The sequence below is a fragment of the Phyllobacterium chamaecytisi genome, from assembly GCF_020164455.1.
In the GTDB taxonomy this organism is placed as follows: Bacteria; Pseudomonadota; Alphaproteobacteria; order Rhizobiales; family Rhizobiaceae; genus Phyllobacterium; species Phyllobacterium chamaecytisi.
Genome location: NZ_JAIQWW010000009.1, coordinates 57,672 through 115,342, shown reverse-complemented (window position 1 = coordinate 115,342; position 57,671 = coordinate 57,672). Strand labels below are relative to the sequence as shown.

General features: G+C 56.7%; 53 protein-coding genes and 6 pseudogenes (2 of these 59 cut by a window edge). 48 read left to right on the top strand and 11 right to left on the bottom strand.

From position 1 onward, the window contains the following. The 10 genes from LB462_RS15700 to LB462_RS15655 form a co-directional block, all read left to right on the top strand. A protein-coding gene (locus tag LB462_RS15700; protein ID WP_224509632.1) for an amino acid ABC transporter ATP-binding protein crosses the window boundary here: on the top strand, positions 1-474 show its 3' portion. Its footprint begins 294 nt before the window's first position; the window shows 474 of its 768 coding nt (coding positions 295-768); its start codon lies off the left edge, out of view; its stop codon occupies positions 472-474. 208 nt (positions 475-682) lie between these two features. Next, positions 683-2,209 carry a CoA-transferase gene (locus tag LB462_RS15695; RefSeq protein WP_224509629.1) on the top strand — a complete coding sequence of 509 codons (1,527 nt, stop codon included), beginning with the start codon at positions 683-685 and terminating at the stop codon, positions 2,207-2,209. A 10-nt stretch (positions 2,210-2,219) separates the two neighbouring features. Next, positions 2,220-3,935 (top strand): FAD-binding protein, encoded by a 1,716-nt coding sequence (locus LB462_RS15690; protein WP_224509626.1) that lies wholly within the window; start codon positions 2,220-2,222, stop codon positions 3,933-3,935. Positions 3,936-3,958: 23 nt separating this feature from the next. Continuing rightward, positions 3,959-4,879, top strand: coding sequence for a dihydrodipicolinate synthase family protein (locus LB462_RS15685; RefSeq protein WP_224509623.1), 921 nt, complete (start codon positions 3,959-3,961; stop codon positions 4,877-4,879). Between the two features lie 93 nt (positions 4,880-4,972). Next, positions 4,973-6,484: an aldehyde dehydrogenase (NADP(+)) gene (locus LB462_RS15680; RefSeq protein ID WP_224509620.1), complete on the top strand. Its 1,512-nt coding sequence runs from the start codon at positions 4,973-4,975 to the stop codon at positions 6,482-6,484. Positions 6,485-6,908: 424 nt separating this feature from the next. Then, positions 6,909-7,907 (top strand): sterol desaturase family protein, encoded by a 999-nt coding sequence (locus LB462_RS15675; RefSeq protein ID WP_224509619.1) that lies wholly within the window; start codon positions 6,909-6,911, stop codon positions 7,905-7,907. Between the two features lie 37 nt (positions 7,908-7,944). Then, entirely contained in the window at positions 7,945-9,270 is a 1,326-nt protein-coding gene (locus LB462_RS15670) for an NAD(P)/FAD-dependent oxidoreductase (RefSeq protein ID WP_224509616.1), read from the top strand. Positions 9,271-9,317: 47 nt separating this feature from the next. Continuing rightward, positions 9,318-10,154, top strand: coding sequence for a sugar phosphate isomerase/epimerase family protein (locus tag LB462_RS15665; protein WP_224509613.1), 837 nt, complete (start codon positions 9,318-9,320; stop codon positions 10,152-10,154). A 63-nt stretch (positions 10,155-10,217) separates the two neighbouring features. Continuing rightward, positions 10,218-11,345, top strand: a complete 1,128-nt coding sequence (locus tag LB462_RS15660; protein WP_224509610.1) for an S-(hydroxymethyl)glutathione dehydrogenase/class III alcohol dehydrogenase — start codon at positions 10,218-10,220, stop codon at positions 11,343-11,345. Between the two features lie 41 nt (positions 11,346-11,386). Beyond that, positions 11,387-11,710 (top strand): MocE family 2Fe-2S type ferredoxin, encoded by a 324-nt coding sequence (locus LB462_RS15655; RefSeq protein ID WP_224509607.1) that lies wholly within the window; start codon positions 11,387-11,389, stop codon positions 11,708-11,710. 6 nt (positions 11,711-11,716) lie between these two features. On the opposite strand, the gene LB462_RS15650 is transcribed toward LB462_RS15655, so the two are convergent. After that, the gene (locus LB462_RS15650; RefSeq protein WP_224509604.1) at positions 11,717-12,943 is read right to left on the bottom strand and encodes an NAD(P)/FAD-dependent oxidoreductase; all 1,227 of its coding nucleotides are present in this window, start codon (positions 12,941-12,943) and stop codon (positions 11,717-11,719) included. Positions 12,944-13,241: 298 nt separating this feature from the next. Between LB462_RS15650 and LB462_RS15645 the strand changes: the two genes are divergently transcribed. The 6 genes and pseudogenes from LB462_RS15645 to glcF all read left to right on the top strand — a co-directional run bounded on the left by LB462_RS15645 (position 13,242) and on the right by glcF (position 20,608). Continuing rightward, entirely contained in the window at positions 13,242-14,237 is a 996-nt protein-coding gene (locus LB462_RS15645; protein WP_224509601.1) for a LacI family DNA-binding transcriptional regulator, read from the top strand. Between the two features lie 456 nt (positions 14,238-14,693). Beyond that, the gene (locus tag LB462_RS15640; protein ID WP_224509599.1) at positions 14,694-16,079 is read left to right on the top strand and encodes an ABC transporter substrate-binding protein; all 1,386 of its coding nucleotides are present in this window, start codon (positions 14,694-14,696) and stop codon (positions 16,077-16,079) included. Positions 16,080-16,192: 113 nt separating this feature from the next. After that, positions 16,193-16,620 (top strand): annotated as a pseudogene (locus LB462_RS15635) (ABC transporter permease subunit); the annotation flags it as partial. Positions 16,621-16,687: 67 nt separating this feature from the next. Further along, the gene (locus LB462_RS15630; protein ID WP_224509596.1) at positions 16,688-18,142 is read left to right on the top strand and encodes an FAD-binding oxidoreductase; all 1,455 of its coding nucleotides are present in this window, start codon (positions 16,688-16,690) and stop codon (positions 18,140-18,142) included. Beyond that, complete coding sequence (locus LB462_RS15625; protein WP_224509592.1) at positions 18,142-19,299, top strand: FAD-binding protein; 1,158 nt, start codon at positions 18,142-18,144, stop codon at positions 19,297-19,299. The genes LB462_RS15630 and LB462_RS15625 overlap by 1 nt, the downstream gene beginning before the upstream one ends. Before the next feature lies 1 nt (position 19,300). Beyond that, entirely contained in the window at positions 19,301-20,608 is a 1,308-nt protein-coding gene (glcF, locus tag LB462_RS15620; RefSeq protein WP_224509589.1) for a glycolate oxidase subunit GlcF, read from the top strand. Positions 20,609-20,653: 45 nt separating this feature from the next. Here glcF and LB462_RS15615 read toward each other — a convergent pair. Beyond that, positions 20,654-20,839, bottom strand: a pseudogene (locus tag LB462_RS15615) (IclR family transcriptional regulator domain-containing protein); the annotation flags it as partial. 593 nt (positions 20,840-21,432) lie between these two features. Between LB462_RS15615 and LB462_RS15610 the strand changes: the two are divergent. Beyond that, positions 21,433-22,119: an Ldh family oxidoreductase gene (locus tag LB462_RS15610; RefSeq protein ID WP_370637186.1), complete on the top strand. Its 687-nt coding sequence runs from the start codon at positions 21,433-21,435 to the stop codon at positions 22,117-22,119. Positions 22,120-22,596: 477 nt separating this feature from the next. Here LB462_RS15610 and LB462_RS31795 read toward each other — a convergent pair. Then, a pseudogene (locus tag LB462_RS31795) lies at positions 22,597-23,764 on the bottom strand (IS110 family RNA-guided transposase). A gap of 168 nt (positions 23,765-23,932) precedes the next feature. Here LB462_RS31795 and LB462_RS15595 point away from each other — a divergent pair. The 18 genes and pseudogenes from LB462_RS15595 (at position 23,933) to LB462_RS31785 (ending at position 38,409) form a co-directional block, all read left to right on the top strand. Next, complete coding sequence (locus LB462_RS15595; protein WP_370637184.1) at positions 23,933-24,844, top strand: aldose epimerase family protein; 912 nt, start codon at positions 23,933-23,935, stop codon at positions 24,842-24,844. A gap of 138 nt (positions 24,845-24,982) precedes the next feature. Then, positions 24,983-26,629 (top strand): IclR family transcriptional regulator domain-containing protein, encoded by a 1,647-nt coding sequence (locus tag LB462_RS15590; protein ID WP_224509581.1) that lies wholly within the window; start codon positions 24,983-24,985, stop codon positions 26,627-26,629. A 9-nt stretch (positions 26,630-26,638) separates the two neighbouring features. Continuing rightward, positions 26,639-27,754, top strand: a complete 1,116-nt coding sequence (locus LB462_RS15585; RefSeq protein ID WP_224509579.1) for a mandelate racemase/muconate lactonizing enzyme family protein — start codon at positions 26,639-26,641, stop codon at positions 27,752-27,754. A 178-nt stretch (positions 27,755-27,932) separates the two neighbouring features. After that, on the top strand, positions 27,933-28,958 hold the full coding sequence (locus LB462_RS15580) for an NAD-dependent epimerase/dehydratase family protein (RefSeq protein ID WP_224509576.1): 1,026 nt from the start codon (positions 27,933-27,935) through the stop codon (positions 28,956-28,958). Positions 28,959-28,994: 36 nt separating this feature from the next. Continuing rightward, positions 28,995-29,726, top strand: coding sequence for an RraA family protein (locus LB462_RS15575; RefSeq protein WP_224509574.1), 732 nt, complete (start codon positions 28,995-28,997; stop codon positions 29,724-29,726). Positions 29,727-29,729: 3 nt separating this feature from the next. After that, positions 29,730-30,203 carry a nuclear transport factor 2 family protein gene (locus LB462_RS15570; protein ID WP_224509571.1) on the top strand — a complete coding sequence of 158 codons (474 nt, stop codon included), beginning with the start codon at positions 29,730-29,732 and terminating at the stop codon, positions 30,201-30,203. A gap of 9 nt (positions 30,204-30,212) precedes the next feature. After that, positions 30,213-30,503 carry a YciI family protein gene (locus LB462_RS15565; protein WP_224509567.1) on the top strand — a complete coding sequence of 97 codons (291 nt, stop codon included), beginning with the start codon at positions 30,213-30,215 and terminating at the stop codon, positions 30,501-30,503. Between the two features lie 17 nt (positions 30,504-30,520). Further along, a complete protein-coding gene (locus LB462_RS15560) occupies positions 30,521-31,954 on the top strand; it encodes an aldehyde dehydrogenase family protein (protein WP_224509565.1) in 1,434 nt (477 codons plus the stop codon). A gap of 13 nt (positions 31,955-31,967) precedes the next feature. Further along, on the top strand, positions 31,968-32,771 hold the full coding sequence (locus LB462_RS15555) for a shikimate dehydrogenase family protein (protein ID WP_224509562.1): 804 nt from the start codon (positions 31,968-31,970) through the stop codon (positions 32,769-32,771). A gap of 174 nt (positions 32,772-32,945) precedes the next feature. After that, entirely contained in the window at positions 32,946-33,755 is an 810-nt protein-coding gene (locus LB462_RS15550; protein ID WP_224509559.1) for a transporter substrate-binding domain-containing protein, read from the top strand. Then, positions 33,745-34,824, top strand: coding sequence for an Ldh family oxidoreductase (locus LB462_RS15545; protein WP_224509556.1), 1,080 nt, complete (start codon positions 33,745-33,747; stop codon positions 34,822-34,824). Before LB462_RS15550 ends, LB462_RS15545 begins: the two co-directional genes overlap by 11 nt. 28 nt (positions 34,825-34,852) lie before the next feature. Further along, positions 34,853-35,650 carry a transporter substrate-binding domain-containing protein gene (locus LB462_RS15540; RefSeq protein WP_224509553.1) on the top strand — a complete coding sequence of 266 codons (798 nt, stop codon included), beginning with the start codon at positions 34,853-34,855 and terminating at the stop codon, positions 35,648-35,650. Between the two features lie 30 nt (positions 35,651-35,680). Beyond that, positions 35,681-36,364, top strand: a complete 684-nt coding sequence (locus LB462_RS15535; protein WP_224509550.1) for an amino acid ABC transporter permease — start codon at positions 35,681-35,683, stop codon at positions 36,362-36,364. Positions 36,365-36,380: 16 nt separating this feature from the next. Continuing rightward, a complete protein-coding gene (locus LB462_RS15530; protein ID WP_224509548.1) occupies positions 36,381-37,028 on the top strand; it encodes an amino acid ABC transporter permease in 648 nt (215 codons plus the stop codon). Then, complete coding sequence (locus LB462_RS15525; RefSeq protein ID WP_224509545.1) at positions 37,012-37,746, top strand: amino acid ABC transporter ATP-binding protein; 735 nt, start codon at positions 37,012-37,014, stop codon at positions 37,744-37,746. Before LB462_RS15530 ends, LB462_RS15525 begins: the two co-directional genes overlap by 17 nt. Positions 37,747-37,841: 95 nt before the next feature. Then, positions 37,842-38,015 (top strand): annotated as a pseudogene (locus LB462_RS31550) (transporter substrate-binding domain-containing protein); the annotation flags it as partial. A 19-nt stretch (positions 38,016-38,034) separates the two neighbouring features. Then, positions 38,035-38,148 (top strand): annotated as a pseudogene (locus LB462_RS31790) (transporter substrate-binding domain-containing protein); the annotation flags it as partial. A 78-nt stretch (positions 38,149-38,226) separates the two neighbouring features. After that, positions 38,227-38,409 carry a hypothetical protein gene (locus tag LB462_RS31785; RefSeq protein ID WP_444358732.1) on the top strand — a complete coding sequence of 61 codons (183 nt, stop codon included), beginning with the start codon at positions 38,227-38,229 and terminating at the stop codon, positions 38,407-38,409. A gap of 121 nt (positions 38,410-38,530) precedes the next feature. Here LB462_RS31785 and LB462_RS15515 read toward each other — a convergent pair whose 3' ends face one another. The 5 genes from LB462_RS15515 to LB462_RS15490 form a co-directional block, all read right to left on the bottom strand. Continuing rightward, the gene (locus LB462_RS15515) at positions 38,531-39,001 is read right to left on the bottom strand and encodes a hypothetical protein (protein WP_224509542.1); all 471 of its coding nucleotides are present in this window, start codon (positions 38,999-39,001) and stop codon (positions 38,531-38,533) included. Positions 39,002-39,236: 235 nt separating this feature from the next. Beyond that, on the bottom strand, positions 39,237-39,479 hold the full coding sequence (locus LB462_RS15510; protein WP_224509539.1) for a hypothetical protein: 243 nt from the start codon (positions 39,477-39,479) through the stop codon (positions 39,237-39,239). 63 nt (positions 39,480-39,542) lie between these two features. Next, positions 39,543-39,863: a hypothetical protein gene (locus LB462_RS15505; protein ID WP_224509537.1), complete on the bottom strand. Its 321-nt coding sequence runs from the start codon at positions 39,861-39,863 to the stop codon at positions 39,543-39,545. Positions 39,864-40,208: 345 nt separating this feature from the next. Further along, a complete protein-coding gene (locus LB462_RS15495; RefSeq protein WP_224509534.1) occupies positions 40,209-40,379 on the bottom strand; it encodes a hypothetical protein in 171 nt (56 codons plus the stop codon). A 124-nt stretch (positions 40,380-40,503) separates the two neighbouring features. Beyond that, entirely contained in the window at positions 40,504-40,674 is a 171-nt protein-coding gene (locus LB462_RS15490) for a DUF982 domain-containing protein (RefSeq protein ID WP_224509937.1), read from the bottom strand. A gap of 93 nt (positions 40,675-40,767) precedes the next feature. Here LB462_RS15490 and LB462_RS15485 point away from each other — a divergent pair. Further along, a protein-coding gene (locus LB462_RS15485; RefSeq protein WP_224509531.1) for an IS630 family transposase occupies positions 40,768-41,714 on the top strand; the annotation gives its coding sequence in 2 pieces (ribosomal slippage) (positions 40,768-41,116 and positions 41,116-41,714; 948 coding nt in all). Between the two features lie 657 nt (positions 41,715-42,371). Here the strand turns inward: LB462_RS15485 and LB462_RS15480 are convergent. Further along, complete coding sequence (locus LB462_RS15480; protein WP_224509528.1) at positions 42,372-42,833, bottom strand: FadR/GntR family transcriptional regulator; 462 nt, start codon at positions 42,831-42,833, stop codon at positions 42,372-42,374. A gap of 157 nt (positions 42,834-42,990) precedes the next feature. Between LB462_RS15480 and LB462_RS15475 the strand changes: the two are divergent. Together LB462_RS15475 and LB462_RS15470 are read left to right on the top strand one after the other, a co-directional pair. After that, positions 42,991-43,597 (top strand): annotated as a pseudogene (locus tag LB462_RS15475) (5-dehydro-4-deoxyglucarate dehydratase); the annotation flags it as partial. A 96-nt stretch (positions 43,598-43,693) separates the two neighbouring features. Continuing rightward, the gene (locus tag LB462_RS15470) at positions 43,694-45,169 is read left to right on the top strand and encodes a protein adenylyltransferase SelO (RefSeq protein ID WP_224509524.1); all 1,476 of its coding nucleotides are present in this window, start codon (positions 43,694-43,696) and stop codon (positions 45,167-45,169) included. 313 nt (positions 45,170-45,482) lie between these two features. Here LB462_RS15470 and LB462_RS15465 read toward each other — a convergent pair whose 3' ends face one another. Together LB462_RS15465 and LB462_RS15460 are read right to left on the bottom strand one after the other, a co-directional pair. Next, positions 45,483-45,764, bottom strand: a complete 282-nt coding sequence (locus LB462_RS15465; RefSeq protein WP_224509522.1) for a hypothetical protein — start codon at positions 45,762-45,764, stop codon at positions 45,483-45,485. A gap of 35 nt (positions 45,765-45,799) precedes the next feature. Then, positions 45,800-46,042, bottom strand: a complete 243-nt coding sequence (locus LB462_RS15460) for a hypothetical protein (RefSeq protein ID WP_224509519.1) — start codon at positions 46,040-46,042, stop codon at positions 45,800-45,802. Between the two features lie 518 nt (positions 46,043-46,560). Between LB462_RS15460 and LB462_RS15455 the strand changes: the two genes are divergently transcribed. The 10 genes from LB462_RS15455 to LB462_RS15410 form a co-directional block, all read left to right on the top strand. Next, a complete protein-coding gene (locus tag LB462_RS15455; RefSeq protein ID WP_224509516.1) occupies positions 46,561-47,445 on the top strand; it encodes a beta-keto acid cleavage family enzyme in 885 nt (294 codons plus the stop codon). Positions 47,446-47,474: 29 nt separating this feature from the next. After that, the gene (locus tag LB462_RS15450) at positions 47,475-48,269 is read left to right on the top strand and encodes an IclR family transcriptional regulator (RefSeq protein ID WP_224509513.1); all 795 of its coding nucleotides are present in this window, start codon (positions 47,475-47,477) and stop codon (positions 48,267-48,269) included. Positions 48,270-48,360: 91 nt separating this feature from the next. After that, on the top strand, positions 48,361-49,770 hold the full coding sequence (locus LB462_RS15445) for an FAD-binding oxidoreductase (RefSeq protein WP_224509510.1): 1,410 nt from the start codon (positions 48,361-48,363) through the stop codon (positions 49,768-49,770). Positions 49,771-49,817: 47 nt separating this feature from the next. After that, on the top strand, positions 49,818-50,657 hold the full coding sequence (locus LB462_RS15440) for a fumarylacetoacetate hydrolase family protein (protein ID WP_224509507.1): 840 nt from the start codon (positions 49,818-49,820) through the stop codon (positions 50,655-50,657). A 120-nt stretch (positions 50,658-50,777) separates the two neighbouring features. Next, on the top strand, positions 50,778-51,674 hold the full coding sequence (locus LB462_RS31545) for a carboxymuconolactone decarboxylase family protein (RefSeq protein ID WP_224509504.1): 897 nt from the start codon (positions 50,778-50,780) through the stop codon (positions 51,672-51,674). A gap of 31 nt (positions 51,675-51,705) precedes the next feature. Then, positions 51,706-52,785, top strand: a complete 1,080-nt coding sequence (locus tag LB462_RS15430) for an SDR family oxidoreductase (RefSeq protein ID WP_224509501.1) — start codon at positions 51,706-51,708, stop codon at positions 52,783-52,785. 291 nt (positions 52,786-53,076) lie between these two features. Then, the gene (locus LB462_RS15425) at positions 53,077-54,093 is read left to right on the top strand and encodes a TRAP transporter substrate-binding protein (RefSeq protein WP_224509498.1); all 1,017 of its coding nucleotides are present in this window, start codon (positions 53,077-53,079) and stop codon (positions 54,091-54,093) included. Positions 54,094-54,097: 4 nt separating this feature from the next. Further along, positions 54,098-56,002: a TRAP transporter large permease gene (locus LB462_RS15420; RefSeq protein WP_224509495.1), complete on the top strand. Its 1,905-nt coding sequence runs from the start codon at positions 54,098-54,100 to the stop codon at positions 56,000-56,002. Positions 56,003-56,053: 51 nt separating this feature from the next. Then, complete coding sequence (locus tag LB462_RS15415) at positions 56,054-57,523, top strand: amidohydrolase family protein (RefSeq protein ID WP_224509492.1); 1,470 nt, start codon at positions 56,054-56,056, stop codon at positions 57,521-57,523. Further along, a protein-coding gene (locus LB462_RS15410; protein ID WP_224509490.1) for a hypothetical protein crosses the window boundary here: on the top strand, positions 57,516-57,671 show its 5' portion. 66 nt of this gene lie beyond the right edge of the window; 156 of the gene's 222 nt are visible here — the first part of the coding sequence; it begins with the start codon at positions 57,516-57,518; its stop codon lies beyond the right edge, outside the window. The genes LB462_RS15415 and LB462_RS15410 overlap by 8 nt, the downstream gene beginning before the upstream one ends.

Sequence of the window (57,671 nt, the reverse complement as noted above, 5' to 3'; positions counted from 1 at the left end):
GAACTATTCCCGCACATGACCGCCATCGAAAACATCAATTGTGCCCCGGTCACGGTTCTCGGCATGCCGAAACGCGAGGCCGAAGAATTGTCCTACTCGCTTCTGAAGAAAGTCGGACTTGTCGAAAAAGCGCACAGCTATCCCTCGATGCTGAGCGGCGGGCAACAGCAAAGGATTGCGATCGCGCGAGCTTTGGCAATGGGCCCCGAAGTGATGCTGTTTGACGAACCGACGTCGGCATTGGATCCGGAAACCGTGGGCGAAGTCTTGAGCGTCATGTCTGATCTCGCTGGCGAGGGAATGACCATGATTGTCGTGACCCATGAGATGAGTTTTGCGCGCCGCGTCAGTGACTGGATCATGGTTTTCGACAAAGGACGGGTCATCGAGGAAGGCCGACCAGACAATATTTTCAAACACCCGACCGAGGGCAGAACGAAGGAATTCCTACGCCACGTTGGCGTGGAAGTTTGAGGAACTAAGCGTCGAATCCAGAGAGCCGTGTATTTTTTGCGGGGAAACAGGACAAAATGGAAAAGAAACGCGGGATCAAAAGTTCGCACGCCGCTCGATCGACGAGGTACCGCGCAACTCCCTGCCCCCTTAGCAAGATCGCTTGGCAAACCTCAACAACGTCCAATGGGCTTGATCGAGCCGTAGTGCTTGTGACTCAGGAGAAAAAATGAAAATTGTAAAAATACTGACGGCCGGTGAGGCAGCCGAGCTTGTTTCGGACAGCAACGTCCTGGCCATTGGCGGCTGCGAAAATGTCCTCGCACCCGAGGCTTTGCTGTCTGCCCTCGGCCAACGCTTCGTCGACACCGGGTCTCCGCGAAATTTGACGGAATTGCACCCTGTTGTCGTCGGCATGGGCGAAGGACGCGGCCTTGAATCTCTGGCGCACAGAGGACTTGTCGCTCGGGCGATAGGCAGCAGTTTTAGTTTTCTGAAAACATCGAAATATACTGCTCTTCTGAAAGAAGACGCCTTTGAAGCGCATATCCTACCGATGGGTACCATTTTCCAGATGCTCCGCGATCGTGCTGCCGGGAGATCGCGCACCATTACCTCGGTCGGGCTGGGCACGTTTGTCGATCCTGAGATCGAAGGCGGCCGTGTAAACGGAGCAGCCAAGACGTCACTTGCGCGCCGGATTGAGATCGAGGGCGAAACCCATTTGGCTTACGAGGCGCTTCCAATCGATGTCGCCTTCATTCGTGGAACTTGCGCCGACGAAAACGGGAATATCAGTTTCGAGGACGAACCCGTATCTCTCGGGGCCCGTGCCATCGCACAGGCAACCAAGGCGTCTGGGGGAAGGGTCATCGTTCAGGTCCGGCGGGTGACCCGCGCGGGAACGATACATCCCCGGATGGTCGAAATTCCCGGGATTTTCGTTGACGCGATTGTCGTTGTTCCGGATCAAGCCATTTCCGGTGGCGCTATGAATCCCTTTCTGACCGGACAATACCGCCTGCCCTTGAACAGTATGCGATTGGTCGGGAAGGGCGTCGCCAGGATTATTGCAAGCAGAGCCACCGAGGAAATAAGCGATGGAGAAACTGTCAATCTTGGGGTCGGGATGCCGATCGAGATTCCCGCTATCCTGCATGAATACGCCACATGCCCTCACACAACCTTTTTCCCGGAGCATGGCTCTATCGGAGGAGTTCCAGGCGAACGCGCCATTTTCGGAACCAACATAAATCCCGACGCGATCATCGACAGCACCAGCGTATTCGATTCTTTCCAGGGCGGGGCGCTTGATGCGACATTTCTGGGCTGTGGTCAGATCGACGCCTACGGCAACGTGAATGTCAGCAAGTTCAACGGCATCATCCCCGGATGCGGGGGTTTCATCGATATCGTAAGTCGGACGCCCCGCGTGACGTTCTGTGGGTCGTTCAATGCCGGTGGTCTGGATATCTCGACAGAGTCAGGAAGGCTGAACATCCACTCTGAGGGCCGCTTCTCCAAGTTCGTGCCCGATGTCGAACAGATCACGTTTAACGCCCAGGTTGCCACTGGCAAGGGTCAGACGGTCAAATATATAACTGAACGCGCGGTTTTCCGACTAATCGGCGGAGGTCTCGAACTCTTTGAAGTAGCGCCCGGAATAGACGTCCGTCGCGACGTACTCGAGCAAATCCCGTTTGAAGTCACCGTTTCAGATCAGCTTGCTGAAATGGCGAGACGTCATTTCCAGTGAGGAGCGTACCATGAAAAACCATCGGACCATTGAAACGGATGTTCTGGTCGTTGGCAGCGGCGGGGCTGCACTTCGGGCAATTCTGGCCGCAAGCGACGCGGGCGCCGACGTGCTGGTCCTGGTGAAGAGCGCCTTTAGCAAGAGCGGCGCCACCTTTCACAGCGTCGCCGAGGTCGGAGCCTTCAACGTGCCTGACGGGGCTGGAGACTCGACCGACAACCCAGAGGTATTTCGTGGCGATATCTTGTCCGCAGCACAGGGTGTGGCCGACAGCCGGTTGGTCGACGTTCTGGTCAACGAGGCCGAATCCGCGCTGCATTTCCTCGAGAAGTATGGCGTGCACTTTGAACGTCAAGACGACAACTACCTGGCATTCCGAGCCTGTTTCTCGTCGAAGCCGCGGTCGCACGTGATCAAAGATCATTTCAAGCCGATCGTCAAAGCACTTGGCCAGGAGGCCAGTCGCCGGGGAATCAAAGTCATCGACAAAACGATGGTCGTTGGACTCTTGACCTTGGAGAACACCTGTCACGGAGTGTTCGCGTTGGACGAAAAAGGGGAGCCAGTTATCGTTCGCGCAAAATCTGTCATCATGACGACCGGCGGCGCTAGTCAGTTGTTCGCTACTAACCTTTACCCGTCCGACATCACCGGTGACGGCTACGCAATGGCCTGGCGTGCCGGCGCGCAGCTTGCGAACATGGAATTCATGCAGGCTGGCGTCAGCATCATCGATCCGTTCATCAACTTATTCGGAAATTATCTCTGGGCCGCATCGCCATCACTGACCGACAGGGACGGTCAGCCATTCTTGACGGATTACATGCCGTCGGGCCTTTCTGTCGGAGAAGTATACGCGGAAAAAGAACGACATTTTCCTTTCTCGTCTTCCGATATCTCCCGTTTTGTCGAGGTTTCGATCCAGAATGCCGTGAATGAGGGCCGTGCGACGGACAAAGGGGGCGTGTACCTCGATTTCCTCGGAACCGATTTCGAGACCGTCCTGAATGACAAGAGCCATTCGATTTCACGTATGTGGCCCCTAACATATGACTGGTACAAGGAGCGGGGGGCCGACCTTTACAAGGATGCCGTCCAGGTCACCTGTTCCGCTCATGCGATCAACGGGGGACTGCGCATCGGGCTCGACGGGGACTGCTCGCTCCAGGGGCTTTTCGCGGCCGGCGAGACGGCGGCAGGCCCGCATGGAGCGGATCGTCTTGGCGGCAACATGGCGATGACCTGCCAAGTGTTCGGAGCGCGCGCAGGCAAAGCTGCGGCGGCAAGGGCAAAGAAGATCTCTCTAGCAGAAGTGCCGAAGGCGATTGCCGAACAGGAGGAGTATCTTGCAGGCTTCCGGCGCACTGGCGCGCATACGGGCGCCGAAGTTCGCGCACGGCTACAGATGACAGCGAATCGCAACCTCCTTGTCATACGCGACGAAGCCGGATTGCGGGCTCTGCTGAATGAGCTTGATAACCTGCAAGACATCCTCAAGACAGACACTGACGCACCCACGCGCGACGCGTTCGTGCATTTGATCGAAACCGACAATCTAATCGAATGCGGACGGATGATGGCACGCGCCGCGCTGAACCGGAAGGAAAGTCGTGGAAGCCATTATCGAAAAGACGCCCCCGCGTCGGAGACCAAATTGGCGCTCAGCCAGATCATCGACAGGAACGACCCAACGGGTAGTTTCTTTGCCCGGCTGGAAACACTGTGACGCAACCACGAAAGAGAACCTAAATGATCCAGGCTCCGTTAACCGGGATCCTCCCGGTTGCCCCAACACCCTTTAACGTCAATGGCACCGTGGACGAAGAGGGGATGCGCCGAGTCCTCGACTGCATGATCGATCAAAGTGTCGACGGCATATGTATTCTCGCTAACTATTCCGAGCAGTTCGTGCTGTCGGACGAGGAGCGTGCGAAACTCACTCGTATCTCCCTCGAACACATCGCCGGTCGCGTGCCTGTCATCGTAACAATCTCGCATTTCTCCACACAGATCGCAGTGGACCGCGCAAAATACGCCGAAAGCCTCGGCGCCTCTATGCTGATGATGATGCCGCCCTATCATGGAGTCGGTCTCGTGCCCGCCGAACAGGGCATCATTGAACACTTCCAAGCCGTCTCTGACGCCATCTCGACCCCGATCATGGTACAAGATGCGCCGCTTTCGGGCGTGGTTCTGCCGGTTCCGCTGCTCGCCCGCATGGCGAAGCAGATCGAGAATGTATCCTACTTCAAGATCGAAACTCCCTTTGCCGCCGACAAGCTGGCGGCACTGATCGAACAGGGTGGCAGGGACATCGTTGGGCCGTTCGACGGCGAGGAAGCCGTCACGCTGCTTGCCGATTTGGACGCGGGATGCACCGGTACAATGACGTCGGCCATGTTCCCTGAAAAGATCCGTCCCATCGTGTTAGAGCACCGCGCCGGTAATCTCGATGCGGCGCTCAGGCAATGGGAGACATGCCTGCCGCTGATCAATCACGAGAACCGTCAGTGTGGCCTTCGCGCCGCCAAGACGGTGATGATGGAAGGCGGGGTCATCAAAAGCGACTACGTCCGCCATCCGCTGAAGCCTATGTCCGACCGCACAAAGGCACGGCTTTTGTCTCTTGCCCGCGAACTCGACGTGCTTGCGCTAAAATGGGGCAAATAAGACATTCAACTTGAATTGCTCGCCGGTAAATCCGATGGGAGGCGGGAGCGAAATCCTGCATTCTTGAATTGCAGACCGAAAGGAGCGTCGCGCATGCTGACTGGCAAACACTTGATCGCAGGCGAATGGGTTGGCGGAGAGACGATGTTTTCCTCCGAGCCGGCAGAGGGTTCGGCAGGCAGCTATGCCGTCGCCGGGCCTACCGAAGTCGAACGAGCCGCAGCCGCAGCCGAAGACGCCTTCTGGTCCTACGGCTATTCGACACGAGCGGAGCGCGCCGCTTTTCTCAACCGCATCGCTGACGAGATCGAGGCGCGCGGCGAAGCGATCACTGAGATAGGCTCAGCCGAAACGGGACTGCCCGGCGCGAGGCTTCGAGGCGAGCGCGGCCGCACCACCGGCCAGCTGCGCCTGTTCGCAAGCCATATCGAGAAGGGCGACTATCTCGACCGCCGGCGCGACGCCGCTCTGCCCGACGGGCAGCCTCTAGCGAGGCCGGATATCAGGCTGATGGAACGGCCTGTCGGCCCTGTCGCAGTCTTCGGCGCGTCGAATTTTCCGCTGGCGTTTTCGACGGCGGGCGGCGATACCGCCGCAGCGCTCGCCGCTGGCTGTCCCGTCGTCGTCAAGGGCCACTCCGCCCATCCCGGCACTGGCGAGATCGTTGCCCAGGCAATCGATGCGGCTATAAAGGCGACCGGGATTCACCCGGGCACGTTCTCGCTGCTTCAGGGGAACAACCGCGAGCTTGGCTCGAGCCTGGTCAAGCATCGGCTGATCAAGGCTGTCGGTTTCACCGGATCGTTGGGCGGCGGACGGGCCCTGTTCGACCTGTGCGCCGGCAGACCCGAACCCATTCCCTTCTTCGGCGAGCTCGGCTCCGTCAATCCGATGTTCGTGATGCCCACTGCAGGGAAAGCGCGCGGCGAGGCCATTGCCAAGGGCTGGGCCGGTTCGCTCACCCTGGGTGCTGGGCAGTTCTGCACGAATCCCGGCGTTGTCGTCATGGTCAAGGGCGGTGACGCGGATGCATTCGTCAACGCCGCTGTCGCAGCGCTTGAGCCCATCGGTGCGCAGACCATGCTGACCGATGGCATTGCGGCTGCATATCGCAGCGGGCGCGACAGCATTCGTGCCACAGGTGGGGTCCGGGAAGTCCTGACCTCGATGTGCGACCTGAGGAACGCGACGCCGTATTTGTTCCTGACTTCCGGCGCGAATTGGCTTGCGAACCACGTTCTCGGCGAGGAGATTTTTGGTCCGCTCGGTCTCGTCGTCATGGTCGAGGATCTTGGCGAAATGGAAAAGATCGCCCGCAGTTTCCAAGGTCAGCTTACCGCGACGGTCCACATGGACGATGCGGACGGTCCTCAAGCGAAAAAACTGATGCCGATCCTCGAGCGAAAGGCAGGCCGCATTTTGGCAAACGGCTATCCAACCGGCGTCGAAGTATGCGACGCGATGGTTCATGGCGGCCCGTATCCTGCGTCAACAAATTTCGGTGCAACTTCCGTCGGCACACTGTCGATCCGCCGCTTTCTGCGCCCCGTCTGCTATCAAAACATTCCGGATGAGATGCTGCCGGAGGATTTGTCGGACATTTGACTGGCGATTGGGTAGCAGTAAGAGATGACGTTACCGCCCGGTACAGTCTGATGGAAACGCCCTTCGACTGCGTAAGCACGGATTGTGGGATGGTACCCCGCAGCCCTAAATGCAGTGGATCGTGGGAACACCTGGACGACGCCGAGGTAATCGAGATCTGGCGCGACCGATTCGCGCGCGCACGTGTACCTACGACAACAACAGGAACTTATATAAGGCCTCGGTTCCCGAACTTTGGAAATGTACGATGTTCAAGCATTTGAGTTCGGATGGAGCAAGTTTTGAGGGCTTCCCGAACAGCGTGAAGCTGAGAATGAGGGGAAACCCTCAAATTCCGACTGGCAGTATATTTCTTCAAGAGTAATCATCGACTTGAGTTATACCGCTCACTATGCGGGCACCAAACGCCATGGGAGGAGAAAAAATGGCAGATATAAGTGACGCTGATAGACCCGATACTGGTGGGTGGATACCACCTGTTGTCGAAACGCCTCCTGTGTTTGTTTGGCCGCCGAAACCAGGCGCCTTTCTCAAATTTATTTTTGGCTGGGGGGGATATCTTTTCCCTTATAATGCCTTTTACATGCTCGTTTCCGTGGGTATCTGGTGGTTCCTGATACCTGATCTCCAGCAGATGAAAAATTTCGAGGTCGGGTGGATATCCAATCTGTTCATCCAGAACTTTATTATTCTCCTGGTTTGGACCAGTTTTTGGCACATTCGACTCTACGTAAGGCGGTCGCAGGGTACTGATTTCAAGTACAACGCACGCTGGCCGAAGGACAGCGAAACGTTCCTGTTCGGCAAACAGCTCTTTGACAACATGTTTTGGACGTTGTTCAGCGGGGTTCCAATTTGGACCGCCTACGAGGTGGTCACATTTTGGGCAATGGCAAATGGCTACATACCGTATCTGGATATGGAGGCGCATCCGGTCTATTTCGGTATGTGCATGTTTTTGGTCGCATTCTGGCGCGAAGCGCACTTCTATGTGGTTCATCGCCTGATGCACTCCTCGCTACTATATAAGCTGGCCCACAGCGTGCATCACCGAAATTCCAACCCCACTCCTTGGTCGGGGTTGTCGATGCACCCAATCGAACACGTGATCTACTATTCCAGTGTTCTCATCCAGTGGGTCATCTACTCGAACCCATTGCTGGTGGTTTATCACCTTGTGCACCTCAACTTCGCTCCTGCCCCTGACCACAGTGCCTTCGGTCGGATGGTCGTGAACGGAAAGGTCGAGATAGATTTGGCGACCTATATGCACTATCTGCACCACCGCTATTTTGAAGTGAACTACGGCGGTGATGGCTCGGTTCCCTTTGATCGCTGGTTTGGTACCTGGCATAATGGGACAGCAGAAGCTCACGCTGCAATGAACGAGCGCTTCAAGAAAAAACGCCCGCCTTCTTCATGAAGCAGTCAGGTCATACGGCTGCAGACTCTCGAATTTGATGAAGTCTGATGTCGGCCAGGCGGAAGATTGGCCGACATCCACCTTTACTCTTAACGACGCACCTGTGGAGAAGAACTTGTCCGAACATGGAATGGTCATAGTCGGCGCAGGCCACGCGGGTGCTCGCGCCGCAGAGGCCTTGCGAAAGAACGGATGGAGCGGAAAGCTGACAATCGTGGAAAGCGAAGACGCTATGCCCTATGAAAGGCCGCCCCTTTCGAAGGCGGTTCTGTCCGGCACCAACAGCTTCGAAAAATATCCGATTCTTGTCGACGGTTTCTTTGCTGCCAATGGTATCGAGCATATTCGCGATACCACTGCGCTTTCGATTGATCGGAATTCGCATCTGATTGAGCTTTCCAATGGTGCGGAGCTTCCCTACCATCGGCTGCTCTTGGCGCCTGGCGCTGAGCCTCGACGTCTCAACGTCATAGGAAGTGATTTAGGTAAGATTTCCTTCCTTCGCTCTGCTTCTGACGCGAATAGACTCGCGAGTTGGCTGCAGGAGAGTGCAAAGGTCGTGATTGTCGGCGGCGGTCTTATTGGCCTCGAGGCTGCAGCAAGCGCTATCGCAAGGAAGTGTGACGTAACCGTAGTAGAGCTCGCAAACCGTTTGATGAACCGGGCCGTGCCGGAAAAGATCGCGCTGGCAGCGAAACTTCGCCACGAAAAAGAAGGCGTGTGCTTCAAACTTGGTTGCGCTGTTAAAGAAATTAATGGTGTCAATAATGTCTCATCTTTGCGGTTGAGTACCGGGGAGATTTTGGAGTGCGACGTCGTCCTGATTAGCGTAGGCGTTGAGCCAAGGGTTTCCCTAGCTCAAGCCGCAGGCTTGGATATTGACAATGGGATTGCCGTTGACAAGTACCTGAGAACCAGTGATGTCTCAATCTATTCGGCAGGTGACGCCTGCTCGTTTGCGGACGAGGCGTCGGGTGAACGGATTCGGCTCGAATGTTGGAAGAACGCCGAGGATCAAGCCTACGTGGTCGCCAAAAACATGCTCGGCGGCGAACAGATCTACTCAACTTCGCCATGGATGTGGTCCGATCAGTACGAAAGCACTATCCAAATAGCTGGATTCCCAGCAAGGGGACCTTTCATCACCGAGCGCGTCTGCCTGGACGGTTCATTATTGCTATTCCATATGACAGAGACTGGCCACATAGCAGGGGTTAGTGGATTTGGCTCGCTCCGGGAGGTCGGGCGTGGCGTTCGTTTTGGCCAGCTTATGATTCAACGAATGCTCACTCCGGGCGTTGGTGATCTTTGTGATTACACCGTTGACCTTAGAAGTCTGATTGTTCCTGCGGTGGTGGCCTGACGATCCATCGGATCAGGTGGCCAGAGGACGGCGTTTTGGGAGGACCTATGCAGAAGCTTTTAGTTTTTCAATCAATGTGGGCGATGGAGCGTCGACACAGCGATGGCTATGAGGCATCGGTTGAGCAGAAAATCGAAAAAATACACGCCGCAGGCTTTGACGGCATAAGCGCCGACTGGAGAGATCCACAGCAGGTAAGACGCATGTCGGCTCTCCTCAGGGCGTCCGGCTTACGGGCCGAAGGTCAGTGCTTCCCCAAAACCGTTGATGATTTGAAGCCGGTGCTCGAAAATGCCGTCGAGAGCGGACTGCACCATCTCGACATCCAGCCCGACGTTAGACCGCGTCGGATTCAAGACTGTATTCCTTTGCTGGAGGGTTGGCGCAGGCTGGCCGAGGAAGTGGACTTTCCTGTCTATATAGAAACCCATCGCGACCGAATGACCACCGACCTCTACTTCACGCTGGATTTACTGGATTGTTTCCCAGACCTGAAACTTCTCGGCGATGTGTCGCACTTTCTGGTCGGTCGGGAATTCGCCTGGCCGATCAATGAGACAGATGACGGTTACATCAAACGAATACTTGACAATTCATGGGCGTTTCATGGACGCGTCGCGAGTCGAGAACAGGTCCAGATCGAAATTTCCTTTCCTCATCATAAGCCCTGGCTCGATCTTTTTCTGGGCTGGTGGGAGTACGGCTTCAAGAGTTGGATGGGGCGCGCAGACCCAAATGCGACTCTGGCATTCGTGTGTGAACTAGGTCCGAAGCCCTACGCCATTACAGGGCGCGACGGCAATGACACGACCGATCGTTGGTCCGAGGCTTTGATGATGCGCGACCTCGTCCGGGATCGATGGGACGGTTTGAATGGTCCATAGCCGTACATCGTTGCATTATTCGTTTTATGAAATGAGCGATAATATTAGTAGATAGGAAAATAAATGGACGTACGCGCCGCTGTAGCTGTTCAGGCCGGAAAACCGCTTGAGATCTTGACAGTGCAACTCGAAGGCCCGAAGGCCGGCGAGGTGTTGGTCGAGGTCAAGGCGACCGGCATCTGCCACACCGACGATTTCACCCTTTCCGGTGCCGACCCGGAAGGCATTTTCCCGGCGATTCTCGGCCATGAGGGCGCCGGCGTCGTGGTCGATGTCGGCCCGGGCGTGACCTCGGTCAAGAAGGGTGACCATGTCATTCCGCTCTACACGCCGGAATGCCGCGAGTGCTATTCCTGCCTGTCGCGCAAGACCAACCTCTGCACCTCGATCCGCGCAACCCAGGGTCAGGGACTGATGCCGGACGGCACTTCGCGCTTTTCGATCGGCAAGGACAAGATCCACCACTATATGGGCTGCTCGACTTTCTCGAACTTCACGGTCGTGCCGGAGATCGCGCTCGCCAAGGTCAATCCCGATGCACCCTTCGACAAAATCTGCTACATAGGCTGCGGTGTGACGACGGGCATCGGTGCCGTCATCAACACAGCTAAAGTCGAGATTGGTTCGACTGCCATCGTCTTCGGCCTCGGCGGCATTGGCCTCAACGTTCTGCAAGGCCTTCGCCTAGCCGGCGCCGACCTGATCATCGGTGTCGATATCAATCCCGACCGAAAGGAGTGGGGCGAGAAGTTCGGCATGACCCACTTCGTCAACCCGAAGGAAGTCGGCGAGGACATCGTCCCCTATCTCATCAATCTGACGAAGCGCAACGGCGACCTAATCGGCGGCGCCGACTATACGTTCGACTGCACAGGTAACACCAAGGTCATGCGCCAGGCGCTGGAAGCCTCGCATCGCGGCTGGGGCAAGTCGGTCATCATCGGCGTGGCCGGCGCCGGCCAGGAAATCTCGACTCGTCCGTTCCAGCTGGTGACGGGCCGCTCCTGGATGGGGACGGCCTTCGGCGGCGCCCGCGGCCGCAGCGATGTGCCGAAGATCGTGGACTGGTACATGGAGGGTAAGATCGAGATCGATCCGATGATCACCCACACGATGCCGCTCGATGACATCAACAAGGGCTTCGAACTGATGCATTCGGGAGAATCGATCCGCAGCGTCGTGGTTTACTGAGGCCGAACAGCAACTATGGACTGTCAAAATGAGGCGTGGAAATGACTGATACAGCAACATGGGTAGCGGCCTGCAAACTCAACGAACTACCAAAGGAAGATGTCAAGCGCTGGGATCATGGCTCAAAGAGCTTCGCCGTATTTCGAACGGCGGACGATAGGGTCTTCGTTACCGACGATATTTGCACACATGAATATGCCCATATTTCCGATGGCTTTGTGATGGGGACGACGGTGGAGTGTCCACGCCACGCCGGCTGCTTCGACTTTCGCACGGGTGAAGCACTGAATCCACCTGCGTGCAATCGACTGAAAACTTACTCAGCTAAAGTCGAGAACGGAACTGTGTTTGTGCAAATTGGGTGAAACGATCTAAAGAAATATGTCTTCAGCGACGCCGTCTTGAAGTGCAGAAAATCTTGGGTGGGCACGAGCAGCGATTGCATGTCGCGCTGCTCGAATATGCTTCCCGATATCACCTGAATCGCCCAAGCCAGTCGTTCCCACAAGTCTCCCAAGCGCATCAACATGGTAGAGAAGAGTGGAGGCGCCAAGATGCTTTGCAATCGCCGATGATGCAAGGTGGGGCAAGCCAACAATCTGCATCGAAAGCTCATATTGATCTGACCAGAAGAAGGGAACTGCGTTGCATGCAGCTTCTTCCCCCAGGATGTTGCTCGCGACAACGCGCGCGTGATCTTCAGCATTTTGCCAAGCTTCGACTCGGATGTGCCGTTCGAATAGCGGATGCCAAAAGGAAGCACAGTCTCCGCAAGCAAAAATACCGTTCACGGCGGTTTCCAAAGATTGTCCCGTGCGTATGCCGACGTCGACCTCGAGGCCCGCAGACTTCGCCAACGCGCCTTCTGCGGAAACACCGACACCCATGACCGCGAGATTGGTCCGAATGTATTCGCCGGACGAAAGAAGAACGCCTTTGAGCTTGCCGGAAGAACTCAGTAGGAATCGTTCGACCATAGAGCTGAAACGGAATTCTACACCCTGTCTCTGATGCCGGCTTAAAAGAGCATCACCAATTTTTCTTGGCGCAATTCGGGAAAGGAGTCTCTCCGTTGCCTCAACCACAACCGTCTTTAACCCAATGCTGGATGCGGCAGCGGCAATTTCTAGGCCGATGAACCCACCGCCAACTATCACCAGTCGCTTGCTCGTCTTGAAATACCTTGAGATTTTGACCGCATCTTTGAATGTTCGCAGGACATGTACGCCCTCAGCTTCCGAGCCCGGAACCGTCAAATGGCGAACGCGAGATCCCGTCGCGAGAACCAGCGAATCATAGGATATTTTTGTCCCATCATCGAGGAGCAACGTTCTACTCTCGATCTGAATGGATTTTGCAGCGGTGCCGGACAGAAATCTGACTTTGTCCCAAGCCGTGTCTTCCGGTCTCCAAAGCAAGCAATCCTCGAGTTGGCTTTTGCCGAGAAGTACACCTTTTGACAAGGGCGGTCTGTTGTACGGTGGAACGGACTCTCGTCCGATGAGAGTGATGTCAAGATCATGATCAGACGCAGCAAGTATTTGCGCGACGCGTCCGCCTGCATGGCCGGCCCCGACAATCACAATTTTCTTTTTCATAAGAGTCTCGTTTTAAGCCGTTGTCGCCTGACCTTATATGATGCTGTCTGGATATTCGATGCAACTATATAGATGCCGATGATTTACAGGACGCCATTCCTATAAAAAGCCCATTCCAGTCCGGATTCATTGGGCTCGCAAAATAGGGTCCTGTAAAAGCTGATTTATGCAGGCAAGTCTTACTCAATTTTACCCAAATCCATCCAGGCTTTTCTTAAATAGTACCTGTTCCCTCGGTATTCCTTCAGGTTCGCGATCCGTCGATCGCTACGAGCCTATATCATGGCAGCCCTGCAGGATGAAGGTAAAGCTAGATGAAGTCGCGAGCCTGGCGAGGGTTGGTCTTGCAACGGTTGATCGCGTGCTCAACGAGCGCGGTGGTGTCGCACCTGCAACGGCCAAAAAGGTCATTGATGCTGCTCGACAGCTGGGGTGGGTGAGAAGCCTTCCTAGTGTTTATCGTACCAACCTCAGATTTGAGGTGCTGCTGGGACGTCGAGAAGTTCCGCTGTTCGCAAAACTGAACGAATTTTTCGAAAAATTAATTCCTTTGGTCAACCACAGTGTAATCATCCAAAGAACGTTCGTAGACCACGCCAAACCTAATCGGCTGGCAAAGGCAATTGCGACAACTAGAAGCGATGCTATTATCGTGTGTGGGCAGGAAGACGATGCTATCCTTGAGGCGATAGCGACAGTTACCTCAGCCGGTGTTCCGGTTGTTGCCATTATGTCAGACCTTCCGACCGCCCCAAGGTTGGCATATGTTGGTATAAATCATCACCGAGCGGGCAGGGCGGCAGCATTTCTGTTATCTCATATGATTCCGCCAGCAGGTTGTTGCGTCGTTCTGTGCCACAGTCTGAAGTATCGAGGCGACTCTGAGCGAATCGGCGGTTTCAGGGAGGCTCTTATGGAGTATCGGCCAGACGCTTCACTCACGGAAGTCATAGAAGCAGGCGAGGATGAGGTGAGAGCACGCATATCGTTGCGTCACAGATTGATTGAAACCAACCACATCGCCGCTGTTTATAATGCGGGAGCGTCAAATAGCCTGGTGGTCGAAGCATTAAATGGAAGAAGCAACATCGCTTTTGTTGGTCACGATCTCATCGGTGAAACCTCCACTATGCTCAGGGATGGGACAATGACCATTGCTATTGAGGAAAATTTGGAGATCCAGGCGCGCCGAGCGATCGATGTTCTACTTCACCGATTTGGTCTGCAGGAACACGCACCCGATGCCACTACATTGCCATTCCAAATTAAAGTACGGGACAGCGTGATTGTCTAAATTTTTGGTTTTAATCGGGAAACAATAGAAGGACCATTCTGACTAGAGAGTTCGCTCTCGTGATTTCACTCGGCCATTAATTGCGGGGTACTGTCAAGGGTCTGCTGCATCCCCACAACCACGCAACCAGGGTCACTGTTCCTTCTGAGATCGTTGCAGGTCCACTGTCATTGAACTTTAATTTCGGCTGCGATTAGGGTTTGCTGAGTACGGCAGCGGCCCATTGTGGCTAACATCGTTTAATTGCTGTTGCCATGCGCCGATGCTTTCTGCCGGATATCGTCAAAGGGTTCCCTGCAAAAGTAGAGACGTGCCGGCAAGCTTACTCAATTTTACCCAAATTCCTCCAGGCTTTCTTAGCTATTTCCTGCTCTCCCTGCGTATTCCTTCAGATGGCAAACCTGGGAACGGAGAGGTGAGCCATGTCAATCTGGCTGAATGCCGAGGGAGGAAAGAATGTACAATTCACTGAGCGTCCTTTGCAGCAACACCGCGCGCACTGCAAAGGGCATTGTACTAGGATCTGCATTGCTCGCAACTACAGGCATAGCAACATCTGCCGCCGCTGAAAACGTGAACTGGCGTCAGTTCGAAGGAACGTCAATCACCTGGGCCTATGACATCCATCCATATGCTGACGCGATTGCTGCTCAGCTACCGGAATTTGAGAAGTTGACGGGCATCAAGGTTGTTCCGGAACTCTATCCCGACGATACCTATTGGAGCAAGCTGACCATACAGCTGACGACTAAATCGCCTGCGTGGGACGTCGTCGGCACGGGTATACAGCCGGCATGGGATCTTGCGCCGGGCGGCGCTCTGGAGCCGTTGAACAAATACCTGGAAGATCCGAAACTTACGGCGTCCGACTACGACTATGACGACTTCTTCCCCGCTCTCCGTTACGCTCTGACATGGAGCATCCAGGATGGCCAGATCAAGCCTGATGACAACGGGCAGGTTTGGGCAATTCCAAACGCGTTCGAGAATATCCAGCTTCTCTACCGCAAGGACATCCTTGACAAGTACAATGTCGCAGTACCGACGACGCCCCAAGAGATGGGCAAGGCGTGTGATACCTTAAAGGCCGCCGATCCCAAGATCACCCCGCTCGGCGTCCGCGGGGTCCGCTTTTGGAGCAGCATCCATACCGCGCCCATTTCGATCGCGAAATCCTACGGCGTGCAAGACTTCTTCGTGAAAAATGGCGAGCTCGACACTGGACTTGATTCCCCAGAATCCATCACTTTCCACAAAGACTACGTGGACATGATCAAGAAGTGCGCCGCGCCATCCTTTGCTAACGACAATTGGTACCAGGTTGTCGATGGCATTTCGTCCGGCCGCACGGCCATGGCGATCGATTCGAATATGTTTGGCTTCTGGAGCGATGTCGCTGGCAAGCCTGCATCCGGAAAGATCGCCTTTGCTCCGCCGCTCCACGCTCCGAACGCGAAGAACTTCGAATCCAACATTTGGACTTGGTCGCTGGCAATGAATGCGGCATCCCAGAAGAAGGACGCGGCCTGGCTGTTTATAGAGTGGGCGACGTCAAAGCAGGTGGATCTAAATGGCGCCGTCGCTGGAAAGCTTGGGAATCCAGCTCGCAGGTCGACGTGGGATGACAAAACCTGGCTTGCTTATGCAGCCAAGCCCGAGTTCAACAATTATGTCGAAAGCTTCAAGGCGACCCAGGACCGGGCAAAGCAACAGTTCACCCCGCGCGTAGGGTTCAGCGAGGCGGTGAATGCCTGGGCGGTCGCCATGCAGAAGATGGTCAACGGCGCCGACGTGGAGACCACGCTGAAGGCGCTGGCTGAAGAAATCCGCGCCGGCCTCTGAGCGAAGAAGGCGGCAGTTTGCTGCTGTCGCCTTCCGTCACCTGGATGGAGATCTCAATGACGCCTCATGTTTCGGAGACCGCAGTAACTGTCTGGCGTTGCGGGATCGTCATCGTCACTTGCTTGTAATGGCTGCTTGCTATGTTCTGCTCGCGCGCACCTCGTTTGGACTGCGCATATGCGCTTCTTTAGAGAAGCCATCACTCGCGCGTGCCTCAGGCATATCGAGCCATACCATTTACAGCATCACCTTTGCATTTGGAGCTGCGCTGGCCGGTCTCGCTGGCGCTCTGATCGTGCCGGTGTTCTCGCTATTCTCGGATCTAGGCATCCGTTTTCTCATTCAAGGCTTCGTCGCCGTCACGGTGGGCGGCGTCGGATCGTTCGCAGGCCCGCTTGCCGGCGCGAGCGTGATTGGCACGCTTAGCGCCGCACTGCTCTGGGTGATGTCACCAGTGATTGCCGACGTCCTTGTATTCGTATTGGCTATTGTGTTCGTCAAATTTCGCCCACGAGGCCTCATATCAGCGAGAGGGGTCTAACGATGTCGAGGAGCGATTGGTCGGCGGCGCCCCTTATTGTTGAATTTACCTTGAGGAAGAGATTCCAATGCCGACGATAGCCATGCCAGAGCCGGACCTTGGTATTCTTGCCAGAGCATCACAAATTATCGAGCGTCTAACAGCTGTGGTCTCCGCCGAGGCCGTCATCTCGGACCCTCAGGAAACACGCGCTTACGAGTGTGATGCATTGGCCGCGTATCGTTGTCCGCCGCTTGCCGTGGTGTTGCCGCGGAACACGGAAGAGGTCTCAGCGGCTATGAAGGTTTGCCATGAAATGGGTGTGCCGGTGATCCCGAGAGGCGCTGGCACATCGCTTGCGGGCGGCGCATTGCCGACGGCCGACAGCGTGGTTATCGGCATTATGCGCTTGCGCGACATTCTGGAGATCGACACAGCCAACCGCTTTGTTCGCGTCCAGACAGGCGTCACTAATCTGTCGGTAAGCGCGGAACTGGAGGCATCAGGGTTTTTCTATGCACCGGATCCCTCCTCTCAGCTCGCGTGCACCATCGCCGGGAATATCGCGATGAATTCCGGCGGCGCGCACTGCCTCAAATATGGTGTGACCACAAACAACCTAATGGGTCTCCGGATGGTCATGGCCAGTGGGGAGGTCGTCGATCTCGGTGGCCCTTTGTTAGGAAGCGGAGGTCTCGACATTCTTGGCGTGCTGTGCGGTTCTGAGGGGCAGCTTGGAATCGTTACCGAGGCGACCTTGCGCATTCTTCCGAAACCGGAAGGCGCGCGTCCGATACTAATTGGGTTTGACAGCGCCGAGACGGCTGGCGAGTGCGTAGCGCGCATCATCCGGTCCGGGCTGCTGCCAGTCGCAATCGAATACATGGACGACGTCTGTCTTCGCGCCGTCGACGCTTTTGCGAACGCCGGATATCCAAAATGCGCAGCCGTTCTGATTGTCGAAGTGGAGGGCTCCGAGGATGAAGTCCTTTACCAGATCGAGCGAATTCGCCAGGTCGCCGAAGAGCTCAAACCCGTGGAGTTTCGCACCAGCCGCAACGCGGATGAATCCCTTGCCATCTGGAAAGGCCGCAAGTCGGCCTTTGGCGCGATGGGAAGGCTCGGCGATTATCTGTGCCTCGATGGAACCGTTCCCGTCTCGAAGCTTCCTTCCACGCTGAAGCGCATCGGCGAGCTTTCCAAGGATTACGGCCTGGAGGTTGCCAATGTCTTCCACGCCGGCGACGGCAATATGCATCCTCTGATTCTGTTCAATGCCAATGCGCCCGGCGAACTGGAGCGGGCCGAAGCCTTTGGAGCCGATATCCTCCGGCTCTGCGTCGACGTTGGAGGATGTCTCACCGGAGAGCATGGAGTGGGGATCGAGAAGCGCGATCTGATGACCAAGCAATATTCAGCTGATGATCTGGCGATCCAAATGGAAATCAAGAGCGTCTTTGATCCAGACTGGCTGCTCAATTCGACTAAGGTTTTTCCCCTCGAAGCAAGTAAGCCATACAGGGACAAGGCGGTGAGGGGCTGATGAGCATCGACGAGTCAGCAATCAAGGCCCTGCCTTACCCCGTGAGTCCGGCAGACGAAGCCGAGCTCGCAGCTTTCGTTGGCGAAAGCCATGCACGAGCAACACCGATGTGCATTGCCGGGGGCGGGACGCGGGTTCAGCCGGGGTCCGTCGAAGCGGAGCACATGGTTACGACCCGCAATATGTCCGGCATCGTAACCTATGAGCCGGGCGCGTTGACGCTGATCGCGCGCGCGGGCACTCCCTTGCAGGAGGTGGAAGATGTCCTTGCGGAAGAAGGGCAGACCCTGGCATTCGAACCAATGGACCACAGGGAGATTCTCGGTTCGATAGGAACACCGACGGTCGGCGGAATGGTATCCGCCAATGTCTCGGGGCCACGTCGGATCCAGGCCGGAGCGTGCAGGGATCACCTTCTCGGTGTCAGATTCGTCGATGGTCGTGGCCGAACAATCAAGAACGGCGGCCGCGTGATGAAAAATGTCACTGGGCTCGACCTCGGCAAGCTCCTTTGCGGCAGCTATGGCACTCTGGGCGTTCTGACAGAGGTGGCGTTGAAGACGCTGCCTCTAGCGGAAACAGAAAAGAGCCTGAGAATCGCCGGCGTCACTCCTCGTGAGGCGCTTGAAGTCTTTGTCGCCGCGCTTGCTACTTCGTTCGAAGTCTCCGGAGCTGCCTTCCACGCGGGCACCGCATGGTTGAGGGTCGAAGGTTTCGAGGCACAGGTCGACTATCGCGTGGGCCGGCTCAAGGAGCTGCTCTTTGATCGGGAAATCGATGTCGTCGCCCATGCCGCCAGCCGGAGCGTGTGGCGCGACCTACGCAACGTAAAGCATCTCGCAGCTTCGGAACATGCAATCTGGCGGATATTGGTCAAACCGACTGACGCGCCGGACGTGATGGAGGCGCTAGATCAACTCGGTGGAGAGGCTTCCGTAGACTGGGGCGGGGGTCTGGTCTGGTTTTCTGGAGCGGCTCCAAGCGTGGCCGTTCGTAGAGCGGTGGGAGCGGGCCGGGCGATACTGTTGCGATGTGGCTCGCTGCCTGCCGCTGACCTCTTCCCAGCCGAAAACAGTGCTGTGGCCCAGATATCGGCAGCACTGCGCAAAACATTCGATCCCGCCGGGATCTTCAATCCTGGTCTTATGGGCAATTGAAATGCAGACGAAGTTTAGCGAAGCACAACTTGCCGACCCAGCTACCAAGCGATCTAACGAGATCTTGCGATCCTGCGTCCACTGCGGTTTCTGCACGGCCACATGTCCGACATACAAAGTGCTCGGCGACGAACTCGATAGTCCCCGCGGACGCATCTACCTGATCAAGGACATGTTGGAGAACAACAGAAAACCGGATGAAAAGACGGTGATGCACATCGACCGGTGCCTGAGTTGCCTCAGCTGCATGACGACCTGTCCGTCCGGCGTTCACTACATGCACCTTGTCGATCACGCTCGCGCCTACATCGAGCGGAACTACAAGCGCCGATGGGACGAAAGAGCACTTAGGTGGCTCCTCTCGAAGATTCTGCCCTATCCCGATCGGTTTCGCTTTGCGCTCTTAGGGGCCAAGCTCGTCCGCTCGTTCAGGAAATTTGTTCCGGATGCTCGGCTCCGGGCGATGCTGGAAATGGTCCCGGACCGCATACCACCCGCGAGCAGGAATGATCGTCCGCAATGGTTTCTTGCTGAGGGACAGCGGATCAAACGCGTTGCTCTTCTCACGGGCTGCGCACAACGCGCTCTCAACACCGACATCAATGATGCGACTATCAGATTGTTAAGACGGCATGGCTGCGAGGTAGTCATTCCGGAGGGAATTGGTTGCTGCGGCGCGCTGACCCATCATATGGGTAAGACTGATGACAGCCATGCGATGGCCGCTGCCAACATCCGTGCGATCGTCGCAGAGCTTGATGGCAAGGGGCTTGATGCAGTAGTCATCAATACTTCTGGCTGCGGGACAACCGTTAAAGACTATGCTCACATGTTTCGCAACGACCCACTGGCCGCCAACGCCGGCCGCGTTGCAGCTCTCGCGAAGGACATTTCCGAGATGATCGCCGATATAGGGTTGAGGGACGCTTCGCACGCCGAGCCGCTGCGTGTCGCCTATCATGCGGCTTGTTCTTTGCAGCATGGCCAGCAGATCCGCTCGGCTCCAAAGGATCTGCTCAAAGCTGCCGGGTTCCAGGTGGTTGAGCCCCGTGACAGCCACATCTGCTGCGGATCGGCCGGCACTTATAATCTGCTGCAGCCGGCAGTATCGGCCGAGCTCAAGACGCGCAAGGTCGCGACACTTGAGGCGACGCAGCCACAGGTGATCAGCGCCGGAAATATTGGCTGTATGATGCAAATCGGATCGGCAACCGGCATACCGGTGGTTCACACAGTGGAACTTCTCGATTGGGCAACAGGCGGGCCCATGCCACAGCCTCTGGCTGAAAAGCCCGAATTGTCGGTTTGAAAAACTGCCCGCTTGAATATCATGGGGCGCCAATGCGGCGGGGTACTATGCTTGCCACGCGCTTACACGTTCCCCGATCTGGTGCACGTCAGCGTCGGAGATGCCTGCCACGGCCCCTCCGCGCGCATTGAGGATCGGCGCCGCAACACATCGCATTCCCCAGGTGCGTTCCTCGTCGTCGAACGCATGGCCTCTTTTCCGCGTTCTCTGCAATTCCTCACGCAACCGTTCGCAGGAGCGGACAGTGTTCTCGCTGAACCGCTCGGGGTCTCTTTTCTTGAAGAGAGCCCGTCTTCGTCATAGGTGCTGAGAACTCTGTCGCATTTGCACTTAACTGGGGTCTTCCTCAATCTGTGTGGTGCTTGGTCTGATCAACTGCCCGAAATCATTTCTCCCCATGCAAGCCGGACATGTCGGGGTTGCTGAATTCATTGAGCTTTTTGCTCACCGCAGTGGAAGAACGCTTGATGAAGCGTCCTAACATTCCAGTCAGCGACCACACGATTCCGCATAGCTGAAGCGCCGTGTCACCACGCTCGGTACTAGGAGACTACTCGGGTTGGGGGCTATAGATGACCGGAACTGGCCCAAGGGCTCTAGCTAAGGGCAATCGTAGCGGATTTGGAACGGCCAAGGTTGTTAATGTGCTGCCAGATCCCGGCTGAGCCAGCTGGTTCGCAAACACCACACAGATTGAGGAAGACCCGTTTAATTATAGAAAGTTGAACGAGGACTTTAATACCGCTGATATTTTGGCCCGACTTCGAAGTCGCGTTTTCCAAATCGTTGTAGTTCACCCTGGAAATTCCGCTTTCGTCCGATCTGTGAGCAATAGCCAAGAGGAGCAGCAGGGCAGCGGTAAGGTTTGCTCCCTACCCTCGGTCCGCAACGAGATCGCCCACAATCTGGCGGGCGAGAACGTGACGCAAGGCTACAGCAGCTCCGGTCGCTTTTCATGGCCGAAGCCAGCGGCGAGGCGTGGCTACTTGACGCTCATGATGGTGACGGATCCTGGCGTCGCTTCGGTTGCTCCCTTTGGGGGATGCGACCCAATGTTGGCATCAAACCCAGTCGCTGCCGGTATCCCGACACTCGGCAATCCGATCCTGATCGATCAGCACACATCTCTCGTGTCAAATGCACAGGTTCGATCGGCAGATAAATCGAAGCCGCGGCCCGGTAATTGGATCGTCGCTAAAAAGGGGTGGCCGACCAACGATCCAGCGGCGCTGCCTGAGGGTCCGCCGGGCACGATCATGCCGCTTGGCGGCGAAGACTTCGGCTACAAGGGCTTCGGTTTCGGCATCATGGTGGAAGCTTTTGCACTGGCGCTGTCGGGACACGGTCGATTTACACCAAAGCAGCGCGGTGCACAGGGAGTCTTTCTTCAGTTTATCGACCCGTCGTCCTTCTCGGGGCGGGGGGCTTTTCTTCAAGAAACTACGGATTTCGTGCGGTGGTGCAAAGAAAGTCGCGTGGCCGAGGGTAGTCGGCGTTCGGCTGCTAGGTGAGCGGGCCGTGGCTGAAAAGACTCGCCAATTGAGAGAAGGATTGGATGTCGATGTGCCCTTTGGGACCGATTATCGAATCGGAGCGTGGATTCGAGGAGAATGTGCTGGGCACGTTTTGACAGGATTTGTTGCATCGCAAGAACCGTCGGGCTGTACTTGTATGGGGAGTGTGTTTGTCAACGATCTTTTTGCATCTAGTTTCATCCTTTTCGATTTGAGGGCTGGGCGATTCACGATGATACCGAGGGGAGCCTGCGAGTGGCGAGACAATGCTCTCGCGTACTTGTATGCGGCGGGTGCTCAGACCCAGCCATGATGCAGTAATGCGCATCGCGAGCAAGGCTCCGGGGCGGCGGGACCATTCTTAATCACGGTGCAAAGCCCATGTACAGCGCCGGTACGCCACCACCTCGGATCGTTGGGAGCCCGGCGCAGTTGGCGCATCAGGCCCCGATAGGTTGGTCTTCTCCTTCTTTTCTATGCAGCCGCACGCAATGCGACGCCCTGCGGGATCTCGCCCATGGTGGCCATGCGCCAGAGCGCGATGAGCAGACGGCGCGCCAGCGCCACGATCATGGTCTTGCGTGTGCCGCCGCGACCATCCTCGGTCCGCTTCTGGAACCATTGCGCCAGGGCGCTGTCCTGCTGGAAGCGGAGAAAGCGCCAGGCCAGCTGGATCATGCCGCGCCGCACCCGGGCATTGCCGGCTCGTGAGAGACCCCGCTCGCGCCGGCGTGCCCCGCTCTCGTCCGGAGAGCCGGTGAGGCCGGCATAGCGCGCGACCGCCTTTCGATCGCGAAGCTGGCGGGACAGAATCTCGTTGACGAGCATGTCCGCGGTCTCGATGCCAACGCCGATGACACTGGCGATCAGGCGAACCATCGCGTGAGGTCCATTCTCACCAGCTGCGGCCGCCTCCAGCTTGCCCAGCCGTTCCTGCTCGATGGCCTTGATCTGTTCACGCACCAGACGCAGACGCGCCATGTCACGGCGGAACTCGGCCTGGGTGTTTTCAGGAAGAGGAGCTCCTTCCGCCGTCCGCAGTACGGCAAGCTTCTGCTCTGCTTTGCGTAACGTCGGATTGAACCCGCGAATTCCCAGGCGCGAGCGTCGCTCGCATGCGATTGACGATGCGCGTGCGATCGCCCACCAGCTTTTCCCGCTCGCGGTTTGGCCGCTTGGCGTCTTCTTCTTCGATGGTTGGAATGGCCGCCATGTTGCAGTGGCGTTTTTCTCCGCGCAGCCAGCCAAGGAAAGCGCGCATCAGCAGCTCGGTGTCGAGGCGGTCGGTCTTCGCACGCCGGTGTTCACGCGACACGGCCACGCTCGACGGATGGATGACGTAGGCTTCGATATCGCGGGCCCGCAGCCAGCGCGCCAACCAGAAGCCGTCGCGTCCGGCCTCGTAGGCGACGGCGATGCGCTTGATCGTGTGCCCGGCCTGGCCGGCTTCGTCGCGCCACCGATGCAACAGCTTCAGCAGCGCCTCCGCGTCGGCAGTGAGCTTCTTCAGAGGCTGGCGTTCGAGGCCGGGTACAACCGCGGCCACGAGCCAATTGGATTGACTCATCTCGATTACGACAATGACCGTGCTATCCTGATCAAGGGCGACGAGGGATTTGCTTGCGTCAAAAGATTGCGACATGGGGCGCTCCTTCGGTGGTCGTTTCGACAGCGCCAAAGGTGCCACACCTTCGCCGCTCGCCCCATAGCATCTTATTAGGGTGGCCGGCCTCGCGCCTCTCACATAGTGGGCAGCGCGTTGTCAATCTTATTGATCCGGAATTTTGCATCGCTAGTTTGAACCAGATTCATGCCCGAATTGGTTGGCGTGGTACGATTTTGGGGTACGAAGATGACCCGGTGCTTAGACAGCGGACAATCCTATTCTATATTGTCGCATGATCTCCGATCGACTTTCTCACCAGAGATGGGAGGGCGGCTTCTCGGTTTGACGTACGGCGATAGCATCGATATCGTTGTGCCTTTGGATCCGCACCGGTTCGATGTCTTGCATTGGCCACGCGCCGGAGCCTACCCACTGATACCCTACCATAACCGGCTCGCCGATGCCTCGATCAACGTCGACGGACGAGCCATACCCCTTCAGGCGCATCCCGCGGCCAAACCGAATACCTTGCATGGGCCCAGTCATAGTCGACCATGGCGTGTCCTAAGGCACGAGACAAACAGGTTTGCCATGGGGATAAATTATGATGCCGATTCGGATTGGCCATGGCACTTTCACGCATCGCAAGAATTTTTGGTTAAGGACAACGTCCTTACATTACGAATATCTTTGTCTAACCGGGATACCAAGTCGATGCCCGCAGGCTTCGGATGGCATCCGTATTTTGCTTCCACTCGCCCGGCTGACACGGATGCTGCGTTTCACTGGCCCCATGCGCATGACTATCTACCAGTTGGCAACCGTAATGTGATCACGGAACGCGAGGCGCTGGAACGGCAGCCAACTAGCTATCTGGACAGCTGGACCCAGGCGACCATTAGGTGCGCCGACGGCGTTCGGGTGACCATGACCGCGTCGGCGCCCCTGGATTATCTTGTAGTGCATCGCGGAGACATCGCCCACATCTGCGTGGAACCGGTGACTCACATCACTAATGCCTGGAACTTAGATGCCGATAAGAGCAGCACCGGAGCTCGCTTCCTGCAGCCTGGAGATACTCTGGCAGGTGAAATCAAAATCACTGTGACCCTGTAGGTCCCGATACAATTGGCACGTTCACGCCATCACATTTGCAAAATCTCAATATGTGGACATTCTGCTTGATAGCGGAGCGCTTTTGCGATCCCTCGTGTGGAATGACTTACATATTGAGCTTAAAAGCGAGGCATGCTGATGAATGAATTACAGTGGTCTTCAGATTTGATATCGCCGAAAAATGTCGCAGGAACAGCCCTGATCGGCAAGGCATGCGATATACTCGAAATCATCGGGCACTCTCCGGGGCTTCTTGGTCAGGCACAGCTGGCAGAGAAAACAGGAATCCCGCGGGCTACTTTGTATAGGATCCTTGCAGCCCTGATATCGCGCGGCCTGCTCAGGCAGGACCTGCTTAGCCAAAACTACACGCTCGGGTTCAGCTTCCTGGAACTTGCCCAAAACGCTTGGTCTTCTTCGGATCTGGCTTCCATTGCGTCGGTGGAACTGAGGCGGCTGCGCGATCTGACCGGCGAAACTTCTTACCTGGCCGTACAGGAAGGAAGCCATGTACTTGCGCTGGGACGTTTCGAAAGCGCGCATGACAAACGATCCAATGCAAAACTCGGCGCCTTGAAGCCGATGCATTGCACAAGCCAGGGCAAGGCAATTCTCTCACATCTGTCGGAAGCTCAGCTTGAGCACGTCCTGACGTCGGGACTCACCGCTTTTACCGATAATACGATCACGGACGTCGAACAGCTGAGAGCACATCTGGCGATCGTCCGGGCACGAGGTTATGCCATGGACGACGAGGAAATCGTTCTTGGAACACGTTGTGTCGGCGCCGCCATCCTTGATCCGGATGGCAAGCCGATTGCTGCGATCAGTGTCGCAGGACCGACGTTCCGCATGCATCCGGAACGTGCGGAGCAGTTGGGCAAGGAGTTGGCAGAGGCCGCAAAGCGGATTTCGAGCCAGCTCGCACCGTCGCTAAGAACATCGGCTCAGTATTCTGGTGACTGTAAGGTCTGGAGCCGCAACCCGGCCTTTATCGGATCAGCACCGCGGTGGGATGTGAGGACGCAGTCGATTTTCTGGGCGGACCTTCTCGCGCCTTCGATCAGGGTGGGGGGCAATATCGAGGATTTTGCCTCGTTGCACGCCCTATCGGAGAGGATCAATTCGCTTTGTCTGACGGAGAGCGGCTTTCTCTGCGCGGCTGGCTGTGACCTCCTGGCCGGCGATCGCAATGGCCTTCGTCAACGGTTCGCCGGAGTGGCAAACCTGTCAATCCGAGCGCTGCGCGCCAACCGCAATGGGCATATCTGGGCGGCGGGTTTTGATGCCGAAGCAAATAGCAGCAAGATTGGCCCCTGGTCCCGGGAGAACGGTCTTGAGCCTGTTTTCGATCTGGCGGGTGATGTCAGCGACATTGCTTTTGCCGGTGAATTGGGGCTGATGGTTGCGCAGGCAGTGCGTCAGAGCATATATCTGGTGGAGATCCCGAGCGGGCGTAAACGCAAGTTTGCCGATATACCAAAAGTCGCAGGGTCGCCCAGCGGGCTGGCGATCGACGAAGAGCTCAATCCCTGGGTTGGGCTCTCCGACGGATGGAGCATCATCAAGCTCAATGAAAATGGCGAGATCGAGCGAACCATCGCGCTTCCCGTTGCAAATCCAACGGGGATTGCATTCGGCGGAGCCAACCTTTCTGAAGTTTTTGTCACCAGTGCGCGAAGCGGTCTGTCGCGCGACAGCCTGACTAACGCGCCGCTTTCCGGGCAGTTGCTGTCGATCGATGTTGGCGAGCGCGGACTGCCTGATACTCTTGGAAAACTTTAAGAGGTCCCGATGCTCGAGGCAAATCCGCATGCCGAACTGCCAAAAATCATATCGCTGCAGACCCTTCCGGTGCGTATACCCTTTGTCGATGGGGGGGCTGGAACCGGTGGGACGCCAAGTCGATGGCATGTCTTCGATATGGTGCTGGTCCGTGTGGAGGACGACGAAGGCAACGTCGGTTGGGGCGAGGCGTTCGCTTACTTCTGCCTTGAAGCAGTAAAGTCTGCAGTTGATCGAATGATAGCACCATTTGTCGTGGGGCAAAGTATCAGCGATATTCCCGCATGGAACATCGACATCCAGAAAAAGCTTCACCTTTTTGGACGTTATGGCATCACACTTTTTGCGCTTTCGGGTGTTGATATCGCTCTTTGGGATCTGGCCGCGCGGCGCGCCCGAAAGCCACTTTGGATGCTGTTGGGCGCCGACGTGGCCGTCCAGCGTCGGGCCTACGCGAGCCTTGTTCGATACGGCAACGCCGATCTTGTCGCAGTGCAATGTCAGAAGGCGTTGGATCTCGGCTACAGGCACGTCAAGCTTCATGAGATCGCACCAGACGTCATTCGCCGAGCTCGCGAAGTCGTCGGACCGGATGTGCCCTTGATGGTTGACGCGAATTGCACATGGTCGGTCGAAGAGACGATCGCTCTTCGCAAAATCTTTGTGGAGTGTGATGTTCTGTGGGTCGAAGAGCCGATATTCCCGCCAGATGACTATACAGGGCTTGCAAGGATCGAAGGTCAGGGCATCGCGACCGGAGCCGGTGAGAATGCCTCAACGGTGTTCGACTTCGAGCGCGTGATCCAGTCTGTAACATATCCGCAGCCGAGCGTGACAAAGGTGGGCGGAATTTCGGAATTCATCAGCGTGTTAAAATCCTGCGCGCAGGCAGGCAAGATCGCCATGCCGCACACACCCTATTTTGGCCCTGGATATTTTGCGACGCTGGCAATGCTACCGCTGACGTCACCGCGCACCTTGGTTGAGTATCTTTTTGTTGAGCCCGAGGCTTGGCTGGCGGATACACCGCAGCCAGTCAACGGGTTGCTCAGCGCGGGCGATGATTTTGGCATCGGCTTCACACCGAACCCGGATGTTATGGCAAGATACGCCGCCAGTCTATAAGTCTCAATATGTGAGACGAAACTTGCGTGGCTTGGAAAGAATACTTTAACTGCCACTGTGTTTGGCGATAAAGTATTCTTGCCGGAACAAGAGTTTTCGGAGCGAGGATTTGAATCGTAATCCGCGCCGGGTTGATCTCACGATGTGATCCGCGCGGCACCACTGCAGGGATAAAGTCATGGAAATTTTCGTATCCGGCGCCACCGGTCGGGTAGGGGGCGTGTTGTCGGCTGCTCTGAAGGAGCGTGGCCACAACGTACGAACGATTGCCATTCCAAACGATCCGAATAAGGCAGCCACCGAGGCGGCAGGTGTCGTCTGCCACACAGGTAGCCTTGCTGATTATGACCACGTGGCTAAGGCCTTGGAGGGTGTAGAAGCCATTTTCCACATGGCTGCGGTCATCTCGTTCCAGCCGACTGCGAGGGACCTCCTTTGGGACGTAAATGTCGTCGGGACGTACAATGTTCTGCGCGCTGCTGCGATGGAGTCCCAAAAGCAGCATATTCGCATGGTTTTCGCCTCAAGCGATCAGGTCTACCCGACCCGGTTTGCGCGTTACCGTCCAACCGATGAAAACCACCCGAAGGAACCATACACATTCTATGGCATGACCAAGGTTCTCGGCGAGGATATGGTGAGGTTTTACCACCGGTCCGAGAAGAAACTTGATATCAGCACCGCGGTGTTCTCGCACACGGAGGCGGCCCGTGAACTCATCGATCCCAATGGCGAGTATGCCGGCCCGGCTTTCTATGTGAACAGCCGCGTGCGCAGCCTGAAAGCAAGCAGCACGCATCATGCTGGCGCTACCTCGAACTCCGAACTCACGCGGATCCTGTCGATCCTGGAGCCGTTGGTGAGTCCAGACGAACCATTGTTATTGCCGGTCGACGCCAATGGCATTGCGCATACCCAGGAGTTGGTCGATGTGCGTGACATCGTGCAGGGCCTGCTGCTGATCTTCGACAAGCCTGAAGCTATCGGAGAGACTTTCAACCTGGCGCCCGTTTCTGCTGTCAGCCTGGGCCAATTCATTCCCTATCTGGCGGAGAAGACCGGTCGCCGGTTTGTCGAGGCGAAGATACCGGTCGAACTCGGCAAGACGCATGGCAGCAGTGTGAAGGCCCGCTCGATCCTCGGCTTCGCGCCGAAATATTCGATGTTCGACATGGTCGACGAAGCAGTTGCGGCTGCCTCCTGACACCACTTTTCTGAAAACACCTAGAAAGACGCCTCTATGACCAAAATCTCCACCGAGACATTAGACAAGCTGAAGGCATGTTCTACGGCAACGCTCACCACACAGCTCTTCAAACGCAACTACCGTCAGCAGTTCCTCGTCGGACTATCGCCGCTCAACCCCAATGCTGGTTCCTTTGCCGGTGAGGCGTTTACCTTGCGTTTCATACCCTCGCGGGAAGACAAGGACTGGGACCTCGGTGACTTGAAGAAGCGCGGCGAGGACAACATGCAATGGGAGGCCGTCGAGATGATCGAAGCCGGTCAGGTGCTGGTAATCGACAGCCGCAACGATCCTCGGGCTGCGTCCGCTGGCAACATGCTAATGACGCGAATGATGCGAAAAGGCGTTACGGCCGCGATTACCGATGGTGCTTTCCGCGACGGTACGGAAATCTCGAAAATGCCGTTTCCGGCCTATTGCACGGCAAACACCGCATCAACACGTCCCGCCTATCACCGCGCCATCGACATGCAACTGCCGATCGGCTGCGCAGGGGTCGCCGTCTATCCAGGCGATATCGTGGTCGGAGACAGCGATGGTGTCGTGGTTATCCCTCGCTCGATTGCCGAGGAACTGGCGAATGATTCCTATGAGCAGGAAATGCGGGAAAAATTCCTGTTCACCAAGATCGATGCCGGTGCGCCGCTCTGGGGCACTTATCCTCCGAACGAAGAAACCCTGAAAGAATATGCCGATTGGCGCGCTCGCCAGAACGCAGCGGAGTAAGCTATGTCGGAGTTAACACCTGCGGCCAAGGCCGAAGCGCTTATTCGGCGGTATTTCCAAGCTTGCAACGACGCTGATCATCAAGGTCTGGTCGACAGCTTCACGAAAGATGGCGTCCATTATTTTCCGCCAGGTCTCCCCGGCGCGCCTTGGCGGGGCGCCAAGGCGATTGCTGATGGTTGGGTCTGGTGTGTGAAGAACATGGGGTCGCGCTGGACCATCGAAAAGGTGTTGACCTCTCAGGATGGCCGCGAAGCCGTGATCGAGTGGACCCACTGGAAGACCGCTATCGGCGAAGTGCTGCGCGGTGACGAGTGGTACATCTTAAACGAGGACATTACGCGGATCGTCGAGATCCGCGCATATTACGCATCGCCGGTGAACAAGGCCGAGCCGGTCAACAGGCTCCACGAGTTCGACTACGAGGCGCGGGGTTATGCCCTTGCGCCACCGTCGGCTGCGCCCAAAGTCGAATAGGAGTTTGCGATGCAGTTCACTCTGATCGCCCGCGACGATCCCGCTGCGGGTACGCTGGCGAAGCGTCTTGCGGCACGCGAGAGGCACATGGAACGGATTTATGCCATGAAGGCGGAAGGGTCGATCATTGATGGTGGCGCCCTTATCGATGACGACGGCAAGATGATTGGCTCGGTTGTGCTATGCGAGTTTCCGGATCGCGTTGCGCTTCAAGCTTATATCGACAGCGAAATCTACAAGGTCGATGGCGTTTGGAAGGACATTGAAGTCCTTCCTTTCCGCCGTGTTCAATGGCGATAGAACGGGATTGAAGAGAAATGACCACGCATCAGAATCTCATCGCCGGCGAATGGGTTGGTAGGGAGGCTTCCAAGAACGTCAGCCCGTCCGACACGAATGACATCGTAGGAATGTATGGGCAAGGAAGCGCCGAGGATGCCGGGCAGGCGATCGCTGCCGCCGAGGCCGCGTTTCCCGCATGGTCGCGCTCCGGCATCCTGGAGCGGCATTCGATTTTGAGGACGACCTCTGACGAGATCCTCGCTCGAAAAGATGAACTCGGTGCGCTTCTCGCTCGCGAAGAAGGCAAGGTACTGCCAGAAGCCATCGGTGAAACCATCAGGGCGGCGCAGATTTTCGATTTCTTCGCCGGTGAAGCGCTGCGCCTGGCTGGAGAAGTGCTCCCCTCGGCCCGCCCGGACATTGGCGTCGAGATCACCGGTGAACCGCTCGGCGTCATCGGAATTATCACGCCATGGAACTTCCCGATTGCTATTCCTGCCTGGAAGATCGCGCCTGCACTGTGCTACGGCAACACCATTGTTTTCAAACCGGCCGACCTCGTACCGGCTTGCGCCTGGGCCATCGTCGACATCCTGCACCGTGCAGGTCTGCCCAAGGGTGTTCTCAATCTTGTCATGGGTCGCGGTTCAGTCGTCGGTCAGGCCATGCTCGACAGCCGGGATCTCGCGGGCATCACCTTCACCGGCTCGACCGGCACAGGCCAGCGTGTTGCTGCGTCCTCGCTGCCGTTCAACCGCAAGTTCCAGTTGGAAATGGGCGGGAAGAACCCGTTTGTCGTCCTAGATGACGCCGATCTCGGTGTTGCCGTCGAAGCAGCAGCCAATTCCGGCTTCTTCTCCACGGGTCAGCGTTGCACCGCGTCGTCGCGTATGATCGTCACCCAAGGCATTCACGACAAGTTCGTTGCTGCCCTGACCGAGCGCCTGTCCAAGGTGAATGTCGATAACGCGCTTCACAAGGAAACGCATATCGGGCCGGTTGTCGACGAAAAACAGCTTAAGCAGGACACCGATTACATCGAGATCGGCAAAGGAGAGGGAGCAAAGCTCGCCTTCGGCGGTAATCTGTTGAAGCGCAAGACGCCCGGTTTTTACCTCCAACCAGCACTGTTTACCGAAGCCACAAACGATATGCGCATCAGCCGCGAAGAGATTTTCGGACCCGTCGCGTCAGTCATTCGCGTCAAAGACTACGATGAAGCGCTCGCCGTTGCCAACGATACGCCATTCGGCCTGTCATCGGGGATTGCCACCACAAGCCTGAAGCATGCAACGCACTTCAAACGCAATTCGGAAGCCGGCATGGTCATGGTCAACCTGCCAACGGCCGGGGTCGATTTCCACGTGCCGTTCGGCGGTCGCAAGGCATCCTCCGTCGGTCCGCCTGAGCAGGGCAAGTATGCGAGCGAGTTCTTCACCGTCGTCAAGACGGCCTACACGTTGGCCTAGAAAGAATGCTACAATGGATGAGACGACGATCACCGGGAAAACCCGCGTTCACTTCCTGATTGGCTCGCCGATCGCCCAGGTTCTCGCGCCTGGCTGGCTTACCGAGCGAATGCGAAAGGCCAGTTACGACGGCATGCTGGTCCCCTTGCATATCGAAAAGGGCAATCTTGCCAGCGCATTGCCGGTGCTAAAGACCATGCCGAACGTCGACAGCATTCTTATCACGCTACCGCACAAATTCGAGGCTTCGTCCCATTGCGACCGCTTGTCAGATCGCGCCAAGGTTCTCGGCGCAATCAACGCGATGCGTCGTGAAAAGGATGGCAGCTGGTTTGGAGATAATTTTGATGGGGCAGGACTGATCGCCGGCATTTTGAAAGCCGGGTATCCTATCACGGGAAAGAGTGTTTTCATGGTCGGAGCCGGCGGCGCTGGATCATCCATCGCGGTCTCGATGCTTGAGGAAGGTGCTCGTCACCTCACTTTCCATGATATCAACCAAGCGAACCAGCAAACGCTTTTCGAAAAACTGAATGGCGTTTATCCCGGCAAGGTATCGGTATCGACGACAGTCCCAAAGGACTGCGATATTGTCCTAAACGCCACATCGGCAGGAATGGGAGCAACTGACCCCCTGCCAGTCGACACCTCGCAGCTTTCTGCCAACATGATTGCGGCTGATGTCATAACCGATCCCGTGCCCACACGATTTCTGGAACAAGCTGCAGAAATCGGCTGCTTTACCCGCGATGGGACGCACATGCTCGATGGTCAGATAGAGTTGCTGTTTAAGTTCATGCTCGAAAACGCCCGGTAAGCCGATCGACTTCGTTGGTCATCGGGTTGCCGCAGCGTCTTCTCCTACTCTCATCTGGGTAATTCTCACAAAGTGAGACACCAATTCGGGATGACGATAATAAAGCTTTAGTTCAACCACAACAAATTTTAACGTCTCAAAATATGAGAGCCGTTCGATCTGGGAGGACAAAAAATGGGTATTTCATCTCACAATGGAAAACGTGTATTTCTCGGTGCCGTATTGGCGTTGATCAGCCTGACATCCGGGGTAGCCCATGCGGATGCTTTGGCGAACATTGCCTCGAACGGCAAAATCCGGGTCTCAATCGATCCGGCCGCGCAGCCATACTCTTCGGTGGACGAGGCCGGTAAATATGCCGGATCCGAAGTCGAGATTGCCGCGAAATTGGCCAAAGACTGGAACGTTCAGCTGGAGCTGATCCCGACCTCTCCTGCAAATCGGATCCCTTACCTTGTTACCAATCGATCAGACATTGTGATTTCGACGCTTTCGATCACCGACGAACGCAAGAAGGTCATCGACTTTTCCAAACCCTACAGCGCGATCCAGATCGTCGTGGGTGCGCCAAAGACTGACATCATCTCGAAGCTGGAGGATCTTGTCGGGAAGCAGGTCGCGGTCACGCGTGGCAGCACGAACGATGCCGAGATCACCAAGCTTGCAATCCCTGGAACGAACATTGTCCGATTTGAAGATGACGCGACCTCAATTACAGCACTTTTGAGCGGCCAGGCCTCTTACTACGTCACGGCGCCGGCGTTGCTGACCACGGTCAATAAGAAGAACCCGTCCGCGGAAATCGAGCCGAAGATCGTTTTGAAAACGAACGTCACGGGCATTGGAGTCAAGAAGGGCGAAACTGCGCTTCAGGACAAGCTCAACCAGTGGATCAATACCAGCATCGGGGATGGCAGCCTCAATACCATTTACAAGCAGCATTTCGGCATCGATCTCCCACCGGAGGTGACGGATGCAAAATAACCTCAACAGACATAACAGCGACACGTCGGGTCGGTATGACGTTGATGCGGTACGCGCAGCAATCGAGAGACTATTTCTCTCAACCGGCATGGATGGCGATAAAGCCCGCGACGTAACCGAGTGCCTGCTTACGGCAGACATGATGGGGCACTCGACGCATGGTTTGGTCATCGCCCCTTGGTATCTGGATGAAATCCGAAGCGGCGGACTGCGTCTTGATGGAAGCTTCGAGCAGATCTCCGACCGCGGTGCCTGCGTGGCCTGGAATGGCCGGCGGCTCCCCGGCGCATGGCTTGTCAATCGCGCTATCGACTGCGTCCTGGAACGAGTTGCGCAATTCGGTGTCGTGACGATCACGATTGCCGAGGGCCATCATACTGGAGCGCTTGCGACTTATCTGCCGCGTCTGACCGAAAGGGGGCTCATGGTAATATTAGCCTGTTCGGGCCCTGCCTCCACCGGTGTTGCGCCCTATGGCGGTACCGTCGGACTATTCACCCCCAACCCGCTTTCTGCGGGAATTCCGACGCAGGACGATCCCATCCTTCTCGATATCAGCTGCTCGATCACGACGATCAAGCGGTCTGGGCAGCTGGCTCAGTCAGGGCGACCGTATCCGGGCGAATGGGCCCTCGATGCGGGGGGAAGACCGTCGACCGATCCTCAAGTCCTGTCGCATGGCGGGTCGCTGATGCCTGTCGGCGGCCTGGACCACGGCCACAAGGGTTATGCCATGGCTCTATTGGTTGAAGCCCTGACCCAGGGCCTATGCGGAGTCGGCCGCAAGGACCATCTCTCCGGCATTGCTATGAATACCTTCCTTCAGGTTATCGATCCTGCCGCATTCGGCGGATCGACCAACTTTCTGGATGAAACGACCTGGCTCACGAACGCGTGCCACGCCAATCCGCCCAGGCCAGGGGTCGAGGCTGTGCGCGTTCCTGGCGATCGTGCACGGGCACGCGTGCAGGAGGCACGCGAATCCGGTGTCCACCTTGATGGGAGCATTGTGGACGGGCTTGCGCCACTATTTGCGCGGATCGGTGAAGAGTTCCCTGCATCTATGTAATTGCCAACATCAATCGGGAGGTTTGAAAATGCGCAAAGTCACAACTCTACTTGCGGCGCTAGCCATGATCGGCGCGTCTTTAAGCCACGCATTTGCGGAGGATACGCTCGCCAAGATCAAATCCGCGGGCACGATTCGGATCGCCATCGATCTCAGCGTACCGCCGTGGTCATTCAAAGACGACAGTCTCAATCCCACCGGATCAGAGGTCGAGGCCGCCAAACTGCTGGCGTCGGATCTCGGCGTGAAAATGGAGATCGTCAGCACCAATGGTGCGAACCGTCTACCCTATCTCATGCAGAACCGTGCCGATATAATCATGTCGGCGCTGTCGATCACGGATGAACGAAAGAAGACCATCGCGTTTTCGCTGCCTTACTCGGGCAATACGACCTCCGTTTTCGCGTCAAAAGATGTGCCCCTCAAGTCCTTCGCAGATTTGTCCGGTAAACGCATCGCCGTGACCCGCGGAACGACCAACGACGGTGATATTACAAAATCGGCTCCGTCTGATGCCGAAATTATCCGGTTTGAAGACGAGGCCACTACCATGACCGCCGTCGTTTCAAACCAGGTAGACATCGTTGCGATCGCGCAGTCGCTTGTAGATATCATCAACAAGAAAAACCCCGGCCTGAAGCTTGAGCCGAAACTGACGCTGCGTACCGCGACCATGGGCGTTGGCATGCGCAAGGATGATGTGGAGCTTAAAACCTGGATCGACCAATGGGTAAAAACCAACATTGCCAACGGCAAGCTGCCGGCAATCTACAAGAAATTCCAAGGCACCAACCTTCCCGAGGCAGTCTTCGCCGGATCGCAATGACTCCGAAGAGAGTGAGACTGAGAGCTATCCATGACCTATGAATTCGATTTTGCGGCTGTATTGGAATTTTGGCCCTTGTTTCTGCAAGGCATATGGACCACCCTTCGCCTAACTCTCTTCTCGACGGTGTTCGGAATTCTGATTGGAGCGTTATGTGCCTTGGTCAGAACTGGTGGCCCGGGGTGGGCGCGCGCAATCGTCGGGCTCTATGTGGAATTTATCCGCAACACACCGCTGCTGATCCAGTCCTATTTCCTGATTTTCGGCACAGCCAGTATGGGTTTGCGTCTCCCAATCCTCGTTGGCGCAACTATAGCCCTGACGGTCAATATCGGCGCCTACACGACCGAGATCGTTCGTGCGGGGATCGAATCCATTCATCGCGGCCAGCTTGAAGCTGCCGAATGCCTCGGACTTTCCAAGGTCCAGACGTATCTTCACATCATCATTCGTCCTGCGCTGGAGCGGGTCTATCCCGCTTTGGCCAGCCAGTATGTCCTCCTGATGCTGGCCTCAAGCATTCTGTCGTCTGTCGGGGTGGAAGAGCTTTTTGGCATGTCCAACCGAATCCAAAGCGACACGTTCCGCAATTTCGAGGTCTTCGTGGTTCTCGGCGTCCTTTATCTCATCCTCGCTGTGGTCGTGCGAGCTGCCTTCTCGCTACTGGGTCTTGCCCTGTTCCCGCGCCGACGCAAGCTCGGCACGTCGCTGTGAGATTGGAAACAATGCAATGAATTCTGCTTTTATCATTTCTCTGCTGCAAGGCCTTTTGGGTACGGTCATCCTCAGTTCGCTGACGTTCATATTCGGCGGAATATTGGGGTTCATCATCGCTTTAGCTCGAATCTCTCCGATTACGGTGATCGCAAAAGGGACCGGCGTTTATATCGAGATTTTGCAGGGTATGCCGCTGCTGGTGATGATGGGCCTGTGCTTCTATGGACCTGGTATTTTCGGGTACGATTCCCTGAGCCCGCTGCAGGCTGCGACCTTTGCCCTCACACTCTACAGCAGCGCCTATCTGGGCGAGATCTGGCGCGGTTGCCTGCAGTCCGTGGCCAAGCCCCAATGGGAGGCCGCTGAATGCTTGGGCATTAGTCGTTGGCACCGGATGCGTTATGTCATCCTGCCGCAGGCGCTGCGCATCGCGACACCGCCGACGGTGGGTTTTATGGTTCAGATCATCAAGAATACGTCGATCGCCTCACTCGTCGTCGGCTACGCCGAACTGTCGTACAACGCAAAGATCATCAACAACTCCACTTTTCAGCCGTTCCTCTACTTCGGGATCGCCGCGCTGATGTATTTCGCCATTTGCTACCCGCTCGCCGTTCAAAGCCGGGTACTCGAAAGGAAGCTCAATGTCGCCAATCGTTAAACTCAAGGACGTCCGTAAAAGCTTCGGCAATCTCGAAATCCTGAAAGGTGTGTCGTTCGAAGTGAACAGGGGTGAAGTCGCCGCCATCATCGGCCAGAGCGGATCGGGCAAAAGCACGGCGCTTCGGTGCATGGACCGACTCGAAACTATCCAGGGGGGATCGATGGTGATCTGCGGGCATAGGCTGGAGGATGCAAAGATCGATCTGAAAGCCTTGCGGCGCGATGTCGGCATTGTGTTCCAGAGCTACAATTTGTTTCCGCATCTTACCGTCGCCGAAAATGTCATGCTTGCGCCGCGCCTGGTCAAGGCCGTGTCGCGCGCTGAGGCGCGAACCGTCGCTGAAGTCGTAATTGCAAAGGTCGGGCTCCACGAAAAGCTCGAGGCGTACCCCGAACAGCTTTCCGGCGGTCAGCAGCAACGTGTCGCCATCGCCCGAAGCCTGGCAATGGAGCCGAAATTGATGCTGTTTGATGAAGTGACGTCCGCTCTCGATCCGCAGCTTACCGGCGAGGTGTTGAAAGTGATGGAGCAACTGGCCACCGAAGGAATGACAATGATCCTGGTTACCCACGAAATGGGTTTTGCACGCAAAGTGGCTGACCGCGTCATCTATATGCGGGACGGGAAGGTCCATGAAATGGGGTCCTCGGACATACTTCGTACCCCGTCCACATCCGAACTGGCCGCCTTCATTTCCGAAGCGGCAGAGCACTGATCACTCATAGGGGACGACATCCATGAAACGTAGAGCAATACTTTTGGCGGCGTTGATGACGCCACTCATCGGTAGTGGCGCGGCGCTAGCGCAAGATACGCTGGCTGCTATCAAAATCCGCAGGAAAGATCCGCGTCGCGCTAGAATTTGGCCGCCCACCATGGGGTTTCAAGGACAAGGAATTGAAGCCGTCTGGGTCCGACTATGAGACAGCAGCGCTGCTTGCCAGGGATGTGGGCGTCAAACTCGATATCGTAGAAGTCACGGGCCCGAACCGCGTGGTTCCTTATCAGCAATCGCGCCGATATCGTTATCTCAAACTTTTCGATCACGCCCGAGCGGCAGAAGGCAATCGATTTTTCAACACCCTATGCCAGCGCTGTTCAGTACGTGGCGGCTCCCAAAAATGTTGAACTTCGCGACACGAAAGATCTTGAGAGAAAGCGGGTCGGCGTCACCCGCGGTACAACAGGAGACACTGTGCTTTCGAAGCTCGAAGTGCCGGGCATAGAGGTCGTCCGGTTTGATGACGAGTCGACCAATATGACGGCATTTGCCAGTGCGGAGGAGGGGATGACGATGATCTGCGTCACACACGAGATGGGATTGCCCGCCAGGTGGCCGACGACATTGTGTTTATGGATTACGGCTCCCAATCGTTAGTGCGCCGTTGACAGACCAGTGCAACCTAAATATTAAAAAACTCAATTAAGCTTGGCGTCAATAGTATATATACCAGTGACAATAACGTTAGGCGCGCCGCCATGCCTTAGACTTACGCCACCTAAGGATCTTTATCGACACTTGTTAGAATTCGCGCACGGGCGAGAAGCCGCTCCAGGATATTCACTGCTTCGGCGGCTTGTTCCGACGAAATTGGTGGGGCGGGCGACATGCTCTTGCGTTGTATGCGGATATTCCGGAAACCGCCCAAGGTCTTTGCAGCACCCGGAACGACGGTTTCAAGCTGTGTAATCATTGCAGCGAGCTGCGACACATCTATCTTGTGTTGGGCGGTGGGAATAACTTTGATCCCGGCTGCCTGGCGCATACCTCCAACCGCCAGCAGGAAGCGGGATTGAGTAGTCGAAACAATATGAGCGCCCGTTAAATATGCCTCGGCGTCTGCAAAGCGCTGGTGAATGACCGCTTCATCGCGCCGGGTGGTTTTGACCGCGCCAATTTTGACGAGGTTTTGAATGTTTGCTTGCCACGTCATCTTGATCGCTTGATGGCTACTCCAGTTCGGGTACATCGCCAGATTGAAACAGAATCGTTGGATGCCCCGTAGCCTCTTTCCTCAGGCTGTGCATCGCGAACCCACGCCAAAACGCCAACGCATTTTACCGCGAGATACCGCGCCATTTGCGTGGCCTCTTCCGGGTTATCGAACTGCATCGGATCGTAAGCAGGCACGAGTTGCCCTTGCCCACTCGGCTGAATGCGGCAACAACGATAAGACGCGTGGGATGAGCTTGGCGTCAGCCAATTCACACATCCTTTTTCTTCATCAATTTCGACAACTGCGTTTCTATCGCGAGCGCGATATCGTCACGCCGCGCCAAGGATAGGTTGTCGGCTATTTCGATGATCGCCGAGAGTATCTCATCCCTGTGCCAGCCTACATCCGATGCTTGGCCGATCAGTTCTATCAGCTTGTCCTCAATCGCCAACTGGCATGCATCAAAGCGCTCGGGATGGGATCTGGAACAGTGTGGTCTTGGAATTGGCATGATCCCTTTCTCCTCAAAGGATATCCGATTTCATCGGACACCTTCGTATCAGCCGGCTCGTTCCTATTCAGTGAGTACTGGCGGAAACTCAATGGGTGCCAGACCCTGCATGACACGAAGCTTGTTCGCAGTCGTGACGGACAGATTGGTCCATATGTCGGCTATCGTCTCGGCCGCCTCGATGAGGTCGTTGTCAATGTCGTGCTGTTCCATTTCTTCGATGATGCGATCGAAGGCCTGGGCACCTTGCTCGACCACACGGTAAAGCCTGGCCGCCTGCGCAGCGCTCAAATCAGCGATCTCAAGTGTATGTGTAACATCGTCCGCGATCTGCTTCGCGAAGTCCGCTTGCTCCTGCAGCGTAAAAATCCAATCGATGGCCATGATCTCTCCCACGACAAATTCGCAGAGCCGATGCGCGCCGTCAATCCGCCTGTGGACCGTGAGGATTGTCACAAACGTCAAACTGCATAATGCATCGAGGCGCTCGACAATTTAAATATGCTCATTGTGACGGTGCGCTTGTCGCGCTATCGATTGCGCAGCCTCAATGATGGTCAGAAAGTTAGCTTCGAGCTGATGCAGGACCAGAGGTCCGGCAAGACATCGGCTGATCAGTTGAGTATGCTCTGATGCGCGAGATCCTGCCGTAGGACGGCGAGAAATCCGACGCGCTCCAACCTTTCCCATGTGATGGAACAGCATTGGGCGGCTTTGGATAACTCTGGTCTATTTCCCTTTGGCCGGCTTGGTGTCGATTTCAGAGGGTTTTTGAGCTTCTCCGATCGCATCCGCTGCCGATTTAAGTTGCTTGGGATCCCATAGCGGCTCTTGATCCCGAACGACCCGCCGACGACCGTTGCGTTTGATTTCAACGACAAATGATTTTGCGGGTTTCATGAGCTCTCTGGATTAATATCGGGGGAGCGGCGGGATGGTCGGCATCCAACGTCGGCGGTCGCCGTCGCGACATGGACGGAAAACGATGATCGTCCGGTTGCGAGTATACAGGCTTCGCAATTAATCAAAAGTTGCTCTTGCGAACACCGTAGTCCACGAGAATGCCTGCTGCTTTCGCCGCATCGATAAAGACTGCTCTTGCCTCTGCGCCAGAGAGATTTCCTTCGAGCGCATCAAGGCATGCCTGCCTTGCCTGGCCATGCAACCTGCCGCGCTCAGGCGGCCAATCATTGATTAGAGCGGTTTAGTCTTAATCGGAGTCGCTGGTTTGCGTTGAACGGCTTGTTCTGATTCCCTGATCGAAGTGATTTGTGGAAGGAGCAGCAACATGGCGCGAGCCTACAGCCTGGATTTGCGAAAGCGTGTCGTCGCGGCGATAGACGAAGGTCTGTCGACCCGGGAAGCGGCGCGTCGGTTTTCGATCGGGATTTCGACGTCTGGTGCGTGGTATCGCGATTGGCGTTCGAGCGGCAGGCTGGAGCCTGGCCGGCAGGGCAAGCCGAAGGTTTCGAAGCTGGATGCGCACGAGACGTTCATCCTCGCCTTGGTGGACACCGATGAGCGGGACATCACCCTGGCCGAGATCGCCGAGCATCTTGCGGTCGAGCGTGGCGTCAAAGCCAGCCTGACGACGGTGCACGAGTTCTTCGCAAAGCGCGGCATCACGTACAAAAAAAGACGGCGCACGCGGCCGAACAACAGCGTCCGGACGTCCTGGCGGCGCGAGAACAATGGTTCGATGGACAGCTCGATCTCGACCCGAGCCGCCTGATCTTTATCGACGAAAGCGGCCTCAATACCAAGATGGCACGGCTTCGTGGTCGCGCTCCGCGCGGCGAGCGCTGCCGGGCAGCCGTGCCTCACGGCCACTGGAAGTCCACGACCTTCACGGCGGGCTTGCGTCTTGACGGGATCGTCGCTCCCTGGCTCCTGGACGGCGCGATGGATGGCGAAGCATTCCTGGTCTATCTGCGCCGCGTCCTCGTGCCGACGCTTCGGCCCGGCGACGTCGTCGTGATGGACAACCTACCGGCTCACAAGGTGGCGGGTGTCCGCGAGATCATCGAGGCGGCTGGTGCATGCCTTCGCTATCTTCCGCCTTACTCGCCGGACTTCAATCCGATCGAGATGGCCTTCGCCAAACTCAAGGCCTTCTTGCGAAAGGTCGCGGCCCGATCCATTCCAGAATTGTGGGACACCGTGTCCCTCGCCATCGATCGCTTCGACCCCAAAGAATGCGAAAACTTCTTCGCTCACGCAGGTTACGATGCCTGACCGGATTTATCCCGTAAACGCTCTAGGAAGTCAGCGGCCTGTTCGACAGACGTTATGGTCTGCGGTCTGGTTCCATGCGCTGTTTTAACCGTCACGGATAGAAAGGAAGCACTCGGCATGGGATTGACGCCTTAAGGCGGACAGGGTTTGAAGCAGAAAATTATTCGGATTGTCTGCCAGAGCCATACCGCGACGATCTGTATATCACAGTTCAGCTTGCTTGCGTGAGCCACCAGGACATCATCTGATAGCGGACCGAAGGGCTGCGACGGGCGTCGGGAGACGGTGTTCCCCTCTGAAGTAGCCGTAAAGTTCATTGTGCAAGGGGCAGTGGTATAGTTACGCCGTTGGTCACACTGTGGTGCCTTAGGCGATCAGCTGGCAATGCCGAAATCCCGCGGTGTGCGTAAGCTAAGTGCCAACGGGCATTGCTAGTGTGCATTTGGATTCAGTCACCGAGCATTCGACTACTAAAGTGCTTTCACGGTCGAGCATCGCAATTCCGTTTGTGGCACACTTCTCCACCGAAACCGAGGGCCAATATCACCCCAAGCTAGATGCGCCAGCCATTGCTGCATCCCTTAAACCAAGTCGCTTATTGCAAAACTGGCACAGGCCAAATACGTCTGCAAAGACAAAATAGCATGAATCCGCCGCTTACTCTTCCCGCGGTACGTAGCTAAGCGGAGACGCATTATCGTCCGAGAATCCCCGATACCGTGGATGACTTCTGCTTAGGTGTGCGCGCATCGCTTCGAGCGTCTGTTCCGCATTGCCAGCGCTTATTGCTTCCCAAATTGCCCGATGTTCCTTGACCGAGTTCTCGATGTGGGTCGGGGTGATAAGCGCCGGATTCACTTCCTTCGAAAAAGCTGGCTGGGGCATAATCTGGAGGCTCATGAGATTAAACAATTCAATAAACGCTCCATTGTTCGTTGCCTCTGAAATCGAGCGGTGGAAAGCGAAATCGAGGTGATCAAGCGAGCTCTCATCATCGACCGACGCTTCGAATTGCCGAGCGGCGTTCCAGATGTTCGATTCTTGGGCCCACGATCGGCGTGTTGCGGTGAGACAGGCTGCATGTACCTCAAACGCCATTCTCAGTTCCAGCAAGTCCATAAATGACGTTTTCAACCGCGCCAGCGGAGCAAGCACAGCGTCCGGCCCAACTTCGACACCGTTCTCCGCAGCGGGTGCGGCGACATCTTTGACGAAAACACCAACGCCATGGCGCGCTTCGACCACGCCATCGGAGCGTAACGCTGCAACCGCTTCGCGAAAGGAAGCTGTCGGTACGACGCCGATTGTTTCGGGATGCGGTTACGGTACCGAGATCGCCGTGTCGATTGCCAAATCCGTCGAGAAGGTTGGGGCGGACGGCATTTTGCTGCTGCCACATTATCTCATCGATGCACCACAGGAAGGTCTTTACCGGCATATCAAAGCGCTGTGCCAGGGTACCGGCATGGGCGTGATGGTCTACAACCGCGACAATTCGGTCCTTCAGGCAGATACGCTGGCGAGGCTTTGTGACGAATGCCCGAACCTCGTCGGCTTCAAGGACGGCACGGGCGACATCGGCCTTGTTCGGCAGATTACGGCTAAAATGGGTGATCGCCTCACGTCTCTCGGCGGCATGCCCACCGCCGAACTGTTTGCAGAAGCCTACCTTGGCGCCGGCTTCACGACCTATTCTTCCGCCGTGTTTAATTTCGTCCCAGGTCTGGCAATTGAATTCTACAAGGCGCTGCGAGCGGGTGAGCGTGCGAAATGCGAGGCGATCCTCAATGACTTCTTCTATCCGTTCATGGCCATTGGCAATCGGGCAAAAGGCTATGCGGTATCGGCGGTCAAGGCAGGTTCGGTTGCAGGGCTTCGCCGCCGATTGAGCAAAACGTGCGTTCTTGTCACGATCGACGCCAACTTGTGCTCTGGCAAACGCTTGGCTACGGTGAAACAGCCAGAAAGCAGGTTTGGAAATGACCGAAATTGCATTCGACCATAGTTATAGCCGACTGCCGGACAAATTCTTTATCCGCACAATGCCCACACCCGTCGCGTCTCCGAGATTGATTAAACTGAACCTTGACCTGGCATTGCAGCTAGGACTCGATGATCGGTGGTTGAGCAGCGCAGAGGGTATAGACATGCTGGCGGGAAACAATATCCCGCGGGGCGCTTACCCTATTGCCACCGCATATGCAGGGCATCAGTTTGGTCATTTCGTCCCGCAACTGGGCGATGGTAGGGCGATCTTGCTTGGTGAAGTCGTTGATCGAAACGGTGTCCGACGTGATATACAGTTGAAGGGTTCGGGACGGACGCCTTTTTCGCGTGGCGGAGATGGACGTGCGGCGCTGGGTCCCGTGCTGCGCGAATATATCTTAAGTGAAGCAATGAATGCCCTGCGGATTCCAACAACCCGCGCGCTCGCTGCCGTACTGACCGGAGAAACTGTTGCGCGTGAGAGGTCTCTCCCCAGTGCCGTTCTCACCCGTGTTGCCTCTAGTCACATAAGAATTGGCACGTTTCAATTTTTCGCCGCACGGGGTGACATTGAGGGCGTCCGTGCTCTCGCAGAGCACGTCATTGCCCGACATTATCCCCAGGCGGCAGAAGGTGAGATGCCCTACCTGTCGCTGCTTGCCGCGGTGATCGGAACCCAGGCTTCGCTGGTCGCGCAGTGGATGTTGGCCGGATTTATCCACGGTGTGATGAATACAGACAACATGTCCATCGCCGGCGAGACTATTGACTATGGTCCATGTGCATTCCTGGACAATTACGATCCAGCGACGGTTTTCAGTTCTATCGATCATGCGGGCCGCTATGCGTATGGCAACCAAGGACCGGTCGCTCTGTGGAACCTCGTGCGTCTGGCGGAGAGCCTGCTCCCGTTGCTTGCGGACGATCAGGACACGGCCGTGTCGTTGGCTCAGGACGCGCTAGCCACGTTCGACGCCCAATTCGAGACAGTGTTTATCACCGGGATGAGAAGGAAACTTGGTCTGTTCACCGAAGAAGAAAACGACCTGACACTTATCAAAGAACTGCTCGACACAATGACGAAAAGCCAGGCGGACTTTACTTTGACGTTCCGATATCTGAGCCACTCTGCCGGGACTATCAATGACGATGAGAAAGTGCTCAAGCTGTTTACAGAACCTGGCGCATTCAGGGAATGGCTGGCACGCTGGCGGTCGCGGATCTCTCGCGAACCGCAAACAGGTTTTGAGCGTCGGATTGCAATGCTCCAGGTCAATCCGCTTTTTATCCCGCGGAATCACCGCATCGAAGCCGTGATAGCTACAGCGGTCGAGAATAATAATTTCCGCCCATTTGAAGAATTGCTGGCGGTTCTCGGCGAACCTTTCGAGGACCAGCCGGAATTCGCGCATTATGCAAAGCCACCGGACATCCACGAGCGCGTGCTCGAAACGTTTTGTGGTACGTGAAGTCTCATTTATTCAACAGAAATCGAGTGCTAGGCGCGGTCGGAAATTTGCGAGCCGAATTGGCCGAAAGCGAAAAAGCACTGTTGAAGTCTTCATAAAGGACAGAACCGCTTGAACCCACTAATGGGCATGAAAGGCCCGCCAACTTTGCTTCACATCAAGTCCAGTCCTCACGGTTTTTTACCAAAAGCCGCGATCGTAAATCCAAGTTGGACTTGTTGCAGTCATCGATCCCGCCTTGGGTTTTACGGTCCAACTCGATCCGAGTTTCGCGCCCTGTCGCGAGCAAACCCTCGGAGATCGTTGCCATAACTCAGGGCGATGAGTTTTCGGGCTTGATGCCGAGCATCAAACGCAGACGTCTGATCACTGCAGCGGCCTCCAGCATGACTAATCTCGTTTCATCGAGATAGCTGAAATCGATCCGGTCTGCATAGTTCGTCAGCCTGTCACAAATATCCTCATCGATTTCGTAGGCAGCGGATCCATAAAGAGCAAACAGGCTTTGATATACCTCGATTTGTTTTGCAGCCTCACGAAGCAGCGTCTGCTGCTCTTGCCGCGAGGTTGCTGCCAGTCTCCGTGCACTGGTCAACAACCGATGCACAATTCCGGGCTCGTGCGACAAAGTCAGTCCATATCCGGAACTTCGCCTGACTGAAAGACGGTCGTGGGTGGTCCATACTCACCAATATTTGGCTCGGCTTCACGGGACCACGCTATCACCCCGTGGTGTTTTCTGGAAAGGTCGCGTGCGCTGCGCAGTGCACGCTCCTCGCTGTCGAATTGAACAGCATCGAAAGCAGGAGCAAGTTCTCCGTTGTCATCAAGGTCAAAGGCCATGACCACAACCAGTTTCGTTGGTGAAGACATCGAGCTATCCAATTCAATTCTGTGGTTGCTTTGGCCGAAGACATAACACGACGTCGGGCCGATGGTGAAGGAACGGCGGTCGTCTTGCAACGATTACCCAACGATTTGCTAATGCGGCGCCTTAACGCTGCGCGACTGGTGTCGGCTGTCGCACTGTATTTAGTCGTACGAATGCGTTCATGCTTCACAGCTGCATTTAACGGGGTCTCCCTCAATCCGTGTGATGGTTGACGCGCTGAGAAAGGCGGGAAAACCTGCGAAAGTCGCCATAGCCGCTGTCATGAGAAAGCTCGTAATCCTTGCCAACGCACGTCTCAGAAAGCAAGGAAAATGGAACCAAATTACCCCTTGAACACAACCGATACTCTTCAGAAACGCGGGTGAAGCTGGTCATCGCGATTTATCTGGCTGCACCATATATGTCCCGGTTGACAAGACAGTGTCCCGCGAATAGAGTGAGTCGATCATCTGTTCGCGCCTAATTCTGCGAACCCATCCGATGGTTAAGGAGGACAGACTTGGAGAAGCTCATTATTACCGCGGCCTACGACTCCCGCGTTTCGTACCCTGGGAACCCCAATTGCATCCCGTCCACGCGAGAAAACGTGCCTCTGATTGCCGAGGAATATGTGCGTTGCCTCAACGCCGGTGCAGCCATCGCGCACCTACACGGGGTTCGGAAGCTCGAGGACAAAATTCAGGCAGACGGTCGCAAGCTGAGCCGCCTCGACGTCGACGGGTGGCGCGAGATGACCGATGCGATCAAGGGCAAGGCCGACTGCATCATCCAATACGGCATCGCTGGGGCGCGATTGGAAGATCGTATCCCGCTGATGGAGTTGAAGCCGGACATGATGGCCGTGGCCTTTAATGCTCACGACGAATATTTCCAGCCCGACAAGAGCTATCCACCGAACGCAATCTATGCGCTCCACCCGCTGGATGAGCTGCGCGACTACGCCCGCGTAACCAAGGAACATGGCGTGAAGATGGAGCTCGAGAGTTTCCATACGGGTGCGCTGTGGAACATGCGCAAGCTGATGGAAGAAAGACTTCTCGATGAACGGATATGGACCACGCTTTTCATCGGCTGGGCCGGCGGCTCCTGGACGCCTTGCGAAGAGCGCGCCTTGATCTACATGGTCGATTGCCTGCCCAAAGACGTCGTCTGGAACGTTAGTTGCATGGACCCCGATCGCGCCTGGAACATCCTCGCGCTAGCGATCTCCCTTGGTGGTCACATCCGGGTGGGCTTCGAGGACAACCCTTATTTGAAACCGGGCGAACTGTCCGACAGCTGTGCGCGTCTGGTAGACAAGGCCGTGTCTATGGCCCATATACTGGGACGCGAGGTGGCCAATCCGGATGAAGCGCGTGGAATCATCGGGCTGAAGGCCGCCTGATTTTCAGCGTCACAAGGAAGGGGACTTTGGTGGACGGAGCGGATACGAAGACCAGCGATACCGAATCGCAGGCCGGTGGGCTGATCAATCTAGTTGCCGATACTCTTTATGTTGTGGCGGAAAAATCCGAAGGCCAGAGCATCAGGTCTATCGCACAGCAAACGGATAACAGTCGCAGTTCTACGCACCGTATCCTTCAGGCTCTCTCCCGAAGCGAGTTCGTCCATCAGACTGAGAGAGGCAGCTATGTCGTCGGACCGCGTATGTTGATGCTCGCGGCCCGGGTGTTCGGTGTCGTGCCCGTGCTTAAGATTGCTCAGGCAGTGATGAGGAACCTGGTGGAGGAGGTGGGAGAGACCTGCTACCTCGCCACCTTCTCCAAAGACGAAGGCTTTGCGACCTATGTTCAGCGGATCGAAACCGATCACCCGGTGCGTTACATCCAAGCACTGGGTTCGACTATCCCGCTGCACGCTGGCGCGGTGGGCAAGGCGATTCTCTCTGGAATACCCGATTTCGACTACAGCCGTATCAAGCTTGATCCCTACACGGCAAATACGCCCAAGACGGTTGATGAGCTCAAGGCGAGCGTCGCCTTGGCGCGCGAAAAAGGCTACGCGACCAGCGTTGAAGAGCGGGTGATCGGCGTGGGTGGTGCGGCAGCGCCCGTCCGCTCGGGAACTCGTGTGATTGGTGCGCTGACGGTGTCCGTGCCCACGACACGGATCCCTCCGGAAGGTATGGACGCGATCGGCGAAAGAGTTCGCGAACATGCCAATGAGCTTTCCTCGATGCTGACATCAATCGGCGCCGAACGGATCTAGTCGATATTGCAAGCACCAGCCGGCGAAGTGACAGGCGGCCCTGCGGGCGCGGCCCGCGACGGCGTTCGCTCGAATAATGGATGAGGAAGATATGGACGTCCTTGCAGAATTTCGAGCGCTTCTGGGTTCGGCACATATACTGACCGGAAACGACGCCGCGCCGTATCTGACCGATTGGCGAGGACTTTACTGCGGCTCGGCACTTTGTGTCCTGCGCCCCGCTACGACTGAAGAGGTAGCAAAGATCGTTGGTCTCTGTGCCGATCAGGACATCGCCATCGTGCCACAGGGCGGCAACACAGGTCTTGTTGGCGGCGCTATCCCCGGGGAAGGGCAGAGGGCAGTCGTCCTTTCCACAACGCGCATGACCACGGTGCGCAAGTTCGATCCCGAGAGCAACACGGTGACGGTAGAGGCGGGATGTATTCTTCAGACACTTCAGGATTATTGTTTTGAGAGGGGGCGGCTCTTTCCCCTTTCGCTGGGCGCCGAGGGAAGCTGCACCATCGGCGGCAACTTGGCGACCAATGCGGGCGGTTCGCAGGTGCTGAGATATGGCAACGCCCGCGACTTGACACTGGGCTTGGAAGTTGTCACCGCAGACGGGCAGGTGTGGGACGGGCTGTCGGGGCTGCGCAAGGACAATACCGGATACGACCTTAAGTCACTCTTTGTGGGCAGCGAGGGGACGCTCGGCATAATCACCGCGGCCACGTTGAAACTCTTCCCGCTTCCCCGCAGCAAGATCACAGCGCTCGTTGCCTTGGCGGATCTTGCCCGGGCCGTCGTGCTTTTGTGCCGCACTCAGGCGCTGCTTGGGTCCGGTCTAACCGCGTTTGAAGTGATGTCTGGCGATTGTCTCAGGCTTGTCTCCAACTGCTTTCCGAATCAGCGTTTGCCCTTCGAAGCGGGCCCGGCCGACGCACCTTGGTTCGTGCTTTTTGAACTGTCCAGCAATGAGGAACAGGACCGCGCACAAGATAGCCTTGAGACGTTGCTCAGCGAGGCTTTTGAAGCAGAGGAAATCACCGATGCAGTCCCCGCCTCCTCGGTGGAGCAGGCACGCGCGTTGTGGCATCTGCGTGAGAGCATACCGCTGGCGCAGTCGGAGCGGGGAAAGGGCATCAAATGCGACATCGCTCTCCCAGTCTCGGACATTGCGGCGTTCGTGGCAGAGATGGGCGCGGAATTGTCCCACGTTTTCCCCGGAGTGTGTGTCATGCCCTTCGGACATCTGGGCGACGGCAACCTACACTACAACATCGTGCCTTCCGAGGCCTTTGGAGAGGACGAGATACAGGCCTCGCATGATCGATTGTATGAGATGGTGCACGACGCCGTACATTGTCGTGGAGGCTCGATCAGCGCAGAACACGGAATAGGCCAGCTCAAAAGGCACGAGCTTTTGCGCTACAAGACGCCACACGAGCTTAGCATGTTCCGCGCCATCAAGTCGGCACTCGACCATAGCAATATCCTCAATCCGGGAAAACTGATTTGACCTGAGAGTCGTGCCCGGCTGTCCGCCCGCGCGAGAATGGAGACGTTATGAGATACATGAGCTTTTCAACCCATGCCCGGGCTACCTGGGGCATTGTTGAGGGAGACAACGTCCTAGCCCTCGGCCTGACAAGCGGTGCCCCCGCAACGCTGAAGGAGGCGCTCGAGGCTGGGAGGGATGTTTCGGCGCTCAAGAATGGCGCGCCGCGCTTCCCGCTTGATGAGGTAACATTCCTTCCCGTTCTCACCGATCCCGACAAGATCATCTGCGTTGGTCTCAATTACGAAGAACACCGCCGGGAGACGGGCCGCGAGGTAACTGGCCACCCTACACTTTTCATCCGCTTTGCCAACGCTCAGGTTGGTCACGGTCAGGCGCTTCTGCGCCCCCGGGAATCCGAACAATTCGATTACGAAGGCGAGTTGGCGCTTGTCGTCGGCAAGCCGGGACGTCACATCGGGAAGGAACGCGCATTTGACTACGTCGCCGGCTACGTTTGTTTTAACGACGGATCAATTCGCGATTGGCAGCGTCACACTTCGCAATTCGCTCCTGGCAAGAACTTTGCCGCTACCGGAGGATTCGGCCCCTGGATGGTCACGCCGGACGAGGTCGGACCGCTCGAAAACCTTCGGATTGTGACGCGGCTCAACGAGGAGATCGTTCAAAGTTCGACGCTGGGAAACATGATTTTCGACATTCCCACTATCATCTCCTATTGCTCTACCTTCACACGGCTCGAGGTGGGCGACGTGATCGTGACTGGCACGCCCGGCGGTGTCGGGATGAAGCGCGACCCGCAGCTTTGGATGAAGGCAGGCGATACCGTCGAGGTTGAGATTGATCGGATCGGCCTGTTGCGCAACACCGTTGAGGATGCGCGCTAACCGATAGGTTGCGGCAGTCTAGCAGACATCAAACAGAACCATCGGCTTTGCGCCGCACAGAGACATTATGTTATCAATTCCGGGTGGGACGTAGTCCCAAAATAAGGAAAGGAGACCGCAGTGATAGCGCAGGATAAGCAGATCAAGGCCGACAAGGCGATTATCGACTCGATGCTGTCAGTGGTGGAGAAATATCAGCCCGGCGTACGTGCCCGCTTCGAACAGCGCCGTCGCGCTGACCCGGCTTTCGCCGAGGCAGCACTAACGTATGCTGCCCGGCTTTTCGGGCGGCCCGTTCTGGACGATCGGAGTCGCGTCCTCGTGATGATTGGCCAGTTCACCATGGCCCGCCGCCCTGCTCGGCTGCGCGAAACGATCATAGGGGCCTGCAATCTGGGCCTCGACCTGAATGAGGTCCTCGAGGTCATTTTGCAATGTTCGATCTATGGCGGTGAGTCGATCGTGGATGAGCCGCTAGAGATTTTTCTTGAAGAGGTCGGCGCGCGGGGCATGCTTGATAGCGTCACGGCCAAGGCGTTGCAGCCTGGCCAACGCGACAGAGTCCGCAACCTCGAGGAGGAGCGCAAGACTTGGCACCCGGATGATTCCGCAGATCCCCGGGCCGAGACGCTAATGGAGAAATACGGATGGCATGGGATCAGCATGGCGCTGACATTGCGGCCCCAGCACACGCTAGACAACGCGACCTTCATCGGTTCACTTGACGAGGACTTCGCCAAGGCATTCTACGAGTTCGGCTACAGTGATATGTATGGTCGCCGAGTTCTCGACAACCGCACCCGCCTTCTGTGCATGGTCGGCAACACCCTCGCGATTGGCGAGATCGTACAGACCAGACATCATATGCGCACGGCCATTAAACAAGGCGCTTCGCCGCGCGAAGTACTCGAGGTGCTGTTCCAGTCGGTGATCACCGTGGGACATCCCAATATCGTGCCTGAGCGGTTCCGCGATCTCGTCAAGATCGTCGAGACTGAAGACGGAGCCTCATTCTGAACCGGATGAGAGGCTTCAGGGAGCAGAGAGGATGACTGAGAATCGGATATTAATCGTCGGGGCAACCGGACTGGTTGGGGCAGCAGCATCGGAGTATTTCTCGAACCTTCCGGGTTGGGAGGTGGTGACGTTGTCGCGGCGCCCACCGCGTCATGGCCGTCCCGTGCACCACATATCGGTGGATCTCACCGATGAAGGAGACTGTCGCGCCGCCTTCCGGCAGGCGCCCCCAGTGACACACATACTTTATGCCGCTCTTTACGAAGAGGAGGATCTGGCGACCGGATGGCGCAGCAATACTCAGGCCGGGATCAATCTCAAGATGCTGCGCAATGTTGTGGAAGGGGTCGAAGAAGCCGCGGATCTGAGACATCTCACCGTCCTGCAGGGAGGCAAGGCCTATGGCTCGCATCTTGGCCGCGTGCCAGTCCCGGCGAAAGAGCGCTGGCCGCGGATGTCGCATGACATCTTCTACTGGCAGCAGGAGGACTATCTGAGGCAACACTCGGCTGAGAAGGGTTGGTCCTTCTCTATCCTGCGACCGCAGCTAATCCTTGGCGATGCGCTGGGCAGCCCGATGAATATCTGCGCGGCGCTCGGCGTCTATGCCAGCGTTATGCGCGACCTTGGCCGACCTCTGTGCTTTCCCGGAGGGGGCAATTACGTGACCGCTTGCGCCGACAGCCGGCTAATCGCGCATGCGGCTGAATTCTGCTTCACCCATCCAGATGCAGCTGGCGAGACCTTTAACGTGGTCAACGGAGATGCGACAGTCTGGCGGGACATCTGGCCGGCTTTTGCCGCGCATTTCCGAATGGAGGTGGGTGCAGACGTCCAGATGAAGCTCAGCGACGAGATGCCGAAGTTTTCTGGCCGCTGGGAAGAAATCGTGCGCCGGGAGGGGCTGCAGGCGCTCTCGATGCAACAGGTGGTAGGCGCCTCTTGGCAGACGGCTGATCTGACTTGGGGCTATGGAAAGGACCGCCCCTTCGACAGGTTGATGAGCCCAATAAAGTTGCGTCAGGCTGGGTTCGAGGATTGCCTGGATACAGAGGACGCGATCCTCCACTGGCTTAGTCGTTTCCAGGAGCAGGGCATCCTGCCGCGCTGATCAGCTCGATGCAACCGCGGCCAAACCGGAGACTTCGTTTCGAGGCTGCATTTGATCGAACAATGCCACGTCCAATACTTTGCGAGCGGCATTTGGCCCCTGAAGTATATTGACTAATTGATCATGCGGCGGTAATGTGGGTCATTGTCCCGACATATGGGACGGAGGAATTAACTTAAAACTGACGCAAGACGGTCGTCGCCAAGGAAGGGCCGATTTCGGCGGGGTCGACAGTCCGTTCTTAAAAGCAAGGGGAGGGCGGCTTCCCGACCGACTCTGGGAGGAGACATCATGACAGTGATTACGCGACGAGCTGCCCTTGCGATGGCAAGCGCGACGATTGCCATGCCATTTATTTGCGGCAAGGCAAGCGCGGCCGAGTACAACTTCAAGCTTGGGCTAGAGCTGCGCAAGGACGAACCTTTGCCTGCGCGAATGCTCGAGGCAGTGGCCACTATCGAGGAGGAAACCGATGGCCGTCTCAAGATCCGCGCATTCCCGAACGGTGCGCTGGGCAATCCGGTCGAGACGCTCAACCAGGTGCGATCGGGTGCTCTAGAATTCCTGACCTCGTCTTTCGGTATTCTTTCGACGCTGGACCGGACTTTTGGTCTTCCGACGCTGGGCTTCGTTTTCGACGATTACGACACGGTCTGGCAGACGATCGACGGCAAGCTCGGGCAATATATCGCCGCCAAAATTGCAGCCCGGGGCGAGCTCGTCGTCATCGACGCGATTCATGACATCGGATTCCGACACGTCACCTCAAACTTGGGCGTCTTCAACGAACCGGCGAGCCTCAAGGGGGTGCGCATTCGGACCCCTCCCACGCCATTCCTGACGACGCTCTTCAGTGCACTCGGCGCCTCACCCACGCCCATGGCCTTTGGTGACCTCTACACCGCGCTTCAGACCGGGACGGTCGATGCGCAAGAGAATCCGCTGGCGGTGATAGAGAGCTACAAATACTACGAGGTCCAACATTACTGCACGCTGACCGGTCATACCTGGGACGGCTGGGTGCCTATCGCGAACCAACGCGCCTGGAGCCGTCTGCCCGAGAATATTCAGCAAGTGGTCGCTCGCAACTTCCGGAAGAGCGCGCTCAAGCAGCGCGAGGATATCGTCGCTCACATTAGCGCGTCGGAGACAAACCTCCAAAAGCTGGGCATGAAGTTTGGAACTCCCGCAGCCGGCGTCTATCAACGTGCGCTGCAGGCCACCGGTTTCTATTCCAACTGGGCAAGCAATGTTGGCCCCGAGGCCTGGGAGGTGCTTCAATCCTCACTCGGAAAGTCGCTGAGGTAAACATATGTCCGTTAACGCGCACAACTCTGAAGGTACGGGTATCGACCACGGGATCGCTGGCCACGCTCCGGTGACCCAAATGGCCATGGCACTTGGTGCCTTGGCCGCGGTCGCCGGGCATATTGGGGCCGTTATGCTGATCGCCGAGATCGTATTGCTCTCAGCAGCGGTATTTTTCAGATATGTCCTGCACGCGCCCCTCGTCTGGTCGGACGAGCTCGCCGAACTGATCCTGATCTGGCAGGCCATGCTCGGCTCGGTCGTGGCCTTTCATGCGGGGCAGCACCTGAAACTGGATTTTCTGGCCAAGATGCTGCCCCGCGCGGGTCGTGCTTATCTTGAGACGCTCTGTCTCATCCTGATCGTGCTGATTTCGGCTCCGCTTGCCTATTTCGCGTTCAAGGAAGCTCATGCGAATCTCGGACTGCTGACGCCCGCGCTCGAAATCTCGCCCGCCTGGAGAATGAGCGCGCTGGTGGTGGGGCTTGCGCTGATTGCCCTTCTAGCCGCAGGCTCGCTGATCGATAAGATCGCTGAATGGGCTTGGGGGCCGACAATCGCGGCTTTCGGAACAATGGCTGTGGTCCTGATAGCCGCGTGGCTCCTGCGCAACGCGTTCCTCGATCTCGGCAATTACAACCTGCTGATCTTCTTCCTCGGCCTGGGCGGTATCTGTATCGCGATCGGTGTACCTATCGCATTCTGCTTTGCCATTGCCGCTACCGCGTATGTGCTCTTCGCTGCATATGCGCCCCTCGAAATAGTGCCGGCGCGGATGGAGACCGGCATGGCGCATATTCTGCTGCTGTCGGCGCCGCTCTTCATCGTACTAGGCTCAATGCTCGTAATTTCGGGGATGGCTAATAATATGGTCAAGCTGCTGGTCGCGTTGATCGGCCACGTCAAAGGCGGACTGTCCTACGCTCTCGTCGGGGCCATGGCCCTGGTATCTGGGATCTCCGGCTCCAAGGCCGCCGATATGGCCGCGATTGCACCCGTGCTTATGCCCGAAATGCGCAAGCGCGGCGCTCAGGATGGTGAGATCGTGGGCCTTCTGGCCGCTTCTTGCGCCATGTCCGAGACGATTCCGCCCAGCCTGATACTGATCATGACCGGAGCCGTTACCGGAGTTTCCATCGGCGCGCTCTTCGCGGCGGGCTGGTACGCGGCGCTCGCGCTCGCGTTTCTTCTCTGCGTGCTGTCGCGCTTCCGGGCCATGAAATCGGGTGACGTTCCCACCGAGAGGGCAAGTTGGAGGACCGTGCGCAAGCTCGCGGTGGTGGCCGTGCCTGTCTTGGTCCTGCCGTTCCTCATCCGTGGCGCGGTGGTCGAGGGGATCGCAACTGCGACCGAGGTGGCTACGATCGGGATCGCTTATATCCTGGTCCTAACCCTGGTGATCGAGCGTCGATTCGACTGGAAGAAGCTTTACGTTTCGATGAAGGATGCATCCACACTAACGGGGGTGATCTTCATCATCCTTGCCGCGGCGAACGCGATGGCCTGGGGGTTCGTGCAGTCTGGCTTCTCGGACACACTGGCAGACATGGCGGAGAGGCTTCCGGGCGGTGCATATGGCTTCCTTTTAATCTCGATCATGGTGTTCATGGTGTTGGGTAGCGTCCTTGAAGGCATACCCGCGGTCGTGCTTTTCGGCCCGCTGCTGTTCCCCGTGGCTGGGAACTTTGGCCTCTCGGAGGTGCATTTTGCATTGATAGCCGTCATGGCGATGGGACTCGGCCTCTTTGCGCCACCGTTCGGCGTTGGCTTCTATACGGCTTGTGCGATTTGCGGTGTGGAGCCCGTCGCAGTGATGAAGGCGATCTGGTCTTACTTGGGCGTGATACTCGTCGGTATCATCATCATTGCCCTGGGTCCCGTCCTCGCGGCACATATCGGCCTAATGTAGTAAATTGGCCGTCCGAAAGCGGACTTCCAGCGAAAGAAAGAGAAGGCGCGGATGTCGAGGCAATCCATAATCGCCAAGGTGCTTGTCGGGGGGACAGTGGTCACGGGCCAGACTGGTCATCCTGTTCTGCCCGACCATGATGTTTGGCTGAGCGGTGACACTATCTCGGCCATCACGCCTTCGGGTGAGCACGATGTGCCCGAGCAATGTGAGGTCATCGACGCTCGGCACGCCATCGTGATGCCTGGCCTGATCGATAGTCATCGGCACCTTTGGCAGACGACTTTGCGCGGCATGTGTTCGGACATGATCGCCCCCGAATACCGGCATCAGCTTCGTGAAGCACTGGTTCCTTTCTTCCGGCCGGAGGATGTTTATGCCGCGACGCTGGCTGGCGCGCTCGAACTAATTGACTGCGGGATAACCACGGTCCTTGACTGGGTGCATATCCTTAACAGCCCGCAACATGCGGACGCCTCGATCGCAGCGCTTCGGACCTCGGGGATGCGTGCAATATTTGCCCACAGCGCGCCGAACGACATGGAGGCGTCGCTCTGGTGGTCCAACAGCGAGCGCAAGCATCCCGCGGATGTGCGCCGAGTGCGCGAAGAGCTGTCGGATAAAGATGCGCTCGTTACCATGGCCTTTGGCGCCCGAGCGCCTCACCTCGTTCAGCGCGAGGTCCGCAACCACGACTGGCACCTTGCCCGCGAACTCGATCTGAGGATCGTCACGGATGGGGGGATCGGAGGCGGGCTATGGGCGGGTCGAACCTATCCTATCCGCTTGCTCCAACAGGACGGTTTGCTCTGGCCGGGGACTGTCTATGTGCATTGTAACAACTTGGCCCCGGACGAATACGCGTTGATCAGGGAGAGTGGGGGTTACATTTCGGCCTCGCCATGCGCAGAGATGTATGTGGGCTTCGGTATGCCGGCAACGCTCGATGCGCTGGCCCATGGGATCCGTCCCGCCCTGTCAACGGACTCAGTGACGTTTGTCGCAGGCGACATGTTCGGCACCATGCGTTCCACGCTCACCTCTCTTAGGGGCATGCTGGGCTACAAGGCAACTGCGCAGGAAGAAGGCGTTGGCCCGTGGGAGATTACAAGCGCGGACATCTTTGAAATGGCAACCGCGCGCGGAGCCGAGGCGTTGGGGCTGGCCGATCGGGTTGGGACGCTTGAGGTTGGCAAGGCGGCCGACATTGTCATACTGAACACCCGTTCTGTCCGGCTTTCGCCACTGAACAACCCGATTGCGACCATCGCGCTTCTGGCGACACCGGCAGATGTTGAAACGGTTTTGGTCGCGGGCAATGTAGTCAAGCGCGAAGGGAAACTCGTTCAATTTGATCAGGGCAGGGTGGTCGATGATCTTGTGCGAAGCCGCGACTGGCTAATCACGAAGGGTGGTGCCGAACTGGGGCCAGCTGTTCAAAAAGGGCTGGCTTCCTGCGGGCTCGATCAGCTGATTGTCCCTAGCCGGCCGCCGAAGCATGAAGGAGCAGGAGATGTCTAAATACAGGTACTTTTATCACGTGAAGAGATCGGATTACCGATTGGTCATCCCACGTGGCCGCGATTTTCCACCCGGTCTGGATGCCTCGGACTGGGCGCTGCAGGAGGAGAGATCCCATGACCGCGTCCACAAGGAAGTGATGAAGGAT

Coding starts and splice junctions, on each gene's coding strand:
- LB462_RS15580 (WP_224509576.1), top strand. CDS start 27,933: ATGGAAATTTTCGTATCCGGCGCCACCGGTCGGGTAGGGGGCGTGTTG.
- LB462_RS15670 (WP_224509616.1), top strand. CDS start 7,945: ATGAAGTCTGATGTCGGCCAGGCGGAAGATTGGCCGACATCCACCTTT.
- LB462_RS15660 (WP_224509610.1), top strand. CDS start 10,218: ATGGACGTACGCGCCGCTGTAGCTGTTCAGGCCGGAAAACCGCTTGAG.
- LB462_RS15675 (WP_224509619.1), top strand. CDS start 6,909: ATGGCAGATATAAGTGACGCTGATAGACCCGATACTGGTGGGTGGATA.
- LB462_RS15625 (WP_224509592.1), top strand. CDS start 18,142: ATGAGCATCGACGAGTCAGCAATCAAGGCCCTGCCTTACCCCGTGAGT.
- LB462_RS15445 (WP_224509510.1), top strand. CDS start 48,361: ATGGACGTCCTTGCAGAATTTCGAGCGCTTCTGGGTTCGGCACATATA.
- LB462_RS15645 (WP_224509601.1), top strand. CDS start 13,242: ATGAAGGTAAAGCTAGATGAAGTCGCGAGCCTGGCGAGGGTTGGTCTT.
- LB462_RS15415 (WP_224509492.1), top strand. CDS start 56,054: ATGTCGAGGCAATCCATAATCGCCAAGGTGCTTGTCGGGGGGACAGTG.
- LB462_RS15630 (WP_224509596.1), top strand. CDS start 16,688: ATGCCGACGATAGCCATGCCAGAGCCGGACCTTGGTATTCTTGCCAGA.
- LB462_RS15550 (WP_224509559.1), top strand. CDS start 32,946: ATGGGTATTTCATCTCACAATGGAAAACGTGTATTTCTCGGTGCCGTA.
- LB462_RS15440 (WP_224509507.1), top strand. CDS start 49,818: ATGAGATACATGAGCTTTTCAACCCATGCCCGGGCTACCTGGGGCATT.
- LB462_RS15665 (WP_224509613.1), top strand. CDS start 9,318: ATGCAGAAGCTTTTAGTTTTTCAATCAATGTGGGCGATGGAGCGTCGA.
- LB462_RS15545 (WP_224509556.1), top strand. CDS start 33,745: ATGCAAAATAACCTCAACAGACATAACAGCGACACGTCGGGTCGGTAT.
- LB462_RS15590 (WP_224509581.1), top strand. CDS start 24,983: ATGAATGAATTACAGTGGTCTTCAGATTTGATATCGCCGAAAAATGTC.
- LB462_RS15695 (WP_224509629.1), top strand. CDS start 683: ATGAAAATTGTAAAAATACTGACGGCCGGTGAGGCAGCCGAGCTTGTT.
- LB462_RS15565 (WP_224509567.1), top strand. CDS start 30,213: ATGCAGTTCACTCTGATCGCCCGCGACGATCCCGCTGCGGGTACGCTG.
- LB462_RS15650 (WP_224509604.1), bottom strand. CDS start 12,943: ATGAAAAAGAAAATTGTGATTGTCGGGGCCGGCCATGCAGGCGGACGC.
- LB462_RS15425 (WP_224509498.1), top strand. CDS start 53,077: ATGACAGTGATTACGCGACGAGCTGCCCTTGCGATGGCAAGCGCGACG.
- glcF (WP_224509589.1), top strand. CDS start 19,301: ATGCAGACGAAGTTTAGCGAAGCACAACTTGCCGACCCAGCTACCAAG.
- LB462_RS15560 (WP_224509565.1), top strand. CDS start 30,521: ATGACCACGCATCAGAATCTCATCGCCGGCGAATGGGTTGGTAGGGAG.
- LB462_RS15690 (WP_224509626.1), top strand. CDS start 2,220: ATGAAAAACCATCGGACCATTGAAACGGATGTTCTGGTCGTTGGCAGC.
- LB462_RS15495 (WP_224509534.1), bottom strand. CDS start 40,379: ATGAAACCCGCAAAATCATTTGTCGTTGAAATCAAACGCAACGGTCGT.
- LB462_RS15640 (WP_224509599.1), top strand. CDS start 14,694: ATGTACAATTCACTGAGCGTCCTTTGCAGCAACACCGCGCGCACTGCA.
- LB462_RS15685 (WP_224509623.1), top strand. CDS start 3,959: ATGATCCAGGCTCCGTTAACCGGGATCCTCCCGGTTGCCCCAACACCC.
- LB462_RS15515 (WP_224509542.1), bottom strand. CDS start 39,001: ATGTACCCGAACTGGAGTAGCCATCAAGCGATCAAGATGACGTGGCAA.
- LB462_RS15595 (WP_370637184.1), top strand. CDS start 23,933: ATGCCCGAATTGGTTGGCGTGGTACGATTTTGGGGTACGAAGATGACC.
- LB462_RS15680 (WP_224509620.1), top strand. CDS start 4,973: ATGCTGACTGGCAAACACTTGATCGCAGGCGAATGGGTTGGCGGAGAG.
- LB462_RS15430 (WP_224509501.1), top strand. CDS start 51,706: ATGACTGAGAATCGGATATTAATCGTCGGGGCAACCGGACTGGTTGGG.
- LB462_RS15530 (WP_224509548.1), top strand. CDS start 36,381: ATGAATTCTGCTTTTATCATTTCTCTGCTGCAAGGCCTTTTGGGTACG.
- LB462_RS15470 (WP_224509524.1), top strand. CDS start 43,694: ATGACCGAAATTGCATTCGACCATAGTTATAGCCGACTGCCGGACAAA.
- LB462_RS15585 (WP_224509579.1), top strand. CDS start 26,639: ATGCTCGAGGCAAATCCGCATGCCGAACTGCCAAAAATCATATCGCTG.
- LB462_RS15535 (WP_224509550.1), top strand. CDS start 35,681: ATGACCTATGAATTCGATTTTGCGGCTGTATTGGAATTTTGGCCCTTG.
- LB462_RS15570 (WP_224509571.1), top strand. CDS start 29,730: ATGTCGGAGTTAACACCTGCGGCCAAGGCCGAAGCGCTTATTCGGCGG.
- LB462_RS15540 (WP_224509553.1), top strand. CDS start 34,853: ATGCGCAAAGTCACAACTCTACTTGCGGCGCTAGCCATGATCGGCGCG.
- LB462_RS15525 (WP_224509545.1), top strand. CDS start 37,012: ATGTCGCCAATCGTTAAACTCAAGGACGTCCGTAAAAGCTTCGGCAAT.
- LB462_RS15655 (WP_224509607.1), top strand. CDS start 11,387: ATGACTGATACAGCAACATGGGTAGCGGCCTGCAAACTCAACGAACTA.
- LB462_RS15460 (WP_224509519.1), bottom strand. CDS start 46,042: ATGTCTTCACCAACGAAACTGGTTGTGGTCATGGCCTTTGACCTTGAT.
- LB462_RS15420 (WP_224509495.1), top strand. CDS start 54,098: ATGTCCGTTAACGCGCACAACTCTGAAGGTACGGGTATCGACCACGGG.
- LB462_RS15510 (WP_224509539.1), bottom strand. CDS start 39,479: ATGCCAATTCCAAGACCACACTGTTCCAGATCCCATCCCGAGCGCTTT.
- LB462_RS15555 (WP_224509562.1), top strand. CDS start 31,968: ATGGATGAGACGACGATCACCGGGAAAACCCGCGTTCACTTCCTGATT.
- LB462_RS15505 (WP_224509537.1), bottom strand. CDS start 39,863: ATGGCCATCGATTGGATTTTTACGCTGCAGGAGCAAGCGGACTTCGCG.
- LB462_RS15480 (WP_224509528.1), bottom strand. CDS start 42,833: ATGGACTTGCTGGAACTGAGAATGGCGTTTGAGGTACATGCAGCCTGT.
- LB462_RS15575 (WP_224509574.1), top strand. CDS start 28,995: ATGACCAAAATCTCCACCGAGACATTAGACAAGCTGAAGGCATGTTCT.